Consider the following 51,666-nt stretch of genomic DNA (forward strand, 5'->3'; position numbering starts at 1 on the left):
AGGCGCCCGCACCTGGGTCGCCGGACCCGACGGCCGGCTCCATACGGTCGGCGACGTGGCCCCCGGCGGCGTCGGGCGCGCCCTGGGCGTGGCCGACCGGGCCGTGCGCCTCGGCGAGAGCGCGGTCACCCACCGGGAGCTCGGCCGGGCCGGCCTGGCGGTCTCGGGGGCGACGGTCTCGCCGGACGGAAGACTCGGCGCCGGGAAGGGCGTCAAGGCCGTCACCGCGCGGGGCGTGGCGTGGACGGAGCCGCCTCTCGCCGCCCTCTGGGAGACGCCGCCGTACGAGCAGGCCACCCGTGCCCTGCGGTCCACCTCCCGCTACGCGGACCCGGACGGCGGCGGCAGCGACCTGCTCTTCCTCGACGTCGAACTCCGCGGCGCCGTAAGGGAGCCGGGCGGCACCTGTCTGCTCGCGTGGTGCGAAGGCGACGGCGGCGGCGACGGCGTGTCCGTCCGGCTCACGGTCGCCGACGACGATCCCGCGCTGGCCCACCGGGACAACCTGATGCTGCTTGCCACGGCACCGGGAACGCGGCTGCGGATCATCGGCCGTCTGGTACCCGCGCTCCACCCCCGGCTCGCGCTCCTCGCCTGCTCGCACCCCACCGGCGAGGGCACGGTCGACCTCGGTTTCGACCGCCTGCGCCGCGCCGACCTCCCTGTCCCGGACGCCCGCGCCCACCCCGCCCCGCCCGGGCCCGGCGACTCCGGCGCACACTCACCCCTGCACCTTCTGGAGCGCCGCGTCGAACAGACGGTCCCGGCGGGCCGCGCCGCCCTCGGCATGCTCGGCGATGTCTCCGCCGAGACCCGTCGCCTCCGCGCGGGGGGCCTTCCCACGGCCGCCGGCCTTCTCGCCGCCCTGTGCGCCTCGGCCGCCCGACGCGGACGCGACCCCTTCGGCCGGCTGCTCCCCGCCGACACCGACGGCTTCGCCACCCACTGGCTCTCCGCCGCCCGCTACACATCCGCCGTGTCCGAGTCCCTGTGCGCGGCAGCCTGGGAACCGACGCAGGCAGACCTGGAGGCGGCACCACGGACCTCATGACATCCGTGCACGCCACGCGGATCACGCGAGGGAGGCGTACCGGCCGGAGCGTCGGTGAAGGCGGCTTCCCACCGACCCCTGGGCAAGCCACCCCGCGCGTCGTCGCAGAGCTCCCGACGCGCCATGACCGAGAGGGGAAGGCACGCGGAGAATCCGACCCTGCCCTTCCGGACGGCGCGAGACCGTGCCGGAGCCGCGACTCGTCCGCAGACCGGCCCGCCCAGCCGGGGCGAGCCGCTCCCGGCCGGGCGGGGAGGAATGCGATCGTGGGCCGTCAGGTTGGCACCAACGGCACAGACGTACGAACACGGCACAGAGAGCGGAAGCACCCATGGGCGAGTTGATCCTGATCCGGCACGGCGAGACCGAGTGGTCCCGGTCCGGGCAGCACACGAGCTGGACCGACCTGCCCCTGACCGCGCTCGGGGAGCGACAGGCCCGCGCCCTCGTGCCGCTGCTCGCGGAGCGGGAGATCGGGCTCACCCTGGCCAGCCCCTACCTCCGTGCCCGCCGCACCGCCGAGCTGGCGGGTCTGCCGACGCCCCGCGAGACCCCGGACCTGCGGGAGTGGGACTACGGGGCGTACGAGGGAGTCACCACGGTCGAGATCCGCCGCACCCGGCCCGACTGGAACCTCTGGACCGACGGCGTCGCCCCGGGGCCCGCGGAGCACCCGGGGGAGAGCCCGCAGGAGGTGGGCGACCGGGCGGACCGGATCCTGGCGGAGGTCCGGGCGGCGGCCTCCCGTCTCGGCGACGCCGACATCGCGCTGGTGGCCCACTCGCACTTCCTCCGCGTGCTGACCGCCCGCTACCTGCGACTGACACCGGCGAGCGGCGAACTCTTCCAGCTCCACACCGGCGCGGTCTCCCGCCTCGGCACGGAACACGGGAAGCCGGTCGTCACCGCGCTCAACATGGCCCTCCCGGAGAAGCTGTTCAACGCGATCGCCTGAGCACCCCGGGATCGCCCTCCGACGGGCTGCCCGGTCACGGGAGCCGAACCGGTGGCCCGTCGGCCGGCCACCGTGCAGATCGTGCGCCGTGGCCGGGGGCTCTGCCTGTGCCGGGGCCCGAAGCGGTTGGCCGAAGGCCACCTGCGAGCGCGACAATGCCTCGTGCGCACTCCTCGTTCCCGGGACTCCGAACTGCCCGACGTCATCGATCGTTACGTCAACCCCGCACATCAGGGGACCCGGCGCTACCTCCATCTGCTCCACGGCAACTTCACCCACGACGAGGGGAGCCTGCGCGCGCCCTTCCTCCGCTCCCTGCGCGCGGCCGCCGTGGACATCACCGACGAGGAACTGGAGATCCTGCTGCGGGGCGAGTGGCGTTCCCGCCTCACCGCTGCCTGGCTGATCGGCGTCGATCGGCGTACGCACTTCCGCGATGTGCTCGGCGACCTGCTTCTCGAGAGCAGGCTGTGCTTCTCCGGTCAGGGCTACTGCTTCGCCCTCGCGCGCTTCGGCACGGAGGAGGACGCCCTGCATCTGGTGGCCTACCTCGACCGCCAACTCCCATGGCCCGACCGCCAGTACGACCAGCGCTGGGCCATGAGTGCGCTCCTCCACATCGACGGCGGGGCCGGAACCGCACACGCGACCCGCTTCCTTGAACCCGGAGGACTGTGGCACCGGTGGAACGACGCCCAGTTCGCGCCCTCGCCGCCGAGCCGGTTCATCGACGAACTGTGCGCGTCGGCGGACTCCCCCGGAGAGACCGCTCAGCCGTAGCTGCGGCTCCGAAACGGTCATCGCGTCGCGAACTCCTTCGGCTGCCGAGGCGCCCTTCTGCGCAAGGCGTTTACAGGGTGGGGGCCCGGCGCTAGCCTCCGCTAGTGGGAGCGCTCCCAAGCTTGCACCGCATCCCGGCCCCACCCGGCGCCGCAGCGAAGGGACGTACATCGTGATCCATCTGTCCAGGCACCGATTACTGACCGGCACCCGTCGAAGAGCCGTTCTCCTCACTCTGCTCGCCCTCCTCACGACCGTTCCCGCCCTCGGGCTGGTCGTCACGACGGGCGAGAAGGCGGAAGCGCACGGCACGCCCATGAAGCCCGCCAGCCGCACCTTCCTGTGCTGGCAGGACGCCCTGACGGACACCGGCGAGATCAAGCCCGTGAACCCCGCATGCAAGGCCGCCGCGCAGGAGAGCGGGACCACCCCGTTCTACAACTGGTTCTCCGTGCTCCGCTCCGACGGCGCCGGCCGCACCCGCGGCTTCGTGCCCGACGGCGAGCTGTGCAGCGGTGGCAACACCAACTTCACCGGGTTCGACAAGCCCAGCACCGACTGGCCGGTGACCCACCTGACCGAGGGCTCGACCATCGACTTCTCGTACAACGCGTGGGCCGCGCACCCGGGTTGGTTCTACGTCTACATCACCAAGGACGGCTACGACCCGACGCAGCCGCTGAGCTGGGACGACATGGAGGAGAGCCCCTTCATCTCCGTCGACCACCCGCCGCTGAACGGCAGCCCGGGCACCGTCGAGGCCGACTACCGGTGGACCGGTGCGCTGCCCGACGACAAGGACGGGCGCCATGTCATCTATGTGGTCTGGCAGCGCTCCGACAGCCAGGAGACCTTCTACTCCTGCTCCGACGTGGTCTTCGACGGCGGCAACGGAGAGGTGACCGGAGTCAAGGACGGCACCTCCACCACCCCGACCGAGCCCCCGCCCGGTGCCTGCACCGCCACGCGCAGCACGACCGGCAGCTGGAGCGGTGGATACCAGTCCCAGGTGACCGTCACCAACTCCGGCACGGTACCGATGCTCGGATGGATGGTCGAGTGGACCCAGCCCGCCGGGCAGAGCGTCGCCAGTCTCTGGAGCGGAGCGATGACGACGCAGGGACAGGAGGTGATGGTCCACAACGCGGGCTGGAACGGCTCGCTGGACCCCGGTGAATCCACGACCTTCGGGTACGTCACCGACGGCGGTTCGCCGGACCCGGCACTCGCACTCGGCTGCAGGGTGGGCTGAGCCCGGGGCACCGAGCGGCCGGCATCCCGCCTTCGGGCGAGGTGCCGGCCGCGCCGCTGCCGGTGCCTTCAGGGTCGGTCCGCCAGGAGGGGAGGCGGAGGCATGACCCACCGCCGCTCGCGCTGCCCTGCACTGCGGGCGGCGAGCGCCGACACGAGTGCGGTGACGGTCAGAAGCGCCCCGATCAGCATGGTGAGCCCGAGTCCCGCGAGGGCGCCGCGGCCCGAAGAGGCCCGGCCCAGGACGGAGGTGTCCGAGACCGTTCCCGACCGGTCGTCCAGGAAGTAGCGGGAGTCCCTGGCGTTCCCGCGGAAGTCACCGAGTATGAAGAGCCGTCCTTCGGGGACCGCAACGTCGTACGCGAGCGCAGTGCCGGACGGGTCGCCGTCCTTGACGTACGGCTCGGTCAGCGGCGTGCCGTTCACCGTGACCGGTTCGTCGCGGAGCTGGGCGACACGGTCGCCCCCTGTGCCGATCACGCGTCCGAGCACGGCCCCGCCCTCGTACCGGTCCGGTGCCCGGTACAGCACCACCTCTCCACGCCGAATCTCACCCGGCCCGGTCCGCTCGATGACGACGCGCTCGCCGACGGGGTACGTCGGCTCCATCGAACTGCCGGTCACCTGCGCCGTCGTGTAGAAGAACCCGAACAGGACCACGGGTCCCACCAGCAGTAGTGCCCCGACCACCCCGGAGGCCCAGGCCGCGATGCGCAGCCCTCGTCCTGCCTGCCCCACAAGTCCTCCCCGAACGTACGTGCGGGGAGATTACAGGGCGCCCGCCCGCACCCGTGCACCCGCGGTGGCCGACGCGGACGGCCGGTACCTCGCCCCCGAGGTACCGGCCGGTTCCGTACGGGCGGCCGCGGATCAGGCAGCCTTCTTCTTGAGCGAGGTGAGGTGGGCGAAGACGACGACGTTGGCGGAGTAGCCACCCTTCTTGTCGAAGCGTCCACCGCACGTCAGAAGCCTGAGCTCCGGGCGGCCGGTGGCCCCGTACACCTTGTCGTCCGGGAACTTGTCCTTCGTGTAGGTCTTGACCTCGTCGACGGTGAAGACCGCGGTCCGCTTGTCCGCCCGGGTGACCTTCACGGTGTCACCCCGGCGCAGGACGTTGAGATTGAGGAAGATCGCCGGGCCCGTCGCGGTGTCCCGGTGGCCGACGAGCAGCGACGTTCCCGCTTCCCCGGGGGACGGGCCCTTCCGGTACCACCCCACCAGCTTGGGCCTGCTCAGCGGTGGGGCGCCGAGCCGTCCCTTCCTGTCGAGGTCGAGACCGGTGACCGGCGCCTCGATGAAGATGGCGGGGATGGCGACCTTCACCGGCCGGGAGTGCACCAGCGGGGCGTGCGAGGCGGGCACCTTCTCCTGAGGCTTGTGCGGTGCCCGGCGGAACGGCGCCGCCCCGCCGCCCGCGGCGTCGCTGCCGCGGGCGGCGGTGACCGACGAGGCGTCCTCGGGCGAGTCCGTGCTCGCCCACACGACGCCGGTCACCAGCGAGAAGGTCACACACAGGGTCATCGTGAGCCGGCATGCACGGCTCGGGCCCCGTCGTCGCCGTCGACCGCGCGTGCTACGCCTCGTTACGGGCACGGCGACGTGCGGATCGGCGGACCATGATCAGCCCTGCGATTCCGGCGGCACCGGCGACCACGGCGGCCGAGGTCCCGATGTTCGAGTCGCTCTCGGAGCTGACGCCCTCCATCTCCGGGACGCCGCCACCGCCGGCGGGCACGGCGCCGGACGGCTTGTCGTAGATCTCTGCGGTGCCCTTCTGCGAGCTCTTCTCGGCGCCGCTGTCACTCCGGGCGCCCGCTTCGGACGAACCCCGGCCGCCTTCCTCACGGTTGCCGCCCTGCCCGCCGTTCTGGCCCGGGCGGGAGCAGTCGACCTCGAAGCTCTTCTGCTTCGGGACCGGCCCGGCGGTCCAGGTCAGCTGGTAAGTGCCCTCCGGAAGCAGGTACTCCTGGCTGCGGGCCTTGCCGTCCACGAGCGGGAGGGTGTTCGTCAGCGTGTTGCCCGGAGGCCGCTCGGTGATGGTCCACACGAGCTGCGGGAGCTCCCCGAAGTTGCTCGCCACGAGGACGAACTGGCAGACCTCGACACCGTTGCGGTCACCGCGCGAGTGCCAGCTGACGGAACGGATGTCGATGTCGCCGCTCTCGCCGAGGGCGAGGGCGGCGGGGGCCGCGGCCACGAGCGTGGCGCCGGCCACGGCGACCGCGGCAGCCACCTTGGTGCCCGTACGGACGCTGCGTGAGCGGAGGGAAGCGGAAATGCGCATGCTGGGCTCCTTCAAGCCGAGATGATTGTCGTACTGATCACCTGATCGCCTAAGAGATGACATGGATCATCGGAAGAGTCCCTCGGGACACCGTAAAAACGCGTAAAAGTACCCTGACTAGCCGATAGCGGTCAGGGAGCCGCCGCCCGGGAGCCGTCCGGGACCCGGAAACGGAGGAGGACGGGCCGCCGCGGTCTGCGGGCGGCCCGCCTCTGCCGGACGTGGCTGAGCATGGGGCGGGACCAGCGGAAACGCTGCCGCGGCGCCGGTGCGCAGCCGTCAGGACCACGGCCGCGACCCCGCCTGCGGGGACTCCCGCCCGGGCCGTCGGGCGGGAGAGGGCCGCGGGCCAGGGAGGGCGGCTGCGAGGGCGGGCCGGCTCTCGCCCGTCCCCGGAGGGCGCGGGGCGCAACGTACCGGGGGCGGCCACCCGTCCGTGCGGGTGGCCGCCCCCGGCCGTCTCAACTCAGGTCAGACGCTCAGGAGATCAGCTCGATCTCCGCCAGCGTCGCCTCTGCCGTGCTCACCAGCCGGTACTTCGCGTACGCCTTCGGCGCCTGTACCGAGAACACCCGGGTCTGCTTGTCCCAGGCGAACGTCTGGCCGGACCGCTTGTCGAGGTCCTTCCAGGACCTGCCGTCCCTCGATCCCTGCAGCACCCAGCCCGTGGGGGCCTTGGCCGCCGAGCCCGAGGTCAGCGTGTACTGGACCGCCTTCGTGCCCGCGGCCGCCGGCAGCTCCACCGACTCGACCGGGGCCGAGGTCGCGGAGGTGTTGTCGTACAGCGCGCCGTCGCCCTTGAGCACGTCGCCCCTGGGCGCGGGCACCTTGTCGTCCTGGGTGACGGAGACCGGGGCGGCGTCCTTGCCCGTGCCCCACGCCGAGGGCTTGGAGCCCATGTCGAACTCCAGCACCCCGCCCTTGGCGAGCAGGTCGTGCGGCAGCGACGTGGACGTCCACCTCTTGCCGTTGACCTTCAGGCCCTGGACGTAGATGTTCGTGGAGCTGTTCTTCGGGGCCCTGACCACCAGGTCGCGGCCGCTCTCCAGGTGCACCGTCGTCTTCGTGAAGAGCGGCGAGCCGATCGCGTACTCCCCGCTGCCCATGACCAGCGGGTAGAAGCCGAGCGAGGAGAAGAGGAACCAGGCCGACTGCTCGCCGTTGTCCTCGTCGCCGTGGTAGCCCTGGCCGATCTCGCTGCCGGTGTAGAGGCGGCCGAGTACCTCGCGGACCTTCTCCTGGGTCTTCCAGGGCTGCGAGGCCGCGTCGTACATGTACGTGGCGTGGTGCGCGACCTGGTTGCTGTGGCCGTACTGGCCCATCCGCACGTCCCGCGCCTCGGTCATCTCGTGGATGACGCCGCCGTACGAACCGACGAACTCGGGTCCGGCGGTCTCGGGGGTCGAGAAGTAGGTGTCCAGCTTCTTCGCCAGACCGTCACGCCCGCCGTAGAGGTTGGCGAGGCCCCGGCTGTCCTGCGGGGCGGTGAAGGCGTAGCCCCAGCCGTTGGTCTCCGTGTAGTCGTAGCCCCAGACACGGGGGTCGTACTCGCCGGAGGGCAGGCGCCAGTCGCCGTCGGGCTTCTTGCCCTGGAAGAAGCCGGCCTTGTCGTCGAAGAGCTTGACGTAGTTCTGCGCGCGGTTGAGGAAGTACTCGGACTCCTCCTTGTAGCGCTGCTCCTTCGTCTTCTTGTAGAGCGCCTGACCCATCTGCGCGATGCCGTAGTCGTTGAGGTAGCCCTCCAGCGACCAGGAAAGGCCCTCGTGCGTCTCGGTGTTCGCGTATCCGGTGAAGACCGAGGTGTCCATGCCCTTGCGGCCGACGCCCGAGGACGGCGGAGCCACCGTGGCGTTCTTGACCGCCGCGTCGTACGCCGCCTCGGCGTCGAAGTCGACGCCCTTGACGTACGCGTCGGCGAAGGCCACGTCGGAGCTGGTGCCGGTCATCAGGTCGGAGTAGCCGGGGGAGGACCAGCGGGAGATCCAGCCGCCGTCCTTGTACTGCTGGACGAAGCCGTCGACCATCTTGCCGGCCTGCTTCGGGGTGAGGAAGGAGTACGCGGGCCAGGTCGTCCGGTAGGTGTCCCAGAAGCCGTTGTTGACGTAGACCTCGCCCTTGACGATCTTCGCGCCCGTGTGGGTCGGGGTGTTCTCACCGGTCTGCGCCGAGAAGGGGCTCGCGTAGGTGCTCTTCCCGTCGACCTGCTCGAAGCCGGAGTTCGGGTAGAGGTAGAGCCGGTACAGGCTGGAGTAGAGCGTGGTCAGCTGGTCGGCGTTCGCGCCCTCTACCTCGACCTTGCCGAGGATCTCGTCCCAGTCCTTCTGCGCGTTCCTCTCCACCTTGTCGAAGGAGGTCTTCGCCGGAAGCTCCATGGCGAGGTTCTTCTTCGCCTGGTCGACGCTGATCAGCGAGGTGGCCAGACGGAGATTGACGGTCCGGTCCTTGCCCGCGTCGAAGCGGAAGAAGCCGGTCACGTCACCGCCGCCGCCGCCCTTGAGCTTGCCGCTGTCGGTGACCGGGGCGTCGAAGGAGCCGTATACGAAGAGCCGGGTGGCGCCGGTGGAGCCGCCGCTCTTCACGTCGGAGTAGCCGGTGAAGGTGCCGGTCTTCGCGTCGAGGGTGAGACCGCCGTCGTTGGAGACGTTGTCGAATACCAGGCTCGCGTCCCTACCGGGGTAGGTGAAGCGCATCCGCGCCGCGTGGTCGGTCGGAGTCATCTCGGCCTTGAGGCCGTTCTCGAACGTCACGCCGTAGTAGTGCGGCGTCGCCGTCTCGTTCTCGTGGCGGAACGGCAGCGCACGCGCCGTGCGGGAGGCGTCCGGCGTGCCGGAGGCCGCCGACGGCATCATCTGGAAGGTCTGGCGGTCCCCCATCCAGGGGCTCGGCTCATGGCTGGCGCCGAACGCCTGCAGCGTGGGGAGGTTGTCCTCGTTGTTGCCGCGCGCGTAGTCGTACAGCCAGCTCGTGGAGCCCGCGTTGGTGACCGGCGTCCAGAAGTTGAAGCCGTGCGGGACGGCGGTCGCGGGGAAGGTGTTGCCGCGCGAGAAACCGCCGCTCGAGTTGGTGCCGCGGACGGTCGAGGCGTAGTCCGAGAGGTGCGCCTTACGCTTCTCCGGGGCCTTGGGGGCGATCGAGATGTCGTCGATCCAGCCCTGGAACTTCGACGGTCCCTTGGGGGAGTCGTACGCCACCAGGATCCGGTCGACCGTCTTGCCGGCGGCGACCGTGCCGATCCGCGAGGCGACCTTGTTCCACTGGTTCACGTACAGCCGCTTGGCGTCGGCCTGCCCCTGCGGGGTGAGGAGCCCGCCGTGGCTGTCGGTGGCCTTCAGCTCGCTCAGGTAGGTGCCGTCGGTGAAGGCCAGGTCCACCGCCACGTGCGTCGCGGGGTAGTCGAGGTCCGTCCGGCCCATCTGCGGGTAGACCAGGTAGGAGAGCTGGGTGTCCTTCGTGACCGCCGTGTCGACGTCGAAGACCTTGTTGTACGAGTAGGCGTGCCCGTCGGCCCTGTGCGTACCCGCGTACCGCAGTGCCTTCGTCCCGGTGAACCCGGCGCCCTGCTTGGCGGTCGGGGACCCCGAGGGGCCGCGGTCGGGCTGGGTGCGCATGTCGTCGGGGGCGGGGGTGGAGGTGTCGCCGTTCGAGAACTGGACGTCGGCGAGCTGGATCGCGTCGGAGGCGCCGTTGTTCTTCGTGATCTCCAGCCGGAAGTGCTGGTAGGCGGTGTCCGTCGTGAAGTCGTACGACTTGGTCTGGAGGCGCTCGGAGAAGGTCTGGCCCGTGCGGGTGTCCAGGTCCGTCCAGGTCTTGCCGTCGGCGGAGCCCTTCAGCGTCCAGTCCCTGGGGTCCCGCTCGTCGTGGTCGTTGGCCGAGGTCAGCGCGTAGGTGACGACCTTGGTGGGTTCGAGGAGGTCGAACTCGACCCAGCCCGTTGGTTCAAAGGCCAGCCACTTGGAGCCGGGCTCCACGTCGATCAGGTTCTCCTTGACCTCGCCGCCGCCCGTGTTCTCGCCGCTGGCGCGGAGGTCCGTGACCTGATCGGTGACATTGCCCGGTATGCCGGAGGCGAACCCGCCGTCGATGCCCGAGGCCCGCTTCTTTCCGTCGGGACCCTCCTCGACCGTGCTGCGCCAGTCCGGCTGCTTCTGGTCGGCTTCGAAGGATGAGTTGAACGAGGTGTCACCGGACGGCTTCCGGGCCGCGTCGGACGGCTGGGCGAGGGCCGCGGTGGGGGCCGCCAGGGCCATGACGAGAGAGGCCGCGAGAACCGCGGCGGAGTGGCTGGTTCTGTGGCGCGAGCCGTGCTGAGGACCACGTAGGGGCTGCATACGGAGCCGTTCCTCCCGGGGACATGCTCTGGACAACGTTGTCATTGTGGGGCGCGGGTACCAGTAGGGAGCCAAGTGACGGGATGTGTCAAGGGTGTTGCGCGGGGCGACGTCGGTGATTCGACCGTATTGCGGAATGTGCCGTTCACGTGCGTAGGCACGCGGTGCCGAGGTGACCGTGAGGTCTCAACTCGGGAAAGACTGCCGCTCAACCCTGCATTCGATCTTGCTCACTTGGCGGCAAGTGGACTATACCTGTCGGCGTCTGCACAGCCGCTTCACAACGGCCCGCGCGGGCGCGGGGGAGGGTGGACGGCTGTGGGCGCGAAAGCGGCCGCTGCGCGGTCCCCCGAAAATCCCCCGCTGCACCTGGAAATCCGGCACATCTGCACGACCCAAGCGCAACTGACCGCGGTGGCGGGGCCCTTCGCCTAGGCGAATTCCTTACGGGTGACCGGCACACCGCCTGAGTCCTGGAGAAGGCGAGGACTTGAGCATGGGATCCACCTCAGGCCGCACGAACGAAGGCCTTGGCCGTCGCGATCTGATCAAGCGTTCTGCCGCACTCGGCCTGATCGCTGTTCCGACGATGAGCTTCCTGTCGGCGTGCGCGAGCAGCGACAGCGGAAGTGACGAGAAGGTCGAAAAGGGCACGAAGAGCGAGAAGAACCCGCTCGGTGTCAATGAGACAGCCGCCCTCGAGGTGGTCATCTTCAACGGCGGCTTCGGCGAGCAGTACGCCATCGACGCCGAGAAGAAGTACAACGCGGCCTTCCCGAAGGCCCCGAAGGTCAAGCACGCCGCGACCGAGAAGATCCAGTCGACGCTGCAGCCGCGCTTCAACGGCGGGACCCCGCCGGACCTGATCGACAACTCGGGCGCCGAGCAGATGGACATGGGTGTCCTGGTCGGCAAGAAGCAGCTCGCCGACCTGACGCCGCTGATGGACGCCCCGTCCTACGACGACCCGTCCAAGAAGGTCCGCGACACGCTGCGTCCCGGTGTCCTGGAGATGGGCCAGTTCGACGGCGACCCGGTCTGGATCATGTACTACGCGTACACGGTCTACGGCGTCTGGTACTCGCAGACCAACCTCGAGAAGCTCGACGCCGCGTACCCGGAGACCTGGGACGACATGCTCGCGCTGTGTGCCAAGGCGAAGAAGAAGGGCATCGCCGGCTGGACGTACCCCGGCAAGTACCCGTACTACCTGCCGTTCTCGCTGTACCCCTTCATCGGCAAGATCGGCGGCCGCGAGGTCCTCGACAAGATCGACAACCTGGAGCCGAACGCCTGGAAGGACCCGGCCGTCAAGGCCGCCTTCGAGGCGTACTACGAGCTCTTCCAGAAGGGCTACATCCTCAAGGGCACGCCCGGTCTGACCCACATCCAGTCGCAGACCGAGTGGACCAAGGGCAAGGCGCTCTTCATCCCGAACGGCTCGTGGGTGGAGAACGAGGCCGCTCCCACCACGCCCGAGGACTTCAAGATGATGGTCGGGGCGCCGTCCAGCCTCGACTCGTCCGACAAGCTTCCCTACGGCACCATCTGGGCGTCCGGCGGCGAGCCGTTCGTCGTGCCCGCGAAGGCGAAGAACCCCGAGGGCGGCATGGAGCAGCTGCGCATCATGCTCAGCGAGGAGTCCTCCAAGAACTTCACCAAGTCGGTGAAGTCCCTCAGCGCCTTCAACGGCGGCACCGACGGCCTGACGCTGTCCACCGCCATGCAGTCGGGTGTCGACGTGCTGAAGCAGGCCGGCGACAACGTGGTGAACCCGCGGATGCAGGACTGGTACGTCAAGCTCCAGAAGGAGCAGATCGGTATCGCCGGCATCGGCGAGATGATGGCCGGCCGCGCGACCCCGGCGGAGACCATCAAGAAGATCCAGGCCTTCGCGGACGCGGCGGCCAAGGACCAGTCCATCAAGCACTACAAGCACCAGTGAGCCACCGTCACCAGCGGCGGCACCCGCTCAGAAATCGGGGTCGTTAAACGATGCAGCACGGCAAGTACCGGTTCATCGCGGGATTCCTGGTAGTTCCGCTGGCGTTGTACGCCATCTTCGTCATCTGGCCCTTCGTCCAGTCGATCTACTACTCCTTCACGGACTGGACCGGGCTGAGCCCGGACTTCCAGATGGTCGGCTTCGACAACTACAGCCGGATGCTCGGCGACAACATCTTCTGGAAGTCCCTGCAGCACAGTGTGCTGCTCGCGCTGCTGCTGCCGTTGGTGACGCTGGGTCTCGCACTCTTCTTCGCCTTCATGCTCAATGTCGGCGGCCGTCGGCGGAAGAACGCCGCGATTTCCGGAGTGCGAGGCTCCTCCTTCTACAAGATCGCCTACTTCTTCCCTCAGGTCCTGTCGATCGTGATCGTGGCGCTGCTGTTCCAGTTCGCGTTCAATCCGTCGTCCGGAATGTTCAACGAGACGCTCAAGGCGGTAGGCCTCAGGAGCCTCCAGCCGGACTGGCTCGGCGACCCGGACCTGGCGCTCTACTGCGTCATGGTCGTGCTGATCTGGTCGACGGTCGGATTCTTCGTCGTCCTCTTCTCGGCCGGAATGGCGTCCATCCCGAAGGACTTCTACGAGGCGGCCCTCCTCGACGGAGCCGACCGCATCACGACGTTCTTCAAGATCACGCTGCCGCTGCTCTGGGACACCGTGCAGTCCGGCTGGGTCTACATGGGCATCCTGGCGCTCGGCGTGGAGGCCTTCACCGCCGTACAGGTCATGACGGTGGGGCCGGGAGGTCCCGACTACTCCACGACCGTCCTGCCGCTGTACGTCTACCAGACGGCCTTCCGGGACGCCCAGGCCGGCTACGCGACCACGATCGGTGTCGGGCTCCTCATCGTCACCATGCTCTTCGCGGGCATCGTGATGAAGCTGGGCCGGCGCGAGCGGCTGGAGTTCTGATGCCGCACTCCCCGAGGCTCCGCGACCGGACGACCGGCTGCACGCAGAACAGTTCGGTCCCGGTGGCCGGCTCGACAGTTGTACGAGGTGAGCACACGTGAAGGTCACTGAGACTCCGCCCGCCGTCCCGGCCCCGCGCTCCCCGGTGACGAAGACGGACGCACCGGCCGCCGAACCCGCGAAGAGCAGTGAGGGCAAGGTCCTCAACGTCTTCTCGCACGGCGTGCTGATCATCTGGGCGGTGCTCGTCGTCATGCCGCTGCTCTGGGCGGTGATGGCGTCGTTCAAGACGGACGACTCCATCCTGTCGACCCCCTGGGCGCTGCCGGACAAGCTGCACTTCGAGAACTGGTCGCGTGCCTGGAACCAGGCGCACATGAGTGACTACTTCCTGAACACCATCCTGGTGGTGGGCGGTTCCCTCATCGGCACGCTGCTGCTCGGCTCGATGGCCGCGTACGTCCTGGCGCGGTTCGACTTCCCCGGGAACCGCTTCATCTACTTCCTCTTCGTCGGAGGGATGAGCTTCCCGATCATCCTGGCGCTGGTCCCGCTGTTCTTCGTCATGAACAACATGGGCCTGCTGAACTCGGTGCACGGGCTGATCCTGGTCTACATCGCCTACTCGCTCCCGTTCACCGTCTTCTTCCTCACCTCGTTCTTCCGGACGCTGCCGACCTCGATCGCGGAAGCGGCCATGCTCGACGGGGCCTCGCACACCCGGACGTTCTTCCAGGTGATGCTGCCGATGGCGAAGCCCGGTCTGATCAGCGTCGGGATCTTCAACTTCCTCGGGCAGTGGAACCAGTACATGCTGCCGACGGTGCTGAACACCGACCCGGACGGCAAGGTGCTCTCCCAGGGCCTGGTCGAACTGGCCACCAGCCAGGGATACAAGGGAGACTGGTCGGGTCTCTTCGCCGGCCTGGTCATGGCGATGCTGCCGGTCCTCCTCGCCTACATCGTCTTCCAGCGCCAGGTCGTGGCGGGGCTGACTGCGGGGGCGCTCAAGTAGGGATGTCAGCGTTCGGGGACCGCGGCGATGTCCGCCCGTCGTCGCCGACGCCATGCGCGGCAAAGAAGGGGCCCTGGTCCTCGGCCGATACGGGCCGAGGACCAGGGCCCCTTCCCTTCGTCGAGGGCTCACGCCGTTCGCCGGGCCTCGGCAAGACGCTCGGCGCGGCCGGGCTGGTCCGTCGCCACGCCAACCAGGCACAGCGAGAAGCCCCGCCCTCCAGGGCGGGGAGGAGGCACTGATGAACTGCCTGCTGTGCTGCGCCTTGCGCACCATCTCGTCGGCCACGGGGGCTCCTTCGGTCATACGGGCAGGGACCTTGCAGGCGGCCGAGGCAGGGGTGCGGAAGGGGGGCGCGTGACGCGCTGACGGCCGTTTCCGGCCCGTATGACACCCCCCGTGGACGCTCGCCCCCCGTTCGTACGTCGCCGCACGCCGAGGCTCTTCCAGGGCTCCGGTGTGCCCGGTCAACCCAGTCGTCAAGAGGTCTTCATGGGAAGGTAAGAACTCGGTAACGTCTCGGTCGTGTCTCGAAAAAATCGATTGACGTGACGGGGTTCAGGTGGCAAGGCACCTGTGGTGCCGCCGCCGAGATCCGCACGCGGGGGACCCCACTCCTCGGAGCGCGGGAAATGGCTGATTCCCGCCCCCTTGGGGGCTTGGTGGCCCGCTGCGGTCGGCCTTGGCCGCCGGGTGCGACGGTCTTCGTTCGAGAGTTCCAGGCGGAGGTCAGGGCTTCGGCCGAGTTCCGGCCGAGAAGCGGAGTGTCGTGCTCAACAGAGGCTCCGACCGCTCAAGGTCTTGACGGGGGGCACCCCAAAACGCTCAGCTTAGGGTTCACATGTTAGAGAAAACGGCAGGAGTGAGTGAGTCGATGGAGACTCCGGGGTCGCAGACATCTCTGCATAGGGCCAACCTTGAGCGGGTCGTGCGTGCCGTAAGGATGGCGGGGTCCCTGACCCAGGCGGAGATCGCCAGGAGCACCGGGCTCTCCGCTGCCACCGTCTCCAACATCGTCCGTGAGCTCAAGGACGGCGGCACGGTCGAGGTGACCCCCACCTCGGCGGGCGGCCGCCGCGCCAGGAGCGTCTCGCTGAGCGGGGACGCCGGCATCGTCGTAGGGGTGGATTTCGGGCACACCCACCTCCGGGTGGCCATCGGCAACCTGGCCCACCAGGTGCTGGCCGAGGAATCGGAGCCGCTCGATGTGGACGCCTCGTCCGCGCAGGGCTTCGGCCGGGCGGAACAGCTGGTCAACCGCCTGATCAAGACCACCGGGATCAGTCCGGAGAAGGTCATCGGCGTGGGACTCGGCGTCCCGGGCCCGATCGACGTCGAATCCGGCACGCTGGGCTCCACCTCGATCCTTCCGGGGTGGACGGGCATCAATCCGAGCCAGGAGCTCGCCGGGCGCCTCGGCGTGCCCGTGTACGTGGACAACGACGCCAACCTCGGGGCCCTCGGAGAGCTCGTCTGGGGCAGCGGGAGGGGCGTCAGGGACCTCGCGTACATCAAGGTCGCCAGCGGGGTCGGCGCCGGTCTGGTGATCGACGGGCACATCTACCGGGGACCCGGAGGGACGGCCGGCGAGATCGGCCACATCACCCTCGACGAGTCCGGCCCTGTCTGCCGCTGCGGGAACCGCGGCTGCCTGGAGACCTTCACCGCCGCCCGGTACGTCCTGCCCCTCCTGAAGCCCAGCCACGGGCCCGATCTCACCATGGAGCGGATGGTCCAGCTGGCCCGTGAGGGTGATCCGGGCTGCCGCAGGGTCATCGGGGACGTCGGCCGGCACATCGGCAGCGGTGTGGCCAACCTGTGCAACCTGCTCAACCCCAGCCGCGTGGTGCTCGGCGGGTCCCTCGCGGAGGCGGGGGAGCTGGTGCTGGGACCCATCCGCGACTCGGTCTCGCGCTACGCCATTCCCAGCGCCGCGCGGCAGCTCTCCGTGCTCCCCGGAGCACTCGGCGCACGGGCCGAAGTGCTGGGCGCGCTGGCCCTCGTGCTCAGCGAGATGGGGGATTCAACCCTTTTGGAGAGCACCCTCCCCGCGGCGACGCCTGCCTTCACTTAGATAACGAATGGCACCGTTGTCATCTCGTTAAGTATTTACTCCTTGACGCCGCCTCTGCGGCCGAGTTGACTTCCAGCCACCTCGGCCGCAACGTCGCGGCCTCGTCAGGGAGGTTCGAAATGAACACGCGTATGCGTCGTGCCGCCGTTGCCGTTGCCGCCACCACCATGGCCGTCTCGCTCGCAGCCTGCGGAAGTGCCAAGGAGTCCGGCGACAAGGCCAGCACCGACTCGGGCAAGAAGGGCGACGACCTCAAGATCGGTCTGCTCCTTCCCGAGAACGTCACGGCTCGCTACGAGAAGTTCGACAAGCCGATCATCGAGAAGAAGGTCAGCGAGCTGACCGGTGGCAAGGCGGAGGTCGTCTACGCCAACGCCAAGCAGGACGCCACGCTGCAGTCGCAGCAGGTCGACACGATGATCACGAACAAGGTCGACGCGCTCATCATCGACGCGGTCGACGCCAAGGCCATCGAGAACAGCGTGAAGAAGGCCAAGGACGAGGGCATCCCCGTCGTCGCCTTCGACCGCCTCGCCGAGGGCCCGATCGACGCCTACACCTCGTTCGACAACGAAGAGGTCGGCCGCGTGCAGGGCACTGCCCTGCTGGAGGCCCTGGGCGACGCCGCCAAGCCCACCATCGTGATGATGAACGGCTCGATCACCGACCCGAACGCCAAGCTCTTCAAGCAGGGCGCCAAGTCGGTGCTCGACGGCAAGGTGACCTACGGCAAGGAGTACGACACCAAGGAGTGGAAGCCGGAGAACGCCAACTCCAACATGGAGGGCGCGATCACCGCCCTCGGCAAGGACAAGATCGACGGCGTCTACTCCGCCAACGACGGCATGGCGGGCGGCATCATCCAGGCCCTCAAGTCGGCCGGACTCTCCAAGCTCCCGCCGGTCACCGGCCAGGACGCCGAACTCGCCGGTGTCCAGCGCATCGTCACCGGTGAGCAGTTCATGAGCGTCTACAAGCCCTACCCCCAGGAGGGCATCGTCGCCGCGGAGATGGCCGTCGCGCTCGCCAAGGGCGAGAAGCTCGACACCATCGAGACGTCCAAGGTCGACAACGTCGGCACGAAGGGCATCTCCACCGTCCTCGTCCCGGTCGTCTCGCTGACCAAGGACAACATCAAGGACACCGTCATCAAGGACGGGATCTGGACGCTCGACGAGATCTGCACGGCCAAGTACAAGGCCGCCTGCGACTCCGCGGGCCTGAAGTAGGTCCTTCCGCCCGGCCCGTCCCCAGGGGCGGCCGGGCGGCCCGAAGCCTGTCCGGCGCCCGGCCCACCAACTGTCCCGCTACCGGGCCGGGCGCCGGACGGAACGCTTCCGCTGTTTCTCACTTCTGCTCAACCACCGCATCTTCCCCCAGGTGCGGTATCCCCGCCGGGTCAGGCGGCGAAGGAGATGGTTCACGTGTCCGCTACGCCCGTGTTGGCGTTGCGAGGGGTCTCGAAGCGATTCGGTGCGGTCCAAGCGCTCACCGATGTCGAGCTCGAGGTCCACGCCGGTGAGGTGGTCGCCCTGGTGGGTGACAACGGCGCCGGTAAATCAACGCTGGTCAAGACGATCGCCGGGGTGCACCCCATCGATGACGGAGTCATCGAGTGGGACGGCCGGCCGGTCCAGATCAACAAGCCGCACGATGCCCAGAACCTGGGGATCGCGACCGTCTACCAGGACCTCGCGCTCTGCGACAACATCGACGTCGTCGGTAACCTCTACCTCGGCAGGGAGCTCCGCAGGTTCGGGATCCTCGACGAGGTCGAGATGGAGCGGCGCTCCCGCGAGCTCCTCTCCACGCTGTCGATCCGCATCCCCAGCGTCCGCATCCCGATCGCGTCGCTCTCCGGCGGTCAGCGCCAGACCGTCGCCATCGCGCGTTCGATGCTGGGCGAGCCGAAGCTCGTCATCCTCGACGAGCCCACCGCCGCGCTCGGCGTCGAGCAGACCGCCCAGGTTCTCGACCTCGTCGAGCGTCTGCGCGAGCGAGGCCACGCGGTCGTCCTCATCAGCCACAACATGGCCGATGTGAAGGCCGTCGCCGACAAGGTCGCGGTGCTCCGGCTGGGCCGGAACAACGGGATCTTCGACGTGAAGACCACGTCGCAGGAAGAGATCATCTCCGCCATCACCGGTGCCACGGAGAACGCCGTGACCCGTCGTGCGGCGCGCAACGCGGAGGTCAAGAAGTGACCACGACCGACAAGACGTCCACCCCGGTGGTCAACCCGGATGCCGCCGGGGGCGCCGACATCGCGGTCGACCCCCGCCTCCTCGTGCGCGAGCAGGGCTTCGCCGGCTACCTCAGCGAGTTCAAGCGCAAGATGCGCGGCGGTGACCTCGGCTCGATCCCCGTGATCATCGGCCTGCTCATCATCTGCGTCGTCTTCCAGAGCCTGAACTCCGAGTTCCTCTCCGCGAAGAACCTCAGCGACATCGCCGTGACGATGGTGGCCACCGGCATGATGGCCGTCGGCATCATCTTCGTGCTGCTGCTCGGCGAGATCGACCTCTCGGTCGGTTCGGTCAGCGGTGTCTCCGGTGCCGTCGTCGCCGTGCTCAGCGTCACCCACGGGATGAACGAGTGGCTCGCCGTCCTCGTGGCGATCCTCAGCGGCGCCCTCATGGGAGCCATCCACGGCTTCTTCTTCGCACGGATAGGCGCCCCCGCCTTCGCCGTGACCCTCGCCGGCCTGCTGTTCTGGCTGGGCTTCATGCTCCAGCTGCTCGGTGACACGGGCACGATCAACCTGGACAGCGACGGCGTCGTCGGCCAGCTGACCACGTACTACTTCTCGGACGTCGCGGCCGCCTACGGCCTCGCGGCCGTCGGAGTGATCGTCTACTTCCTCTCCGCGTTCCTCGACACCCGCCGCCGTGAGGCCGCGGGCGTCCCGTCGCGGCCGATCGTCGACATCGTGGTGCGCACCGTCGTCCTCGCGGTGTTCGCCTTCGGCGCGGCGTTCATGTTCAACCAGTACCGCGGCCTCCCGCTGGCCCTAGTCCTCTTCCTCGTCGTCCTGGTCGGCACGGACTTCCTCCTGCGCCGCACCTCCTACGGCCGGAAGATCTTCGCGCTCGGCGGCAGCGTCGAGGCCTCCCGCCGTGCGGGCATCAACGTCACCGCGATCCGCATCTCGGTCTTCTCCATCGCCGGCACCTTCGCGGCGGTCGGCGGCCTCTTCTGGGCCTCCAAGATCGCGGCGGCCAACCAGGGCTCCGGCGCCGGCGACCTCCTGATGAACGTCATCGCCGCGGCCGTCATCGGCGGCACCAGCCTCTTCGGCGGCCGGGGACGCACCTGGAACGCGCTGCTCGGTGTCATGGTGATCGTCTCGATCCAGTACGGCCTGGCCCTGGAGGGCATCGCCACCCCGATCAACTACATGATCACCGGCGCTGTTCTTCTCATCACGGTCGTGATCGACTCCATCACCCGCAAGACGCAGAAGACCGCAGGCCGCGCCTGACCGTCGTACCTGCACACATGTGCCCGGCATCGTCCGCGATGCCGGGCATCTGCACGTCCGGCGCGACCGGCGCGGCGCGACGCGATGCGCCGCCCGATGACCGGGGCCGCCGGCGGAACATTAGACTCATCGGATCGACACGCTCGACCAGCTCACAAGCAAGGAGGCACGGGTGGACCTGCTGACCCGCATCAAGGGACCGCGTGACCTGGACCGGCTCGGCCTCGAGCAGCTCGACCAGCTCGCCGGGGAGATCCGTACCTTCCTCGTCGAGGAGGTGTCCAAGACCGGCGGCCACCTCGGCCCGAACCTGGGCGTGGTCGAGCTGACCATCGCCCTGCACCGGGTCTTCGAGTCCCCGCAGGACAAGGTCCTCTTCGACACGGGCCACCAGAGCTACGTGCACAAGCTGCTCACCGGCCGGCAGGACTTCTCGAAGCTCAAGAGCAAGGGCGGTCTCTCCGGCTATCCGTCCCGCGCCGAGTCCGAGCACGACGTCATCGAGAACTCGCACGCCTCGACGGTGCTCGGCTGGGCCGACGGCCTCGCCAAGGCCAACGAGGTCCTGAAGAAGGACGACCACGTCGTCGCCGTCATCGGTGACGGCGCGCTCACGGGCGGTATGGCCTGGGAAGCGCTGAACAACATCGCCGCCGCCAAGGACCGCCCCCTCGTCATCGTCGTCAACGACAACGAGCGCTCCTACGCCCCGACCATCGGCGGCCTCGCGAACCACCTCGCCACCCTGCGCACCACCGACGGCTACGAGCGCTTCCTGGCCCGCGGCAAGGACCTCCTGGAGCGCACGCCCGTCGTCGGCAGGCCGCTCTACGAGACCCTGCACGGCGCCAAGAAGGGCCTCAAGGACTTCATCGCCCCGCAGGGCATGTTCGAGGACCTCGGCCTCAAGTACGTCGGGCCGATCGACGGCCACGACATCGAGGCCCTGGAGTCCGCGCTCCAGCGGGCCAAGCGCTTCGGCGGCCCGGTCATCGTGCACTGCCTCACGGAGAAGGGCCGTGGCTACACGCCCGCCCTCCAGGACGAGGCGGACCGTTTCCACGCGGTCGGCAAGATCCACCCCGACACCGGGCTGCCCATCTCCACCTCCGGCCTCGACTGGACCTCGGTGTTCGGCGAGGAGATGGTCAAGCTCGGCCGCGAGCGCGAGGACATCGTCGCCATCACCGCGGCCATGCTCCAGCCCGTGGGCCTCGGCAAGTTCGAGGAGGCGTTCCCGGACCGGATCTACGACGTCGGGATCGCCGAGCAGCACGGCGCGGTCTCCGCGGCGGGCCTGGCCACCGGCGGGCTGCACCCCGTCTTCGCGGTCTACGCGACCTTCCTGAACCGGGCCTTCGACCAGGTCCTGATGGACGTCGCCCTGCACAGGTGCGGAGTGACCTTCGTCCTGGACCGGGCCGGCGTCACGGGCACGGACGGCGCCTCGCACAACGGCATGTGGGACATGTCGATCCTCCAGTGCGTTCCGACCCTGCGCATCGCCGCCCCGCGCGACGCCGACCAGGTCCGTGCGCAGCTGCGCGAGGCCGTCGACGTGAAGGACGCGCCCACCGTCGTCCGCTTCTCCAAGGGCGCGGTCGGCCCCGCCGTCAAGGCCGTGGGCACGGTAGGCGGCATGGACGTCCTGCGCAGGGCGGGCACGGACAAGGTGGACGTCCTCCTGGTCTCCGTCGGCGCCCTGGCCCCGATGTGCCTGGAGATCGCCTCCCTGCTGGACGCCCAGGGCATCTCCACCACCGTGGTCGACCCCCGCTGGGTCAAGCCGGTCGACGAGGCGCTCGCCCCGCTCGCCGCTGAGCACCGGGTCGTCGTCACCGTCGAGGACAACAGCAGGGCCGGCGGTGTCGGCTCCGCCGTCGCCCAGGCCCTGCGCGACGCGGGCGTCGACGTGCCGCTGCGTGACTTCGGCATCCCGCCGGTCTTCCTGGACCACGCCTCGCGCGGCGAGGTCATGGCGGAGATCGGGCTGACCGCGCCGGACATCGCCCGGCAGGTCACCGGCCTCGTCGCCAAGCTCGACGGCCGGTACGAGACCCCGGCCGCGGAGCCCGTCCGCGACTGATCCGCCCGCACCGCTCCGGGCCGGCCGGCCACCCCGCTCGGGTGGTCCGACCGGCCCATTCGCGTGAAATCGGGCCGTATCGCGCCTCCACCGGCATTCCGGGACCACCCGTTCCGAATCATGGCGTGCACGACGAGCGCGCGGAGGTACGCCGGTGAGTACGCAGCAGGACACGCCCCCCGGCGGAGGGGGACTGTTCAGGACCAAGACGGTCGAACAGTCGATCCGTGATACCGAGGAACCGGAGCACGCGCTCAAGAAATCCCTCTCCGCGCTGGACCTCACCGTGTTCGGCGTGGGTGTCATCATCGGCACCGGGATCTTCGTCCTCACGGGCAAGGTCGCCAAGGAGACGGCCGGCCCGGCCACGGCCCTCGCCTTCGTCGCGGCGGGCGTCGTCTGCGCGCTGGCCGCCCTCTGCTACGCCGAGTTCGCCTCCACCGTCCCGGTGGCCGGATCGGCGTACACCTTCTCGTACGCCTCGCTGGGTGAGCTGGTCGCCTGGATCATCGGCTGGGATCTGGTGCTGGAGTTCGCCCTGGGCACGGCGGTGGTGGCGGTCGGCTGGTCCGGCTACGTGCGCTCGCTCATGGACAACATCGGCTGGACGATGCCCGAGGTGCTCTCCGGACCCGATGTGGCGAGCGGATTCGGCTTCGACATCCTGGCGTTCGCCCTGGTCCTGATCCTGACCGTCATCCTGGTCCTCGGGATGAAGCTCTCCGCCCGCGTGACCACCGTCGTGGTGGCCATCAAGATCGCCGTCGTGCTGATCGTGATCATCGCCGGAGCGTTCTTCATCGACGCGTCCAACTACTCGCCCTTCATCCCGGAGGCCGAGAAGCAGACCGGCGGATCGGGCCTGGACGCCCCCCTGGTCCAGCTGATCTTCGGCTACGAGCCGACGAACTTCGGCGTCATGGGCATCTTCACCGCGGCGTCCATCGTCTTCTTCGCCTTCATCGGCTTCGACGTGGTGGCCACCGCCGCCGAGGAGACCAAGCTCCCGCAGCGCGACATGCCGCGAGGCATCCTCGCCTCGCTCGTCATCTGCACGCTGCTCTACGTCGCCGTGTCGATCGTCGTCACCGGCATGCAGAACTACTCCGAACTCTCCGTCAGCGCCCCGCTGGCCGACGCCTTCAAGGCCGTCGGGCACCCCTTCTACGCCGGCGTCATCAGCTTCGGCGCGGCGGTCGGCCTCACCACGGTCTGCATGATCCTGCTGCTCGGCCAGACCCGGGTGTTCTTCGCCATGAGCCGGGACGGGCTGCTCCCGAGGTTCTTCTCGGTGACGCACCCGCGCTTCGGCACGCCGTACCGTCCCACGATCCTGCTCGGCGGGATCATCGCGATCCTGGCCGGCTTCACCAGCATCAACGAGCTGGCGACCCTGGTGAACATCGGCACGCTCTTCGCGTTCGTGGTCGTCGCCCTCGGCGTCATCGTCCTGCGGCGCACCCGCCCCGAACTCCACCGGGCGTTCCGGACCCCCTGGGTGCCGGCGCTCCCGATCGTGTCGGTGGCGGCCTCGGTCTGGCTGATGCTGAACCTGCCGGCGGAGACCTGGCTCCGGTTCGGTATCTGGATGGTGCTGGGCGTGATCATCTACTTCATGTACGGGCGCAGGAACAGCCGTATGACGAAGGCGCGTTGACCGGATCAGCCACGTGCTGACGGCGGCAGCGGCCGCACCGTGCGCGGACCCGTGCAACGGGCCCCGTGCGCCTCGGCCCGCTGCCGCAGTCCGCGGTCGGCCGTGACCACGACGCAGGGCCGTACACCGTGGGCGGCGGCCGCCAGTGCGGCGATCAGGTCGTCCCCGCTCCCGGGCGCCGCCTCCACGCGCACCCCGGGCGCGGACGCGACCCCGCGCGCCGCGCCCTCCACGACCAGCACGATCTCGACGGGACCGGGCTGCCCGGGCAGCCCGTCCGCGGCGTACGGGACCAGCGAGTCCCGCAGCCGCTCGGCCGCCCCGTGCCTGTCCCGCCACCAGCCGTCGGGTACGGAGCCCACGACATTGGCGGCGTCGACGATCACGAGGGCCTTCTCACCGGTCATCCCCGAAGGATGACAGGTCAGCCGCCGGTGGCCGGAGACTTCTTGGCCGATTCGGGGATCGTGCCGCCCGTCCGGATGGCCTTCCAGAGGTTTCCGGCCTGCGGCTCCGCGGCCACCACGCGGTTGGGGTCCTGCTTGTCGTAGGCGACGGGCAGCATGATCGTCTCCATGGTGGAGGGATCGACGCCGTTCATCGAGCGGGCGAACTCCGCGAGCGAGGTCAGCGAGGCGAGCCCCTCGTCGGTCGTGAGCGACTTGGTCGCGGAGTTGGCGATCTTGTACGTGCTGGTCGGACTGCCCAGCAGGTCCTGCGACTTGATCTCAGTGAGCAGGGCGAGCAGGAACTGCTGCTGGAGCCCGATGCGGCCGAGGTCACTGCCGTCGCCGATGCCGTGGCGGGTGCGGACGTAGGCGAGCGACTCGGTGCCGTTGAGCTTGTGCTCACCTGCGGTCAGGTCGAGCCCCGAGGCCGAGTCCTTGATCGGCTCCTCGACCTTGACGGTGACGCCGCCTATCGCGTCGACGAGGTCCTTGAACCCGGCGAAGTTGATCTCCAGATAGTGGTCGATCCGGACCCCGGACATCTTCTCCACGGTCTTGACCACACAGGCCGGACCGACCTGCGAGTAGACGGAGTTGAACATCACCCGCTCCGCGGAGGCCATCGACGAACCGTCGGCCTTGACGCACTCGGGCCGGGTCACCAGGGTGTCGCGCGGGATGGACACGGCCGTGGCCTCGGTGCGGCCCTCCGGTATGTGCACCACCAGAGCGGTGTCGGACCGCGCCCCGCTGACCGCGCCGCCCCCGCCCAGCTCCTTGTTCTCCGCCCCGGCACGGGAGTCGGAGCCGAGGACGAGCAGGTTCTGGCCGGCGGTGGGGAGCTTCTCGGGACGGTCCTCGCCGAGCGCCTTGTCGATGTCGACGCCCTTGATGTTGTTGTCGAGGTCCTGGTACATCCAGTAGGCCGTGCCACCACCCGCGAGCAGGAGCACGAGGAGCACCCCGAGCGTGATCCTGAGGCCGCGGCGGCGCTCGCGTTCCTTCTTCCGGCCGCGCTTCGGCGCTCCGGCACGGCGGGAGGCGCTTCGTCCTGGAGGCATGACCTCGTTGCTCATCCTGTTCGAGTCCCTTGGTCTCGCGGCCCGGTAGGGCTGTGGGCGGGTTGGACTCGGGTGGGGGGAGGAGCCGGTCCGACTTCGGTGGTGCACAGCACTATAGACAGTCCATCGAGCGCGTGTACGAGCCGTCTGAGGCTCCACGCGAGCTGCCGCCGTCCCCCGTCAGGCCGCTCGTCCGCACTCGGTCGTCACGGTTCGGTCACCCAAAATTCTCTCATGTGAGGGACTAGTATGTGCCAGATTCGAAATCATGCGCGATGCGCCGGACGCCTCGAAAGGTGACTGCGGAAATGCTCGGACAGGATGCCCGCGTGACGTCGAGGGTTGCTTCCGGGGCGGGCGCGATGCGGGGCATCTGGCTCACCAGGGGCAAAGAAGGCCGCCTCACCGCGTACGTCGCGGTCGAGGGCGGGCTCCGGCGCTGGACCGAAGACCGCCCGGGGGGAATGGACTTCGGTGACCCCGCGCCTGTGCAACTGGCAGGGCTCACCGATTTGTCCGTCACCCAGGACGCCAACGCGTACACCCACTTCGTCGGCCGGCGCGAGCGCCGGGCCACCGGCCGGGAGCCCGTCGTGGACGTCGTGCACGCGATCCAGTACCAGTCGGCGCGCCCGGTCACCGCATGGCGTTCGCTGGGAAACCCGGACAAGGACCCGGAGCAGGCGCGCGGGCTGGGCCGGCCCGTGGTGGTGGTGGCCCGTTCCGGCATGGTGCACGTCTTCGTGCGCAAGGCGGACGGTGGCCTGACCCTGCGACGCGAGCAGGGTGACGGCAAGTGGCTCGGCTGGCGGGATCGCAGGGGAGCGCACGGCGTCGAGGGGGCGCCGGTCGCGATCACGCTCTCGTCGGGGCGGATCGAGCTCTTCGCGGCCACTTCCGAGGGCACGCTGCACTGGTTCCAGAAGGAGGCGGCAGGTGCCCTGGGGGACGGGCACCCGTCACGTCTGGCGGTTGCGCCGGGCACGGTGTCCGTCCTGGAGACCGGTCCGGACCGGCCCACGTTCTACTGGACCGACCCGGGTGGCCGCGGAGTGGTGGCCTACCGGGCGGGCGCGTGGCCGGTGGCGCTGGGCGGCGCCCCGGGTGAAGGCGCGCATGCGGCATCCCGTGCGTTCCTCGACGGCTACGACTGCACCGTGCTGGCCCATCGCGGGGCCGAGGGCACCGCCGTGCTCGGGGTGGGGGTCACCGAGGACGAGGGCAACGGGATGTGGTGGTCCGACACCGGCGTGCGCAGCCTGGCGGCGCCGGCGTTGGCGCAGGACGCCTTCGGGAGGCTCGTGGTCGCGGTCATCGGTGAGGACGGGGTTCCCCGGCTGGCCCGGCAGACGGAAGGGCCGGGGCTGACGCTCTCGGAGTGGCGCGCTCCCTGACGTGCCTCCGCCTCGACGGCGGACCCGGTCCGCATGTCCGCCGCGCGGCGGAAGAGGGCCTTTCGAGTCAGATCGATCAGTGACCCCGAAGGTTGTGCGGCGGAAAGTATGGCGTGTATCACGCCGTGATGTCGAGGGGCGTGCGCGATCTTTCGCTGAATCTGCGCATTGACATCTTTTAATGTTCACTTAAGATTCCCATTTGAAGCGACAGTTCGAGAGCTGAGCCGCGAGCGATCGACGGGGGTGCCCGACTGCGAGTCGACGACGACTCGACGGGCAGTGCGCGGAACGTGAGAAGTCGGTAGTGGTGCAGGGCGATCTCTCCTGCCTCGAACTGGAGTGTGCATGATGGCCGCTGGGCCCCGTCTGAGCGTCATCGTCCCGTTCCAGGACGTCGAGACGTACCTCACGGAGTGCCTGGAGTCCATCGCGCGGCAGACCTTCCGTGACTTCGAAGTGATCATGGTCGACGACGGATCGACGGACTCCTCGACCGCGATAGCCGAGAGGTTCTGTGCCGAGGATCCTCGTTTCCGCTTGATACACCAGGAGGCGAACGGCCCCGGGCACGCCCGCAACACCGGGCTCCGCGAGATGCATTCCGAGGGCGAGTTCCTGGTGTTCGCCGACGGCGACGACGTCATTCCGGAGTACGCCTACGAACTGCTCATCCGTACGGTGTCCGAGTCCGGTTCGGATTTCGTCTCCGGCAACGTGCAGATGATGAACTCCACGACGAAGTGGCAGTCCCCGCTCCACAAAGGCCCGATGCAGCGAGACCGCAAGGGCACCCACATCACGCGCTTCGAGGCGCTGATCTACGACCGTACGGTCTGGAACAAGGTGTTCCGCCGCAGCTTCTGGGACTACCACTTCATCCAGTTCCCGGAAGGGGTTCTCTACGAGGACTCCTGGGTCAACATGTTCGCCCACTTCAAGGCCGCGAAGGTCGATGTCATCAGTGACATCGTCTACTTCTGGCGAAGGCGGGACGGTGGAGCCGCACCCTCCATCACGCAGAGGCACACCGAGCTCGGCAACCTCCAGGACCGGGTCGCAGCCGTTCAGTCCGTGAGACGGTTCCTCGGGCAGCACCGTGCGCGCTCCTTCAGGGAACACAAGCGCAAGTACGACCTCGCGTGCCTGAAGTCGGACCTCATGCTCCACCTCAAGGTCCTCCCCGACGCCGACGACGACTACAGGGACGCGTTCATGTACGCGGCCCAGGACTTCCTGAGCGAGGCCGACGACGACATCATCGAGGAGCTTCCCGCGGATGCCCGCGTGAAGTGGCTCCTCGTCCACCAGGGCCGCCTCGACGAGCTCCTCGACGTCCTGGAGTTCGAGAGGAAGGGCGGGCCGCTGCCGGTCCGCAGGCGATTCCGCCGCTACCTGAACTACCCGCACCTGGGGAACCGCAAGACGGGCCTCTACAAGCGCGACTACCGGCTCGACAAGGAACTTTCGCCCTTCAGCTCCCTCACCGCCGCCCGGTGGGACTCCCAGTGGCTGACGCTGTCGGGCTCCGCCTACGTCCGGTTCATCAACGTGCACAAGCGGCACATGTCCACGAAGATGCTGGCCCTGCGGAACAAGAAGTCCGGCAGCACGCTCGTCAACCTGGCCAGGACGACGTTCTACCCGCAGGCCACCGAGTACTCGAACCAGAACCGGTACTGCTACGACTGGGCAGGCTTCGAGACCCGGTTCGACACCACCCGCCTCAAGAAGAAGGGCGAGTGGGTCGAAGGGACCTGGGACGTCGCGGCCGGTGTGTTCAGCCGCGGCCTGTTCCGGTACAAGAGCATCGGCAGGGGCGGGGCCGGCTCGGCCGCCAACCCGCCGTGCCGCTATGTCGACAAGAACACACGGATCGTGCCCCTGTTCGTCCAGGGCGGTCTGAAGATCCGGGTCGAGCGGGTGCGGTGCCGGGTCACGAGGCACCGCATCACGGGATCCCACCTGGAGATCGGCGGGGTCTACCTCGGCCCCAAGGTGCCCGAGTGGGGCAAGCTCCGTGTGGTCAGCATGAACGGTGCGGGACGGCACGAGGCGTGGCTGTCCTTCCAGCCCGGCGGAGAGGGCTGGTGCACCTTCGTGGCCAGGGTCCCGCTGGACAAGCTCGTACCCGGGTCCAGGGCGACGGGCGAATCGGTCCCGCAGGCGTGGACGATGGGCAGCAACGGCTGGAAGACCACCGTGCATGTGGAAGGCCGCAAGACGCCCCTGTACCCGGTGATGGCCGAGGACACCGCCGACGGCCACTACCGCATGCCGGCGGGTCTCCAGACGGACGACGGTGACCGCGAGATCGTCGTCCACGGCAACGGCTCCGGCTACGTGGTGCTCTTCGAGCGCGCCGCGCTGCCCCTGCTGACCGACCACTGCTGGCGCGAGGACGGCTCGCTGGAGCTCATCGGCCGGTACTCCTGCGCCGATCTGCTGAGCACCCGCGAGCATGCCAGCGCGCACGTGGTGGTCAGGTCGCGCGCGCACGGTGCCGAACGGGCCGTGCCGATGGAGTGGGCCGGTGACAGCTTCCGGGTGGTGGTGACCCCCGTGGCGATGGCGACGCTCGCGGGCGACATTCCGCTGGCCGCCGGGCGCTGGGACTTCTTCCTGCGCCGCGAGGACCCCTCGGAGGTCGCGCCCGACGTGCGCAAGGCCGACCTCATGATGAAGGTCGAGCAGAGCCTCATCAGCACCCTTCCGCAGGAGATCGAGGAGAGCGGCAGGGGGTACGAACTCCAGGCCGAGGCGTACGACCGGCTCTCGCTGCTCGTCCGGTCCGCCATGGCCGAGGACGCCAGAGGGCCGTACCGGCAGAAGCTGCTGCGTACCAGGAACTACCCCCTGGCCCGTCGCGAACCGATCAGGCCTGCCGTGCTCTTCGACGCCTTCAAGGGGACGCAGTACTCCGACAGTCCGCGCGCCGTCCACGAGGAGATGGTCCGCCGGGGTGTCGCTCTCGACCACCTCTGGGTCGTGCGCGACGACCAGGTCCAGGTGCCGCCCACCGCGACTCCGGTGCGCATGTGGTCACGTGAGTGGTACGAGGCCCTGGCCACGTCCCGCTACGTCGTCGCCAACAACCACCTGCCCGACTGGTTCGACAAGCGCGCCGATCAGGTGGTCGTGCAGGCCTGGCACGGCACCCCGCTCAAGAAGATCGGCCACGACATCGAGGCGGTGCACTTCGCCGACCAGCGCTACCTGGAGCGCGTCGCGAAGGAGGTGCAGAACTGGGACATGCTGGTCTCCCCGAACAGCTTCTCCACGCCGATCCTGAAGAGGGCCTTCCAGTTCCCCGGCGAGATGGTCGAGTGCGGGTACCCCCGCAACGACATCCTCCGCCGTCCCGGAACGGAGCACCGCGCCGAGGAGATCCGCCGGCGCATCGGCCTGCCGCCCGGCAAGCGCGTCATCATGTACGCGCCGACGTGGCGTGACGACCAGTTCTACGCTCCGGGCAAGTACAAGTTCGACTTCAGGATCGACCTCGAGGACGCGCGAGCCCGGCTCTCCGCCGACCACGTCCTCATGGTGCGCCGCCACCCCAACGTGGTGGACCCGGTCCCCGGGGCCGGCGACGGCTTCGTCTTCGACGTGTCCGACTACCCGGACATGGCGGACCTCTCGCTGATCACCGACGTGATGATCACGGACTACTCGTCCCTGATGTTCGACTTCGTGAACACGGGGCGGCCGATCCTCTTCTTCACCTACGACCTGGACCACTACCGCGACACCCTCCGCGGCTTCTACTTCGACTTCGAGCAGAGCGCCCCCGGGCCGCTGCTGTTCGAATCCGCGGAGCTCATCTCCGCCATCGAGGACGTCGACCGCATCCAGGAGGGCTACGCCGACCGGTACGCCTGGTTCCAGGAGGAGTTCTGCGACCTGGACGACGGTTATGCGGCGGCCCGCCTCGCCGAACACATTCTCGCCGCGGGAGGGGACACGGTCCCCGCCGGGCCTGCTGCCGCGTCCGACCTGCGGCTCTCGCTCCATGAGATCCGGGAGCCCCAGGACTTCGCGGGTCATCCGGCGTACGGCTCGGTGAGGACGGACACGGGACCGGACGCACCGCACCCCACCGATTTCCCGCGTGCCGTGAGGACGGACCCCCTCCATGTCTAAGACAGCCACCTCCAGCCGCCCCGTCCTCACCGGCATAGACACGTCCGGCGCCTATCCGGTCCACTACCGGTTCAGCCATGCCAAGAGCGGCAACCGGCACCTCGTCGTCGTCTTCGCCAACTTCTCCGCGCCCGACGACTACGGATGGTCCAACGGAGTCTTCGACAACGTCCGTGCGAACATCCTCTGGGTCCGGGACATGTTCGACGGGAAGAACAGCTACTACCTGTGCAAGGACATGGACTTCGAGCTGGAGAGATCCGTCATCACGCTGATCTCCAACGTGATGCACTCCCTGGGGCTGACCCCCGACCAGTGCACCATGTGGGGCGGATCCAAGGGCGGCAGCGCCGCCCTGCACTTCGGTCTGAAGTACGGCTTCCGGAACATCGTGGCCATCGTCCCCATGTTCCGCATCGGGATCTCCGTGCAGAAGCGTCCGGCGATCGCCGACTTCATGATGGGCGGGCAGGTCACGGACGACAGGATCGAGATCCTCGATCGTGTCATCCCCGATCTCGTGCGGGCCGAGGCCAATCCCCGCGCCAACCTCTACCTGCTGTCCTCGCCGCAGGACGAGAACTACGGCGTGCAGGTGGAACCGTTCCTGCCGTTGTTCCGGGGGTACGAGAACTTCAACTTCGTCTACAGCGACTCACCCTTCATCACCGACCACACGACGGTGACCCGGCGCAACGTCCCGGCGCTGATGGGTCTCCTCAATCTCCTCGTCGACGGGATCGCCCCGCGCATCGGCTTCGTGACCAACGGCCACGAGCAACCCGACGTGGACAGGTCCGGCATCGACTCCTACCTGAAGTCGACCTCCCAGGTGCGGGAGTCGTTCTCCGCACCGGTGGTCGTCTCGCCGTCGGCCGGCGAGCGCGTGGCCGACGCGAAGGTCCGGTTCGCGGGGACGGCTCGCGGAGCGGTCCGGCTCAGCTTCTGGGAGAAGGGCAAGTACGTGGGCTCCCCTCCGGTCTCCCCGGACGGCAGCTGGTCCTGGACCCGGGACCGCGCCTGGTCCAAGGGGGAACACACCGTCCGTATGTTCGCGGTGGACGCCGACGGATTCCACTCCCCGAGGGCCGAGGCCACCTTCACGGTCACGGCACACGACTCCCTGCCCTTCGGGACGGAGGAGCGGATTCCGCCCCAGGAGCGAAGGGCTCCCGCTCCGCCCACGATCTCCTACCCGGCCCCCGGGCAGCACGTCACCGCTTCCGAGGCCGGAGTCGCCGGCTACGCCGAGCACGCGCTGCACGTGACGTTCGCCGAGGGAGGGGTCTCCCTGGGGTCCGTGCCGGTGTCGGCGGACGGCAGCTGGTCATGGAGCCCGGGATGGTCCTGGCTCCCGGGGCCGCACACGGTGGACTGCTACGCCGTCGACGCCGAAGGCGTCGCTTCCCGGGGGAGCGGTGCCTCCTTCCAGGTGGCCGGAGCCGCCGAACCCCTGCAGGCACAGGCGCCGACCGGCTACTTCCGATGACCGTCACCTGCCGACCGTCATCACCAGCGCGGAGTGGTCCGACATGCGGGTGCGGCGGACCGAGCACCCGCGCCGGTCGAGCCGGGTGAACAGGTAGTCGACCTTGACGCCGGAGCGGTGCGTGGCCCTGCCCGTCCGTGAGCCGGGCGCTCGCTGATCGCACTCCCGGTAGCGGTCGTAGGCGTCGTGCGGCCAGATCCAGCGGTACGTCCTGTTGGACGCGGACGGGGGCGAGCTGTTGAAGTCGCCACCGATCACGGTGCGCGCGTCCGCGGCGGCGAACAGGGTCTTCAACTGGTCGTCGCGGTACTCCCACGAGGGATGCGCGTGGTCGGCCCCCACGACGCTGAGGTGCGCGTTGCAGATCCGGACGTCACGAGCGGCCAGCGAAGCGCACAGGATTCCTCGTTGCAGGCCCACTGCGGGCTGTCGTGAGGGGATCGGCGCGACGTCCGACAGGGGGGACGAGGACAGGAGGGCGAAGCCGGCCCGGCCCCGGCCCCCACCCGTGCAGCGGACCGGGGTGAGGCGCCCCCTGTCGTCACGGTAGGCGTAGGCGCGGAAGGCACTGTGCCACCCCTTGCCCAACACGGCCGTCGCCCGGTCGAGATCCGCGGTGCAGACCTCCTGCAGCAGGAACGTCCCGACGCCGTCCGACTCGGCCAGGTCCTCGATCACAGCGATCTTCTCCTGGCGCGTTCCCGTGTTCCGGCAGCCCCACTGCTCGACGCCGCACAGGTTCCAGGTCGCGATCCTCAGCCGAGGAGAGGTGACCGTCCCGGAACTCCCGCCGTCGCGCAGCACGGACGTCGCGAGCAGGGTCAGGCACACCACGGTGGCGCAGACGACGGCCCGACGTGCGAAGCGCCGTCGCCGTCGACTGTGAATCACCGGCTCAGCCTATAAGCACCGCTCGGGCCGGGACTCCACGGAACGGCAACGGGCCGCACAGGAGTCAGCACCTGTGCGGCCCGAGGTGGAGCGGAAGGCGTTACGCCGGAACGCTCGCCACGCCCTGCGCGAGGAACGGCTTGCCGTTCACCCGCTGCGAGACACCCTCGCGGTCCAGGTACGGCGTGATGCCGCCCAGGTGGAAGGGCCAGCCCGCGCCCGTGATCAGGCACAGGTCGATGTCCTGGGGCTCGGCGACGACGCCCTCGGCCAGCATCAGGCCGATCTCCTGCGCCACCGCGTCCAGGACGCGGTCACGGACCTGCTCCTCCGTCAGGACGGTGTCGCCCTGCTTGAGGAGGGCCGCGACCTCGGGGTCCAGGACCGGCGCGCCGGAGTCGTAGACGTAGAAGCCGCGCTTGCCGGCCTTGACGACCGCCGCGAGGTTCTCGGAGACCGTGAAGCGGTCCGGGAACGCCCGGTTCAGGGTCTCGGAGACGTGCAGGCCGATGGCCGGGCCGACCAGCTCCAGCAGCACCAGCGGGGACATCGGCAGGCCGAGGGGCTCGATGGCCTTCTCCGCCGTCTCGACGGAGGTGCCCTCGTCGATGATGTTCTGGATCTCGCCCATGAAGCGGGTGAGGATGCGGTTGACGACGAACGCCGGGGCGTCCTTCACCAGCACCGCGGTCTTCTTCAGCTTGCGGGCGACACCGAAGGCCGTGGCCAGCGAGGCGTCGTCCGTCTGCTCGCCACGGACGATCTCCAGGAGCGGGAGGATCGCGACCGGGTTGAAGAAGTGGAAGCCGACGACCCGCTCGGGGTTCTTCAGCTTCGACGCCATCTCGGTGACCGAGAGGGACGAGGTGTTCGTGGCGAGGATGGCGTGCGCCGGGGCGACCGCCTCGACCTCCGCGAAGACCTGCTGCTTGACGCCGATCTCCTCGAAGACGGCCTCGATGATGAAGTCGGCGTCGGAGAAGCCCTCCGCCTTGTCCAGCACACCGGAGACCAGGGCCTTCAGGCGGTTGGCCTTGTCCTGGTTGATGCGGCCCTTGCCGAGCAGCTTGTCGATCTCGGCCTGGACGTAGCCCACACCCTTGTCGACGCGCTCCTGGTCGATGTCCGTGAGGACGACCGGGACCTCGAGGCGGCGCAGGAAGAGCAGGGCGAGCTGGCTGGCCATCAGGCCCGCGCCCACCACACCGACCTTGGTGACCGGACGGGCCAGGGCCTTGTCCGGAGCGCCGGCCGGGCGCTTGGCGCGCTTCTGGACCAGGTTGAAGGAGTAGATCCCGGAGCGCAGCTCGCCGCCCATGATCAGGTCCGCGAGGGCCTGGTCCTCGGCGTCGAAGCCGGCGCCCAGGTCGCCGCTCTTCGCCGCGGCGATGATCTCCAGCGCGCGGTAGGCGGCCGGGGCCGCCCCATGCACCTTGGAGTCGGCGATCGCCTTGCCGCGGGCGACGGCCTGGTCCCAGGCGTCACCCCGGTCGACCTCGGGGCGCTCGACCGCGAGCTCGCCCTTGAGGACGGACGCGGTCCAGATCAGCGACTGCTCCAGGAAGTCCGCGCCCTCGAAGATCGCGTCGGCGATCCCGAGCTCGAAGACCTGCTTGCCCTTGAGCTGACGGTTCTGGTTGAGCGAGTTCTCGATGATGACCGAGACGGCGCGGTCGGCACCGATCAGGTTGGGGAGCAGCGCGCAGCCGCCCCAGCCGGGGACCAGGCCGAGGAAGACCTCGGGCAGCGAGAACGCCGGCAGCGCGCTGGAGACGGTGCGGTAGGAGCAGTGCAGCCCGACCTCCACACCGCCGCCCATGGCCGCGCCGTTGTAGTAGGCGAAGGTCGGGACCGCGAGGCCGGAGAGGCGGCGGAAGACGTCGTGGCCGCCCTTGCCGATCGCCAGGGCGTCCTTGTGGTCCTTGAGGAGCTCGACGCCCTTGAGGTCCGCGCCCACCGCGAAGATGAACGGCTTGCCGGTGACACCGATGCCGACGACGGAGCCCTCGGCGGCCTCCTTCTCGACCTGGTCGATGGCGGCGTTCAGATTCGCCAGCGACTGCGGGCCGATGGTGGTCGGCTTGGTGTGGTCGAAGCCGTTGTCCAGGGTGATGAGCGCGAAGCGCCCCGCACCGCCGGGCAGGTCGAGGTGGCGTACGTGCGCCTGCGTGACGACCTCGCCGGGGAACAGCTCGGCCGCACCCTTCAGAAGCTCAGTGGTGGTGGTGCTCACTTGTTGCCTCCGTCGAAATTCGGGTTCTCCCAGACGACCGTCGCGCCCATGCCGAAGCCGACGCACATCGTCGTCAGGCCGTAGCGGACCTCGGGGTGCTCCTCGAACTGGCGGGCCAGCTGCGTCATCAGACGGACGCCGGAGGAGGCCAGCGGGTGACCGTAGGCGATCGCGCCGCCGTACTGGTTGACGCGCTGGTCGTCGTCGGCGATGCCGTAGTGCTCCAGGAAGGCGAGCACCTGCACGGCGAAGGCCTCGTTGATCTCGAAGAGGCCGATGTCCTCGATGGAGAGACCGGCCTTGGCCAGGGCCTTCTCCGTCGCCGGGATCGGGCCGTAGCCCATGACCTCGGGCTCGACGCCCGCGAAGGCGTACGAGACGAGGCGCATCCTGACCGGGAGGCCCAGTTCGCGGGCGGTCTCCTCGGAGGCGAGCAGCGAGGCGGTGGCGCCGTCGTTGAGCCCCGCGGCGTTGCCGGCCGTCACGCGGCCGTGGGCGCGGAACGGGGTCTTCAGACCGGCCAGCGACTCCAGCGTGGTGCCCGGGCGCATCGGCTCGTCGGCGGTGACCAGGCCCCAGCCCGTCTCCCCGGCTTCGGCGTTCGTACGGCGTACGGATACCGGCACCAGGTCCTGCTGGATCTTGCCGTCGGCGTACGCCTTGGCGGCCTTCTCCTGCGAGCGGACCGCGTATTCGTCGGCGCGCTGCTTGGTGATCGAGGGGTACCTGTCGTGCAGGTTCTCCGCGGTCATGCCCATGAAGAGGGCGGACTCGTCGACCAGCTTCTCCGACACGAGGCGCGGGTTCGGGTCCACGCTCTCGCCCATCGGGTGGCGGCCCATGTGCTCGACACCGCCGGCGACGACGACGTCGTACGCGCCGAAGGCGATGGAGCCGGCCGTCGAGGTGACGGCGGTCAGGGCGCCCGCACACATGCGGTCGATGGAGTAACCGGGCACCGACTGCGGCAGACCGGCCAGGATTCCGGCGGTACGCCCGAGGGTGAGGCCCTGGTCGCCGATCTGGGTGGTCGCGGCGATGGCGACCTCGTCGATCTTCGCGGGGTCGAGGTCCGGGTTGCGGCGCAGCAGCTCCCGGATGGCCTTCACGACGAGATCGTCGGCGCGGGTCTCGTGGTAGATGCCCTTCGGGCCCGCTTTGCCGAACGGGGTGCGGACGCCGTCGACGAAGACGACGTCCCGGATGGTACGAGGCACGGTGGCTCTCCTCCAGGGTGCGGGATGGCACTGCTGCGGGCGCACGCATCGGTACGCCACGACCCTCATGCTACTTGCGGGTAACCAGACTGCCCACCCCCCGTCGCCGGAGCGGCGAACGTCACACGGGGAGGGGGGCTCCTCCGGCCGCCCGGGAGGGCCGGGTAAGTGGCGTGAATTCGATCCTCCTCGACGATGCGGTCCCGGGTGTGCTCCCGACACGCGTACGCCCCCCGCCGGATCCGGCGGGGGGCGTACGCGTGTCGGGACGTGTGTCAGGCGCTGGTGTCCAGGGCCCGCAGCAGCAGGGGCCCGACCTGGCCGATCTGCCAGTGGCGCGCGCCGTGAGCGGAGAGCGCGGCCTCGACCGTGTCCGGGGTCAGGACCTTGGGCGGCTCCCAGCAGACCCTGCGCACGGTGTCGGGGGTGATCAGATTCTCCTGCGGCATGTGCAGCCGCTCGGCCAGCTCCGACACCGCGGTGCGGGCCGCGGACAGCCTGGCCGCGGCGGCCGGGTCCTTGTCCGCCCAGGAGCGGGGCGGCGGCGGGCCGGCCGGCTGCTGGCCCGGCTGCGGAAGCTCCGACTCCGGGAGCTCCTTGGCCCGGTCGACGGCCGCCTGCCACTGTTCCAGCTGGCGGCGGCCCATGCGGTGCCCGAAGCCGGGCAGCGCGGTCAGCGCCTGCACGTTCACCGGGAGAGCCAGGGACGCCTCGATGATCGCGGCGTCGCCGAGCACCTTGCCGGGCGAGATGTCACGGCGCTGCGCCACCTGGTCACGGGCGGTCCACAGCTCCCGTACGACCGCGATCTGACGGCGGCGGCGCACCTTGTGCATGCCGGAGGTCCGGCGCCACGGGTCCTTGCGCGGGGGTGCCGGCGGCGCCGAGGCGATCGCGGCGAACTCCTCCAGCGCCCACTCCAGCTTGCCCTGCCGGTCCAGCTCCTCCTCCAGGGCGTTGCGCAGGTCCACCAGCAGCTCGACGTCGAGCGCGGCGTAGCGCAGCCAGGGATCGGGCAGCGGGCGGGTGGACCAGTCGACCGCGGAGTGGCCCTTCTCCAGGGCGTAGCCGAGGACGTTCTCCACTATGGCGCCCAGGCCGACGCGCGGGAATCCCGCCAGCCGTCCGGCGAGCTCCGTGTCGAAGAGCGAGGTCGGGGTCATGCCTATGTCGCGCAGGCAGGGCAGGTCCTGGGTGGCGGCGTGAAGGATCCACTCCGTGCCGGTGAGGGCCTGGCCGAGACCGGACAGGTCCGGGCAGCCGACCGGGTCGATCAACGCGCTCCCCGCGCCCTCGCGGCGCAGCTGCACGAGGTAGGCGCGCTGGCCGTAGCGGTAGCCCGAGGCGCGCTCGGCGTCGACGGCGACGGGGCCGGTGCCCGCGGCGAAGTCCGCGATCACCTGCGCCAGCGCGTCGTCGTCCGCCACCACCGGGGGGATGCCCTCGCGCGGTTCGAGCAAGGGGATCGGCGCCGGGGCGACGTCGTCCGGGGGGGCGCCCCCGGTGGTTCGCAGTGAAGTGTCTGCTGCGGTCTCTTGGGCGTCGGTCACATGCCAAGGGTATCTGTGTATGCGCGCCGCCCGTCGACGGAACGTTCCGTCGACGGGCGGCCATGCACATAAACCGGCCGGATGTGCATCCGCGCAGGTGCCGGTGGTCAGCCCTTCGTCCGGATCGGGCTGGATCTGGCACCGGGACCGGCGAACCCGGCATGATCCGCACGAAGGGCCTCCTGGGTCAGTGGATGATGCCCGTCCGCAGGGCCACGGCGACCATTCCGGCGCGGTCTCCGGTGCCGAGCTTGCGGGCGATGCGGGCGAGGTGGCTCTTCACGGTGAGTGCGGAGAGGCCCATCGAGACGCCGATGGCCTTGTTGGACTGGCCTTCGGCGACCAGGCGGAGCACCTCCACCTCACGGCCGGAGAGTTCGCGGTAGCCGCCCGGGTGGCTCGGGGAACCGGGAGGCCTGCGGTGCATGCGGGCGGCATTGGCGCCGATCGGGGCGACGCCGGGACGGGTGGGGTGGCCGATGTTGGTACGGGTGCCGGTGACGACGTAGCCCTTCACGCCGCCCGCGAGGGCGTTGCGCACCGCGCCGATGTCATCGGCGGCGGAGAGGGCGAGGCCGTTCGGCCAGCCGGCGGCTCGGGTCTCGGACAGCAGGGTCAGCCCGGAACCGTCGGGCAGGTGGACGTCGGCAACGCAGATGTCGCGCGGGCTGCCGACGCGGGGGCGGGCCTCCGCGATGGACGACGCCTCGATGACGTCACGAACTCCGAGTGCCCACAGATGGCGGGTGACGGTGGAACGGACGCGCGGGTCGGCCACGACGACCATGGCCGTCGGCTTGTTCGGGCGGTAGGCGACCAGGCTTGCGGGCTGCTCGAGGAGAACGGACACCAGGCCTCCTGGGGAGTGGCGGGACGGGCCGGCTCGGGGATGAAGCCGGGGCGAACCGTGCTTGAAGGGTCATTGACCTCTTCGGCAGCAGGCGCGTCCTCCTTTAGAGGAAGATCACGATTTAGTGAGTAACAATTCGGGCAAATAGGACGCGCGATCGATTGTACGAAAAGAGAGCCGGTCCCTGTGCGACCGGCTCTCCTCGAAGGTGACGCAGCGTCAGGAGACCTGGGGTCCCCGCCTCTGGGGCAGACTCACCACCGCCGCGTCCGCCGTCCCCGACGGCGGCAGCCCGGCGAGCTGGCAGAGCAGGTCGCCCCAGGCCACCAGGTGCGCGCCCATGTCCGGCACCCCGCCGCGCCCCTCGCGCGGAGTCCAGGAGGCCCGGATCTCGATCTGCGTCGCCGGACGGCGCTCGGACAACGCGCCGAAGTAGTGGGAGCCCGCGCGCGTCACCGTCCCGCCGGCCTCCCCGTACGAGAGCCCCCGGGCCTCCAGCGCACCCGTGAGCCAGGACCAGCAGACCTCGGGCAGCAGCGGGTCGGCCGCCATCTCCGGCTCCAGTTCGGCCCGTACGAGCGTCACCAGGCGGAACGTGCCCTGCCAGGCATCGTGTCCGGCCGGGTCGTGCAGGAGGACCAGGCGGCCGTCGGCGAGATCCTCCTCGCCCTCCACGACAGCGGCCTCCACGGCGTACGCGTGCGGGGCGAGCCGCTTCGGCGGTCGCGTGGGCTCGACCTCCAGTTCGGGGCGCAGACGCGCGGAACGCAGCGCGTCGACCGCCGACCGGAACGCCTGCGGGACTGTTTCGCCCTCCGCACTCTCCTCGCTGTCACTGCCATCGGAATGATCGGAAAATTGTCCCTGAGCCGGAGCCATGCGGGGAAGAGTAGGCGGAACCGGAGCCCCGCGCAGGGAGGGACACCCACGCGACGTCCGCCTCGTCGCCGCTCCGTGCGAAGATTCTGTGCGTGAGTGCCAACGACCTTCCCCGAGAGTTCAGCGCCGTCCGATCAGGGGAGGGCCCGTCCTCGGGCCTGCGAACGACCCCCGACACCCATGAATCGGCCTTCCTCAAGGCCTGCCGCCGCGAACCGGTGCCGCACACCCCGGTCTGGTTCATGCGTCAGGCGGGCCGCTCGCTGCCCGAGTACCTGAAGGTCCGCGAGGGCATCGCGATGCTCGACTCCTGCATGATGCCGGAGCTGGTCACCGAGATCACCCTGCAGCCCGTGCGCCGCCACAAGGTCGACGCCGCGATCTACTTCAGCGACATCGTCGTCCCCCTCAAGGCCATCGGGATCGACCTCGACATCAAGCCCGGGGTCGGTCCGGTGATCGCCGAGCCGGTCCGCACCCGCGCCGACCTTGCCCGGCTGCGCGACCTCACGCCCGAGGACGTCCCGTACGTCACCGAGGCCATCGGGATGCTCACCGCCGAGCTCGGCGCCACGCCGCTGATCGGCTTCGCCGGTGCGCCGTTCACCCTCGCGAGCTACCTCGTGGAGGGCGGTCCGTCCCGCAACCACGAGCGCACCAAGGCCATGATGTACGGCGAGCCCGAGCTCTGGGCCGACCTGCTCGACCGGCTCGCGGAGATCACCGGCGCCTTCCTGAAGGTCCAGATCGAGGCCGGCGCCTCGGCGGTCCAGCTCTTCGACTCCTGGGTCGGCGCCCTGGCCCCGGACGACTACCGCCGCTCCGTGATGCCGGCCTCCGCGAAGGTCTTCGACGCCGTCTCCACCTACGGCGTCCCGCGCATCCACTTCGGCGTCGGCACCGGCGAGCTCCTCGGCCTGATGGGCGAGGCCGGCGCGGACGTCGTCGGCGTGGACTGGCGTGTCCCGATGGACGAGGGCGCCCGCCGGGTCGGACCCGGCAAGGCGCTCCAGGGCAACCTCGACCCGGCGGTGCTCTTCGCACCGACCGAGGCGGTGGAGGCGAAGACCCGTGACGTGCTCGACGCCGCCGCCGGTCTCGAGGGCCACATCTTCAACCTCGGCCACGGCGTCATGCCCACCACCGACCCGGACGCTCTCACGCGCCTCGTCGAGTACGTCCACCAGCAGACGGCCCACTAGTCCCGCAGGCCCGCCCGCACCGCCGACACGGCCTTGCGGGCGGCCACCAGGACCGGGTCCCAGACCGGGGAGAAGGGCGGGGCGTAGCCGAGGTCGAGAGCCGTCATCGCCTCCACCGTCATTCCGGCGGTGAGCGCCACCGCCGCGACGTCCACGCGTTTCGCCGCCCCGTCGCGGCCGACGATCTGGACGCCCAGGAGCCGACCGGTGCGGTACTCCGCGAGCATCTTCACCGTCATCGGCCTCGCTCCCGGGTAGTAGCCCGCGCGGCCCGTCGACTCGATCGTCGCCGTGACGTAGCGCAGACCGACCGCGCGGGCGTCCTTCTCGCGGAGCCCGGTCCTGGCGATCTCCAGGTCGCAGACCTTGCTCACCGCCGTACCGACCACGCCGGGGAAGGTGCCGTAGCCGCCGCCGACGTTGGCCCCGATGATCTGGCCGTGCTTGTTGGCATGGGTGCCGAGCGCGATGTGCCGGGTACGACCGGCGACGAGGTCCAGGACCTCGACGCAGTCGCCGCCCGCCCAGATGTCCTCCTGCCCCACGACCCGCATCGACAGGTCCGTCAGGAGGCCGCCGTGCGGGCCCAGGGGGAGGCCCGCCTCCCGGGCCAGGGCCGTCTCCGGTTCGACGCCGATGCCGAGGACGACGACGTCCGCCGGGTAGGTCTCCTCCTCCGTGGCGACCGCGCTGACCCGGCCGTCGCCGCCGGTCTCGATCCGGGTGACGGCGGCGCCGTTGACCGTGGTGATGCCGAGCCCGTCCATCGCGTCGTGGACCAGCCGCCCCATGTCCGGATCGAGCGTGGCCATCGGCTGCGCGCCCCGGTTGAGCACCGTCACCTCGAAGCCGCGCTTCAGCATCGCCTCGGCCATCTCGACGCCGATGTAGCCCGCCCCGACGACGACCGCCCGGCGCCCGGTGGCCCGGTCCAGCGAGTCCAGCAGCGCCTGGCCGTCGCCCAGGGTCTGCACGCCGTGCACGCCCGGGGTGTCGATCCCGGGCAGGGCGGGACGCACGGGCCGGGCGCCCGTCGCGATGACCAGCTTGTCGAAGCCCGTCCAGTACGTCTCGCCGCTGTTTCGGTCCAGCGCCCGTACGCGGTGCCCGGCGACGTCGATCTCCGTCACCTCCGTGCGGGTGCGCAGATCGACGGACCGGGCCCGGTGCTCCTCGGGTGTACGGGCGATGAGGTCGTCGGGCCCCTCGACGTCGCCGCTCACCCAGTACGGGATGCCGCAGGCGGAGTACGACGTGAAGTCGCCGCGCTCGAAGGCGACGATGCTCATCTCGTCCGGGCCCTTGAGCCTGCGGGCCTGCGACGCGGCGGACATACCCGCCGCGTCGCCTCCCACGACCACCAGTCGCTCCGCCGCCATGCCGGGTCCCTTCGCCGCTCCGTGCCAGGTCGGGGCCCACGCTACGGCGCTCACGGGGCCGGTGGCGCCTGTGCGGGCTCCGTGGCCTCCTCGGGCGTCGTGCGGCGCCATGACGGGCGGCGGCCGCGCACCAGCCGCCACAGGAGTGCGAGGAGGGCCGCCGCGGCCAGGAACGGCGCCGTGGCGCCGATCGCCACCGTGATCCACCGCAGCACGGTCACGAACGCGTCCCAGCCGCCGCCGAGGGCGTCGAGGAAGCCGGTGCCGTCCTCCTCGGGGTCCTTCGCCTGCGCCTCCGGCTCGTTGAGATCGAGAGTGATGGTCGCCAGCGTGGTGCGGTCCTTCAGGGACTTCTGCTGGGCGAGAAGTGATTCCAGGTCTGCCTGACGTCTGCTGAGTTCGCCCTCCAGGGTCACCACGTCGGTGAGCTTCTCGGCCTTGTCCATCAGGTCGCGGACCCGCGCGACGCTCGCCCGCTGGGTGGCGATCCGGCTCTCGACGTCGACGACCTGCCCGGTGACGTCCTTGGCGTCCGACGTCCGGGAGAGCAGCTTCCCCGTCCCGGCGAGATCGCTCAGCACCTCGGCGTACTCGTCCTGGGGCACCCGAAGGACGAGGTGGGAGACCTCGTGGGTGTCGTCGATCCGCTCCGTGTTCTCCTCGGCGACGAGCCCGCCCGCGCCCTCGGTCGTGGCGCGGGCGGCGGCCACCGCCTTCGGCACGCTCTTCACCTCGATGCCGAGCCTGGCCGTGCGGATGACGTGGACCGCGACCGCGGAGCCCGGCTTCGGCGCCGAGGAGGCGCCGGCGGCGGACTTCTCCGCGTCCTTCGCGCCGGCCCCTCCGGCCGCGGGGGCGGCCGCCTTGTCGTCCGCGGCCGAGCTCAGCCCCTGCCCCCCGCCGTCCGAGGAGGCGGCGCAGGCGCCGGTGGCCAGAAGCGCGACGAGCAGTCCGGCGGCTGCGAGCGCGCGCGTGCGCCCACGGTTTCCGCGAGTGGGTGGATGACTGTCCGTGTGGTGTTCGTATGGCATAACGCGTCCCCCCGGGGCCGTTGTCGATGGTGCTGGTTCGACGTGCGGACCCCTGCGCGGGTTGCCGGTCAGGGGTTTCGAACCGGTCACGTTCGGGACTCGGGCCGGCTTTGTCCGGGACCCGGACGGGGTTTGAGAGAGTGGACCCATGCAGCGTCCTCTTCAGCGCGACACCACACGTACGGGCCATGCCGTCGTCATCGGCGGTGGCATCGCCGGACTCGCCGCCGCCCACCGGCTGCTGGACTCGGGCCTCCGGGTCACCGTCCTGGAGGCGACCGGGCGGCTCGGCGGCAAGCTGATGACCGGTGAGATCGCGGGCACCCGGGTCGACCTCGGCGCGGAGTCGATGCTCGCGCGGCGGCCCGAAGCGGTCGGGCTCGCCACCGCGGTAGGGCTGGAGGACCGGCTCCGGCCGCCGGCCACCGCCACCGCGTCCGTCTGGACCCGCGACGCCCTGCGTCCCATGCCCAAGGGGCACGTCATGGGGGTGCCGGGTGACCCGTCGGCGCTCAGCGGCGTCCTCTCGCCCGAGGGCCTCGCCAGGATCGCCGAGGAGCGCGACCTCACCCCGACCGCCGTCGGCGACGACGTCGCGGTCGGCTCCTACGTCGCCGACCGCCTCGGGCGCGAGGTCGTCGACCGGCTCGTGGAGCCGCTGCTCGGCGGGGTCTACGCGGGCGACGCCTACCGGATCTCGATGCGCGCGGCCGTACCCCAGCTCTTCGAGGCGGTGAAGGAGGGCGGCCCGCTCCTCGACGGAGTGCTCCGCATCCAGGAGAGGGCCGCCGCCCGGCAGCAGACCGGACCCGTCTTCCAGGGCATCGAGGGCGGCATCGGCACCCTGCCGGGCGCCGTCGCCGACGCCGTACGGGCCGGGGGCGCCGAGATCCTCGTGGAGACGCCGGTGCTCGGCCTGACCCGTACCGCGGACGGCTGGGACGTGCGCACCGACAGCAGGGTGATCGCCGCCGACGCCGTCGTCCTGGCCACGCCCGCCTGGTCCGCGTCCACCCTGCTCGCCGCCGAGTGCCCGGCCGCTTCGGTCGAGCTCGCCGCCGTCGAGTACGCCTCGATGGCCCTGGTCACCATGGCCTTCCGGCGCTCCGACGTCGAAGGGACCGAGGCGTTGCGGGGGCGGTCCGGATTCCTCGTGCCTCCCGTCGACGGGCGCACGATCAAGGCCGCCACCTTCTCCAGCAACAAGTGGCAGTGGGTCGCCGACGCCGCCCCCGATCTCTTCGTGCTGCGCACCTCCGTGGGCCGGTACGGCGAGGAGGAGCACCTGCACCGCGAGGACTCCGAGCTGGTCGCCGCCTCCCTGGCGGACCTCGCGTCCGCGACCGGACTGGCGGCCCGGCCCGTGGACACCGAGGTCACCCGGTGGATCGGGGGGCTGCCCCAGTACCCCGTGGGCCACCTCACCCGGGTCGCCCGGATCCGCGACGAGGTCGCCAAGCTGCCCGGCCTGCGGGTGTGCGGAGCGGTGTACGACGGCGTCGGGATCCCGGCCTGCGTCGCCAGTGCGCACCGTGCCGCGGACGAGATCGCCCGGGACCTGACGGGCACCCGCACGGGGGAGATCGACAACACGCCGACCCGGGTTCGGGGCACGGGTGGCGAGGCGGGACAATAGCCCTATGAGTGCGCCAGAAAAGCTTCCGAACGCAGGCAAGAAGGCCAAGGACCTCAACGAGGTCATCCGCTACACGCTGTGGTCCGTCTTCAGGCTGAAGGACGTCCTTCCCGTCGACCGCGCCGGCTACGCCGACGAGGTCCAGGAGCTGTTCGACCAGCTCGGGGCCAAGGACATCACGGTCCGCGGCACCTACGACGTGTCCGGCCTGCGCGCCGACGCCGATCTGATGATCTGGTGGCACGCGGAGACCGCCGACGAGCTCCAGGACGCCTACAACCTCTTCCGGCGCACGAAGCTGGGCCGCGCACTCGAACCGGTCTGGTCGAACATGGCGCTGCACCGCCCGGCCGAGTTCAACAAGTCGCACGTCCCGGCCTTCCTCGCCGACGAGTCGCCGCGCGACTACATCAGCGTGTATCCCTTCGTACGCAGCTACGACTGGTACCTGCTGCCCGACGAGGACCGCCGCCGGATGCTCGCGGACCACGGCAAGATGGCCCGCGGCTACCCTGACGTGCGGGCCAACACGGTCGCCTCCTTCTCGCTGGGCGACTACGAGTGGCTCCTCGCCTTCGAGGCCGACGAGCTCTACCGCATCGTCGACCTCATGCGTCACCTGAGGGCCTCCGAGGCACGGATGCACGTCCGGGAAGAGGTCCCGTTCTACACCGGCCGCAGGAGGTCCGTCGCAGACTTGGTGTCCGGACTCGCATAGCCAGCGTTTCCGGTCATCCCGACCCGGAAGATCAGTTGGCGGGCAACGGCGCGTGTGACGCCGCCCGTCGTTCCAGCGACACCGGGTCCGGTGCCGGGTACACATCGGCCGTAGGCCGGCGCACTGTCGTGGCCCGCGGGGGAGTCAGCCATTCCTCTCCGCGGACCGCCGCTTCTCGCCGGGTCCGGCCGATGTGTCCCGGGCCGAACAACTGGATAGAGCACCACGAGGGCCGCCCCCGGCGACGGGGGCGGCCCTCGTGCTGTCCGGCGGGTCAGACCCCCGTCCGGGCGGCCCGGCCCAGCAGCGCCGCCCTCAGGGCAGGGTCCTCCAGGGCGCCCACACCCCGTACGGCGACGGCCGCCAGGAGATCGCGGTCCGCGCCGCGCACCGGGGCCGGCAGCGAGTCCAGCCAGTGCTGCCCGGTCGGTGAGGCCCACGGGCTGTACGGGTGGTTCTCCACCCGGGCGATGGCCAGGCAGCCCAGCGTCAGCACGAGCGGCAGCCCGAACCAGGCGGCCACCGGCCCCGCGTAGCCCGTCTCCTGACCGGGCATCAGCATCGCGGTGGCTGCCAGGGCCACCACGAGCACCGCCGCGCCCCGCACCGCGCGCACCGCCGACTCCAGCCCCGTCCGGGTCCCGTGGGGGACTGCGAGCCCCGCCGCGACCAGGCGGTCGGCGAGGGAGCGTACGGCGTCGGCCGCCGCGGCGGCGGCCCGTATCGGAGCTATGCGGGACTGCCCCTCAGGGCCGATCGCACGGATCACGGTGCGCTCGACCTCGTCGCGCCCTTCCGGGTCGACGACCGTCGCCCAGCCCGTGTGGGCGAGCAGCAGCCTGCGCCGCAGATGCATGGAGACCAGAGCCAGGTCGGCGACCCGCTGAGGGCCGCCGGCCAGGAACGCCGTCTCGTACAGGTTGAGTTCGGGGGAGTCGACGGCTCGTGCGGCGGTGGGCGGCCGCTGGGCCGCCCCCGCGGTGACGAGGCACAGACGGATGCAGGAGACGGCGGCCGCGCCCCATGCGGCGAGAAGAAGCAGGACCCAGGACCCAGAGAGCATGGCCGAGTTCTATGCGAAACGGGCAAGGGAGCACCATGCCATGTTCACGATACGGACGAACCCCGGTCACACACGGTCGTGGGTGGCTGAATCATGCCCCTCCCTGGCGCCGTCCGTTCATGAGCTGCTGCCGCAGCTGGAGCCGCCCCCGCCTCCGCAGCTCGATCCACCGCTGCTGCCGCAACTGGACCCGCTGCTGCAGCTCGACCCTCCGCCGCTGCCGCAGCCCGACCCCGAGCTGCAACTCGACCCCGAGCTGCAGGTGGAGCCCGGACCGGAGTGGCCGCCCCCGCCGCTGGAGCCTCCGCAGCTCCCTCTGTCGGGACCCACGCTCGCGCACCAGATCACCGGCACGAAGGCGTTCGCCGCCGCGGGCGACGCCGTGGAGCCCGACAAGGAGTGACGTGAGGACCGCTGCCGGGCGGCACCGGCCAGCTGCCCCTGCAGGTCCGGGTCGGGAAGTGCGCGCAGGCCCTGGGTGGCCACCAGGTGGGCGGGGTCGGCCACATGGGCGTTGGCGATCCGGAAGCTGTCGCAGACCCGGCGTCCCGCCGTGGTGATGCGCGCCTTTGCGGCCGACGCGGTGGACAGTCCGACCACGCTCCCGGCGATGATCGCGGGCAGCACCTTCACGACGAAGGGGACCGGGGCGTCCGCGTACTCGTCCATCAGGACGTACTGCGCGACGGTCAGAGGGATGCTCAGCGGGAGGCACACGAGGGATCCGATTCCCAGGGCGAGCCCCCACCGGCGCCGGTCCCGGCTCTCTCCGGGGGCGATCAACAGCCCCCGGCCCGCCAGTCCGTCGCCGATCTCCTGCACCGCGGGATGCCGCATCACGGCCTCCCGCAGGGTGTTCAGGGCGCCGTCGGGGGCCGTGGCCAGCTCCTGCAGCACGGCACGCTCCACCGCGTCACGGGCCTCGGCCCGCTGCAGCGCGACGATTCCGGGTCCGCCGATGGTCAGCCGACCGTCCGTGTGCATACGGGTGAGCGCGGTGTCCACGACCCGGGCCGGACCGCCGCTGAGGAAGGCGACTTCGGAGAGGTCGAGCACGTACCCGGCGGACTCGATTCCCCGTCGGCCGGCGCGGCGCGTCGCGACGGACAGAAGCGTGCAGGAGACGGCCACGGCAAGGGTCAGCAGAAGGGCGAGGAGGTTCATGGCGGTCACTTTCCGAGGAGGGCGGAACGGGCGGAGCGGACCAGACGGGTCGCGCGGCGCGGCGGACGGGGGGCGGCCCGCTCCTGCCACCAGAGAGTCAGCTTCCGCCGGGCCGCCTCGTCGGCGGGGCGCCCCCCGACGAGCAGCAGTTCCGCGAAGGCGAGGGCGTCGCGCCGGTATCCGGCGGACATCGGCCGGTTCCTGGCGTACGCGAGGAACTCCTTCCGGTAGCCGCCGCCGAGGATCTCGGGCAGTTCCGGTGCGACCTTGGCGACGACATCGGCGCGCTTGGCGGCCAGGGCCCGGCTCTGTACCCCCAGGCGCCGGCGGTCGAAGCCGTCCGGCGCGGGCGTGCCGGCCACCAGGCACGAGAGCAGCGCGGTCTCTGCCACCGCGGTCCGGTCGCGGGCCCCGGGGGTGCGGCCGGCGGGGCGCGGAGATCCGGACGCGGATCCTCGGCGGGCCGTCGGGCGGCGGGCCGCCCCCGCGGCCAGCGTGGTCCGGATCGCGGTCAGTTCACCGGCCAGCTCCCCGGCCGGCGGGAAGTCGTCGTCCCGCTCCAGCAGGACCCCCGGAGGATCCACACGGGAGCGGAGCTCGCTGAGGACCTCCAGGACTGGGCGCGTCACGGGATGGGCGTGCGTGTCGTGCCAGACGCCGTCCTTCTCGACGCCGCCCGCCACATGGACGTACGCGATGGCCTCGACGGGCAGTTCGTCGAGGGCGGTGGCGGGAACCTCGCCGCGGTTGACGTGGTTGGTGTGGAGGTTGGCGACGTCGATCAGCAGCCGTACGCCGGTGCGCTCGACCAGCTCCGCGAGGAACTGCCCCTCGGTCAGCTCCTCGCCGGGCCAGGAGACCAGCGCGGCGATGTTCTCCAGCGCCAGAGGGACGGGCAGCGAGTCCTGCGCGATCCGCACGTTCTCGCACAGGACGTCCAGCGCGTCCCAGGTCCGGGGCACCGGAAGCAGATGCCCCGCCTCCAGCACCGGCGAGGCGGTGAGCGGGCCGCCGGCGCGCACGAAGGCGATGTGCTCCGTCACCAGGGGCGTGCCCAGCAGTTCGGCCCGCGCGGCCAGCCCGGCCAGACGGCCGGGGTCCGGGCGGTCGGCCCCGCCCAGCCCCAGCGAGACCCCGTGCGGGACGACCGTGACCCCGCGCTCCCTGAGACGTACGAGGGACTCGGGGAGATGGTCGTCGCAGAGGTTCTCCGCGACCGCCTCGACCCAGTCGATTCCCGGTAGGGCCTCGACGGAGGCCGCGATCTCCGGCCGCCAGCCGATCCCGATTCCCAGCTTCATGGTGTTCCCTCCCCGTTCTCCGTGCAGGGGTCATGGCCCCGTCGGCTGCCCGTGAACCCGGAGGGGGGGACGTTCAGAGCAGAATTTGAGGTTCCCCGAGGCGCCCAAAAAGGCCCCGTCACCCGATCGTGATGCTCCCGGCGTGCCGACCGCACCGCTGCTCACCTGCGGAAACGCGGGGTGCGCAGATATGCCGCCGAGCCGGACAGTCCGGATTAATTCGAGGGTCCGTTGACGGAGAGGTCCGTTGACGGAGATCAACAGGCGTTCGCATGCCGACCGGCATGGACTCCGACCACTGGTCCCGCAGCCGCGGAGCCCTTGCCGACCGGCTGTCCGAACCCGGCCCCGGGCCGGTTCGGCGGGTGCGTCCGGCCCGCCCGAGCCGGCTCTCCCGGCGGGGTGCCGGGACCTGGACCTGGACCTGGACCCCTGAAGGAGAACCGACTGATGACCAGCTCCGAGAAAAACTTCTTCGAGGACGCCGACGGGTTCTTCGAGGACGCCGAGGGGGCGGCCCCCCCGACGCCTTGTCGGTGGATGCCGCCCCGGGGGACGAGGTGCGGGAGTGGCCCGCGTGCTCATGCCGCCTACTTCGGGTCGTCGCTGAACTTCGAGGTCGACCAGTGGTAGCCGAGGACGGTCAGGCCGATGGACCAGGCGAGGGCGAGCCATCCGCTGTGGCCGATCTCGGTGCCCAGGAGCAGTCCTCGGAGGGTCTCGATGGCGGGGGTGAAGGGCTGGTACTCGGCGATGGGCTGGAACCAGCCGGGCATCGCGTCGATCGGTGTGAAGGCGCTGGAGACGAGGGGGAGGAGGATCAGCGGCATCGCGCTGTTGCTGGCCGCCTCCGCGTTCGGGCCGGCCATCCCCATCCCGACCGCGATCCAGGTGAGGGCCAGGGCGAAGAGGGCGAGCAGCCCGAAGGCGGCCAGCCACTCCAGGAGGGTGGCGTCCACGGAGCGGAAGCCGATGGCCGCGCCGACCGCGCCGACGAGGACGACGCTGGCGACGGACTGCAGGACGCTGCCGACGACGTGCCCGATCAGCACCGACCCGCGGTGGATGGCCATGGTCCGGAAGCGGGCGATGATGCCCTCGGACATATCCATGGCGACGGACACCGCGGCCCCGACGACGGTGGAGCCGATGGTCATGAGCAGGATGCCCGGGAGGATGTAGGCGATGTAGTCGGAGCGGTCGGCGTCGCCGCCGCCGATCCCCGCGCTCATGACGTCGCCGAAGACGTAGACGAAGAGCAGCAGGAGCATGACCGGGGTGAGCAGCAGGTTCAGCGTGAGTGACGGGTAGCGGCGGGCGTGCAGGAGGTTGCGGCGCAGCATCGTGGACGAGTCGCGCACGGCGAGGGACACAGCACTCATCGGACGGTCTCCTTCGGCTGGTTCGGCTGGTCGGTGGTGCTGGTCAGGGCGAAGAAGACGTCGTCGAGGTCGGGGGTGTGCACGGTCAGTTCGTCGGCCTCGATGCCGGCGGTGTCCAGTCGGTCGAGGACGGAGCGCAGGTCGCGCTGGCTGCCGTCGCTGGGGATCTGCAGGGTCAGGGACTCGTCGGTGGGGGTCTCCCCGCTCGAGCGGGGCCGGGTGAGGGGGAGGGTGACCTCGCCCAGGGCTTCGGCGGCGGAGCGGTAGGCGGCCGGGTCGGTGAAGCGGAGCCGGACGTGCCCGCCGGGGATCAGCCGCTTGAGCTCGTCGGCGGTTCCCTCCGCGGCGATCCGGCCGTCGTGGAGCACGGCGATACGGTCGGCGAGTTCGTCCGCCTCCTCGAGGTACTGGGTGGTCAGGAAGACGGTCACACCGTCCGTGACGAGCTCGCGGATGATGCCCCACATGGTGTGGCGCGAGCGCGGGTCGAGGCCGGTGGTCGGCTCGTCGAGGAAGATGATCCGGGGGCCGCCGACCAGCGTCATCGCGATGTCCAGGCGCCGCTTCATGCCACCGGAGTAGCTCGCGGCCGGCTTCTTCGCCGCCTCCGCCAGATCGAAGCGCTCCAGGAGTTCGGCGGTCACGCGCCGCCCCTGGCTCCTGGACAGGTGATGCAGGTCCGCCATGAGGAGCATGTTCTCCTCACCCGTGATCAGCCCGTCCACGGCCGAGAACTGCCCGGTCACACCGATC

Annotated in this window: 37 protein-coding genes and 1 pseudogene; 19 read left to right on the forward strand and 19 right to left on the reverse strand. The window is 70.0% G+C overall.

Features of this window, described 5'->3' with window-relative positions:
* From B9S57_RS21925 to B9S57_RS21940, 4 genes and pseudogenes are all read left to right on the forward strand, one after another.
* A pseudogene (locus tag B9S57_RS21925) lies at positions 1–1,051 on the forward strand (hypothetical protein); the annotation flags it as partial.
* A 331-nt stretch (positions 1,052–1,382) separates the two neighbouring features.
* Positions 1,383–2,006 carry a histidine phosphatase family protein gene (locus tag B9S57_RS21930; protein ID WP_103517271.1) on the forward strand — a complete coding sequence of 208 codons (624 nt, stop codon included), beginning with the start codon at positions 1,383–1,385 and terminating at the stop codon, positions 2,004–2,006.
* A 162-nt stretch (positions 2,007–2,168) separates the two neighbouring features.
* Complete coding sequence (locus B9S57_RS21935) at positions 2,169–2,786, forward strand: DUF6000 family protein (protein WP_103517272.1); 618 nt, start codon at positions 2,169–2,171, stop codon at positions 2,784–2,786.
* 172 nt (positions 2,787–2,958) lie between these two features.
* Positions 2,959–4,038, forward strand: coding sequence for a lytic polysaccharide monooxygenase (locus tag B9S57_RS21940; protein ID WP_103517273.1), 1,080 nt, complete (start codon positions 2,959–2,961; stop codon positions 4,036–4,038).
* A gap of 68 nt (positions 4,039–4,106) precedes the next feature.
* Here the strand turns inward: B9S57_RS21940 and lepB are convergent, their stop codons facing one another.
* The 4 genes from lepB to B9S57_RS21960 form a co-directional block, all read right to left on the reverse strand.
* Positions 4,107–4,775, reverse strand: a complete 669-nt coding sequence (gene lepB / locus B9S57_RS21945; protein ID WP_258036506.1) for a signal peptidase I — start codon at positions 4,773–4,775, stop codon at positions 4,107–4,109.
* 132 nt (positions 4,776–4,907) lie between these two features.
* Positions 4,908–5,558, reverse strand: coding sequence for a class F sortase (locus B9S57_RS21950; RefSeq protein ID WP_103517274.1), 651 nt, complete (start codon positions 5,556–5,558; stop codon positions 4,908–4,910).
* A gap of 52 nt (positions 5,559–5,610) precedes the next feature.
* A complete protein-coding gene (locus B9S57_RS21955) occupies positions 5,611–6,321 on the reverse strand; it encodes a hypothetical protein (protein ID WP_103517275.1) in 711 nt (236 codons plus the stop codon).
* Positions 6,322–6,800: 479 nt separating this feature from the next.
* Positions 6,801–10,649 carry a GH92 family glycosyl hydrolase gene (locus B9S57_RS21960; RefSeq protein WP_103517276.1) on the reverse strand — a complete coding sequence of 1,283 codons (3,849 nt, stop codon included), beginning with the start codon at positions 10,647–10,649 and terminating at the stop codon, positions 6,801–6,803.
* A 496-nt stretch (positions 10,650–11,145) separates the two neighbouring features.
* Between B9S57_RS21960 and ngcE the strand changes: the two genes are divergently transcribed.
* The 9 genes from ngcE to B9S57_RS22005 all read left to right on the forward strand — a co-directional run bounded on the left by ngcE (position 11,146) and on the right by B9S57_RS22005 (position 23,881).
* Positions 11,146–12,594 (forward strand): N-acetylglucosamine/diacetylchitobiose ABC transporter substrate-binding protein, encoded by a 1,449-nt coding sequence (gene ngcE / locus B9S57_RS21965; RefSeq protein ID WP_103517277.1) that lies wholly within the window; start codon positions 11,146–11,148, stop codon positions 12,592–12,594.
* 50 nt (positions 12,595–12,644) lie between these two features.
* Entirely contained in the window at positions 12,645–13,568 is a 924-nt protein-coding gene (locus B9S57_RS21970; protein ID WP_103517278.1) for a carbohydrate ABC transporter permease, read from the forward strand.
* A 97-nt stretch (positions 13,569–13,665) separates the two neighbouring features.
* Positions 13,666–14,583 carry a carbohydrate ABC transporter permease gene (locus B9S57_RS21975; RefSeq protein ID WP_103517279.1) on the forward strand — a complete coding sequence of 306 codons (918 nt, stop codon included), beginning with the start codon at positions 13,666–13,668 and terminating at the stop codon, positions 14,581–14,583.
* Positions 14,584–15,457: 874 nt separating this feature from the next.
* The gene (locus B9S57_RS21980) at positions 15,458–16,657 is read left to right on the forward strand and encodes an ROK family transcriptional regulator (RefSeq protein WP_103517280.1); all 1,200 of its coding nucleotides are present in this window, start codon (positions 15,458–15,460) and stop codon (positions 16,655–16,657) included.
* Positions 16,658–16,776: 119 nt separating this feature from the next.
* Entirely contained in the window at positions 16,777–17,886 is a 1,110-nt protein-coding gene (locus B9S57_RS21985) for a sugar ABC transporter substrate-binding protein (protein ID WP_103517281.1), read from the forward strand.
* 186 nt (positions 17,887–18,072) lie between these two features.
* Positions 18,073–18,861 carry an ATP-binding cassette domain-containing protein gene (locus B9S57_RS21990; RefSeq protein ID WP_103517282.1) on the forward strand — a complete coding sequence of 263 codons (789 nt, stop codon included), beginning with the start codon at positions 18,073–18,075 and terminating at the stop codon, positions 18,859–18,861.
* On the forward strand, positions 18,858–20,138 hold the full coding sequence (locus tag B9S57_RS21995; protein ID WP_103517283.1) for a sugar ABC transporter permease: 1,281 nt from the start codon (positions 18,858–18,860) through the stop codon (positions 20,136–20,138). The genes B9S57_RS21990 and B9S57_RS21995 overlap by 4 nt, the downstream gene beginning before the upstream one ends.
* Positions 20,139–20,310: 172 nt before the next feature.
* Positions 20,311–22,224: a 1-deoxy-D-xylulose-5-phosphate synthase gene (dxs, locus tag B9S57_RS22000; RefSeq protein ID WP_103517284.1), complete on the forward strand. Its 1,914-nt coding sequence runs from the start codon at positions 20,311–20,313 to the stop codon at positions 22,222–22,224.
* A gap of 154 nt (positions 22,225–22,378) precedes the next feature.
* Positions 22,379–23,881, forward strand: coding sequence for an amino acid permease (locus B9S57_RS22005; RefSeq protein ID WP_103517285.1), 1,503 nt, complete (start codon positions 22,379–22,381; stop codon positions 23,879–23,881).
* A gap of 5 nt (positions 23,882–23,886) precedes the next feature.
* Here B9S57_RS22005 and B9S57_RS22010 read toward each other — a convergent pair whose 3' ends face one another.
* Together B9S57_RS22010 and B9S57_RS22015 are read right to left on the reverse strand one after the other, a co-directional pair.
* Complete coding sequence (locus tag B9S57_RS22010) at positions 23,887–24,288, reverse strand: NTP pyrophosphohydrolase (protein ID WP_103517286.1); 402 nt, start codon at positions 24,286–24,288, stop codon at positions 23,887–23,889.
* A 17-nt stretch (positions 24,289–24,305) separates the two neighbouring features.
* Positions 24,306–25,406, reverse strand: coding sequence for an LCP family protein (locus B9S57_RS22015; RefSeq protein ID WP_103517287.1), 1,101 nt, complete (start codon positions 25,404–25,406; stop codon positions 24,306–24,308).
* 314 nt (positions 25,407–25,720) lie between these two features.
* Between B9S57_RS22015 and B9S57_RS22020 the strand changes: the two genes are divergently transcribed.
* From B9S57_RS22020 to B9S57_RS22030, 3 genes are all read left to right on the forward strand, one after another.
* Positions 25,721–26,785, forward strand: a complete 1,065-nt coding sequence (locus tag B9S57_RS22020; protein ID WP_258036508.1) for a hypothetical protein — start codon at positions 25,721–25,723, stop codon at positions 26,783–26,785.
* Between the two features lie 348 nt (positions 26,786–27,133).
* Positions 27,134–30,928 carry a bifunctional glycosyltransferase family 2 protein/CDP-glycerol:glycerophosphate glycerophosphotransferase gene (locus B9S57_RS22025; protein ID WP_258036509.1) on the forward strand — a complete coding sequence of 1,265 codons (3,795 nt, stop codon included), beginning with the start codon at positions 27,134–27,136 and terminating at the stop codon, positions 30,926–30,928.
* Positions 30,921–32,417 (forward strand): hypothetical protein, encoded by a 1,497-nt coding sequence (locus B9S57_RS22030; RefSeq protein ID WP_181011434.1) that lies wholly within the window; start codon positions 30,921–30,923, stop codon positions 32,415–32,417. The genes B9S57_RS22025 and B9S57_RS22030 overlap by 8 nt, the downstream gene beginning before the upstream one ends.
* A 3-nt stretch (positions 32,418–32,420) precedes the next feature.
* Here B9S57_RS22030 and B9S57_RS22035 read toward each other — a convergent pair whose 3' ends face one another.
* From B9S57_RS22035 to B9S57_RS22060, 6 genes are all read right to left on the reverse strand, one after another.
* Positions 32,421–33,308 (reverse strand): endonuclease/exonuclease/phosphatase family protein, encoded by an 888-nt coding sequence (locus tag B9S57_RS22035; protein WP_103517288.1) that lies wholly within the window; start codon positions 33,306–33,308, stop codon positions 32,421–32,423.
* Positions 33,309–33,408: 100 nt separating this feature from the next.
* Positions 33,409–35,541 (reverse strand): 3-hydroxyacyl-CoA dehydrogenase NAD-binding domain-containing protein, encoded by a 2,133-nt coding sequence (locus B9S57_RS22040; protein ID WP_103517289.1) that lies wholly within the window; start codon positions 35,539–35,541, stop codon positions 33,409–33,411.
* The gene (locus B9S57_RS22045; RefSeq protein ID WP_103517290.1) at positions 35,538–36,758 is read right to left on the reverse strand and encodes an acetyl-CoA C-acyltransferase; all 1,221 of its coding nucleotides are present in this window, start codon (positions 36,756–36,758) and stop codon (positions 35,538–35,540) included. Before B9S57_RS22045 ends, B9S57_RS22040 begins: the two co-directional genes overlap by 4 nt.
* Before the next feature lie 275 nt (positions 36,759–37,033).
* On the reverse strand, positions 37,034–38,308 hold the full coding sequence (locus tag B9S57_RS22050; RefSeq protein WP_103517291.1) for a ribonuclease D: 1,275 nt from the start codon (positions 38,306–38,308) through the stop codon (positions 37,034–37,036).
* 187 nt (positions 38,309–38,495) lie between these two features.
* Complete coding sequence (locus B9S57_RS22055; protein ID WP_103517292.1) at positions 38,496–39,158, reverse strand: response regulator transcription factor; 663 nt, start codon at positions 39,156–39,158, stop codon at positions 38,496–38,498.
* A 219-nt stretch (positions 39,159–39,377) separates the two neighbouring features.
* Positions 39,378–40,037, reverse strand: coding sequence for a DUF3000 domain-containing protein (locus tag B9S57_RS22060; RefSeq protein WP_103517293.1), 660 nt, complete (start codon positions 40,035–40,037; stop codon positions 39,378–39,380).
* Between the two features lie 92 nt (positions 40,038–40,129).
* Between B9S57_RS22060 and hemE the strand changes: the two genes are divergently transcribed.
* Complete coding sequence (gene hemE / locus B9S57_RS22065) at positions 40,130–41,239, forward strand: uroporphyrinogen decarboxylase (protein ID WP_103517294.1); 1,110 nt, start codon at positions 40,130–40,132, stop codon at positions 41,237–41,239.
* On the opposite strand, the gene B9S57_RS22070 is transcribed toward hemE, so the two are convergent.
* Together B9S57_RS22070 and B9S57_RS22075 are read right to left on the reverse strand one after the other, a co-directional pair.
* Positions 41,236–42,618 (reverse strand): FAD-dependent oxidoreductase, encoded by a 1,383-nt coding sequence (locus B9S57_RS22070; protein WP_103517305.1) that lies wholly within the window; start codon positions 42,616–42,618, stop codon positions 41,236–41,238. The two genes, hemE and B9S57_RS22070, sit on opposite strands and share 4 nt — an antisense overlap.
* A 50-nt stretch (positions 42,619–42,668) precedes the next feature.
* Entirely contained in the window at positions 42,669–43,649 is a 981-nt protein-coding gene (locus B9S57_RS22075) for a DUF4349 domain-containing protein (RefSeq protein WP_103517295.1), read from the reverse strand.
* A 148-nt stretch (positions 43,650–43,797) separates the two neighbouring features.
* On the opposite strand from B9S57_RS22075, the gene hemG reads away from it, so the two are divergent.
* A complete protein-coding gene (gene hemG / locus B9S57_RS22080; RefSeq protein WP_103517296.1) occupies positions 43,798–45,285 on the forward strand; it encodes a protoporphyrinogen oxidase in 1,488 nt (495 codons plus the stop codon).
* Positions 45,286–45,289: 4 nt separating this feature from the next.
* Positions 45,290–46,003, forward strand: coding sequence for a hydrogen peroxide-dependent heme synthase (hemQ, locus tag B9S57_RS22085; protein WP_103517297.1), 714 nt, complete (start codon positions 45,290–45,292; stop codon positions 46,001–46,003).
* Positions 46,004–46,277: 274 nt separating this feature from the next.
* Here the strand turns inward: hemQ and B9S57_RS22090 are convergent, their stop codons facing one another.
* From B9S57_RS22090 to B9S57_RS22115, 5 genes are all read right to left on the reverse strand, one after another.
* A complete protein-coding gene (locus tag B9S57_RS22090; RefSeq protein WP_103517298.1) occupies positions 46,278–47,066 on the reverse strand; it encodes a TIGR04222 domain-containing membrane protein in 789 nt (262 codons plus the stop codon).
* Positions 47,067–47,183: 117 nt separating this feature from the next.
* A complete protein-coding gene (locus B9S57_RS22095; protein ID WP_103517299.1) occupies positions 47,184–48,230 on the reverse strand; it encodes a TIGR04222 domain-containing membrane protein in 1,047 nt (348 codons plus the stop codon).
* A 5-nt stretch (positions 48,231–48,235) separates the two neighbouring features.
* Positions 48,236–49,531: a DUF692 domain-containing protein gene (locus tag B9S57_RS22100; protein WP_103517300.1), complete on the reverse strand. Its 1,296-nt coding sequence runs from the start codon at positions 49,529–49,531 to the stop codon at positions 48,236–48,238.
* A 590-nt stretch (positions 49,532–50,121) separates the two neighbouring features.
* Positions 50,122–50,913 (reverse strand): ABC transporter permease, encoded by a 792-nt coding sequence (locus B9S57_RS22110; protein WP_103514014.1) that lies wholly within the window; start codon positions 50,911–50,913, stop codon positions 50,122–50,124.
* A partial coding sequence (locus B9S57_RS22115; protein ID WP_103514013.1) for an ATP-binding cassette domain-containing protein occupies positions 50,910–51,666 on the reverse strand: 757 nt, incomplete at its 5' end. The genes B9S57_RS22110 and B9S57_RS22115, both read right to left, overlap by 4 nt.

Origin of the sequence: Streptomyces sp. SM10 (assembly GCF_002910915.1) — a bacterium.
In the GTDB taxonomy this organism is placed as follows: Bacteria; Actinomycetota; Actinomycetes; order Streptomycetales; family Streptomycetaceae; genus Streptomyces.

What these genes read in the sequence shown, in the direction of transcription:
- ngcE (WP_103517277.1), top strand. Translation starts at nt 11,146, where the DNA reads ATGGGATCCACCTCAGGCCGCACGAACGAAGGCCTTGGCCGTCGCGAT.
- B9S57_RS21970 (WP_103517278.1), top strand. Translation starts at nt 12,645, where the DNA reads ATGCAGCACGGCAAGTACCGGTTCATCGCGGGATTCCTGGTAGTTCCG.
- hemG (WP_103517296.1), top strand. Translation starts at nt 43,798, where the DNA reads ATGCAGCGTCCTCTTCAGCGCGACACCACACGTACGGGCCATGCCGTC.
- B9S57_RS21990 (WP_103517282.1), top strand. Translation starts at nt 18,073, where the DNA reads ATGGTTCACGTGTCCGCTACGCCCGTGTTGGCGTTGCGAGGGGTCTCG.
- B9S57_RS22095 (WP_103517299.1), bottom strand. Translation starts at nt 48,230, where the DNA reads ATGAACCTCCTCGCCCTTCTGCTGACCCTTGCCGTGGCCGTCTCCTGC.
- B9S57_RS22010 (WP_103517286.1), bottom strand. Translation starts at nt 24,288, where the DNA reads ATGACCGGTGAGAAGGCCCTCGTGATCGTCGACGCCGCCAATGTCGTG.
- B9S57_RS22070 (WP_103517305.1), bottom strand. Translation starts at nt 42,618, where the DNA reads ATGGCGGCGGAGCGACTGGTGGTCGTGGGAGGCGACGCGGCGGGTATG.
- B9S57_RS22100 (WP_103517300.1), bottom strand. Translation starts at nt 49,531, where the DNA reads ATGAAGCTGGGAATCGGGATCGGCTGGCGGCCGGAGATCGCGGCCTCC.
- B9S57_RS22110 (WP_103514014.1), bottom strand. Translation starts at nt 50,913, where the DNA reads ATGAGTGCTGTGTCCCTCGCCGTGCGCGACTCGTCCACGATGCTGCGC.
- B9S57_RS22075 (WP_103517295.1), bottom strand. Translation starts at nt 43,649, where the DNA reads ATGCCATACGAACACCACACGGACAGTCATCCACCCACTCGCGGAAAC.
- hemQ (WP_103517297.1), top strand. Translation starts at nt 45,290, where the DNA reads ATGAGTGCGCCAGAAAAGCTTCCGAACGCAGGCAAGAAGGCCAAGGAC.
- B9S57_RS21950 (WP_103517274.1), bottom strand. Translation starts at nt 5,558, where the DNA reads ATGACCCTGTGTGTGACCTTCTCGCTGGTGACCGGCGTCGTGTGGGCG.
- B9S57_RS21930 (WP_103517271.1), top strand. Translation starts at nt 1,383, where the DNA reads ATGGGCGAGTTGATCCTGATCCGGCACGGCGAGACCGAGTGGTCCCGG.
- B9S57_RS22025 (WP_258036509.1), top strand. Translation starts at nt 27,134, where the DNA reads ATGATGGCCGCTGGGCCCCGTCTGAGCGTCATCGTCCCGTTCCAGGAC.
- B9S57_RS22060 (WP_103517293.1), bottom strand. Translation starts at nt 40,037, where the DNA reads ATGGCTCCGGCTCAGGGACAATTTTCCGATCATTCCGATGGCAGTGAC.
- B9S57_RS21985 (WP_103517281.1), top strand. Translation starts at nt 16,777, where the DNA reads ATGAACACGCGTATGCGTCGTGCCGCCGTTGCCGTTGCCGCCACCACC.
- B9S57_RS22030 (WP_181011434.1), top strand. Translation starts at nt 30,921, where the DNA reads ATGTCTAAGACAGCCACCTCCAGCCGCCCCGTCCTCACCGGCATAGAC.
- B9S57_RS22015 (WP_103517287.1), bottom strand. Translation starts at nt 25,406, where the DNA reads ATGAGCAACGAGGTCATGCCTCCAGGACGAAGCGCCTCCCGCCGTGCC.
- B9S57_RS22090 (WP_103517298.1), bottom strand. Translation starts at nt 47,066, where the DNA reads ATGCTCTCTGGGTCCTGGGTCCTGCTTCTTCTCGCCGCATGGGGCGCG.
- B9S57_RS21955 (WP_103517275.1), bottom strand. Translation starts at nt 6,321, where the DNA reads ATGCGCATTTCCGCTTCCCTCCGCTCACGCAGCGTCCGTACGGGCACC.
- B9S57_RS21960 (WP_103517276.1), bottom strand. Translation starts at nt 10,649, where the DNA reads ATGCAGCCCCTACGTGGTCCTCAGCACGGCTCGCGCCACAGAACCAGC.
- B9S57_RS21980 (WP_103517280.1), top strand. Translation starts at nt 15,458, where the DNA reads ATGGAGACTCCGGGGTCGCAGACATCTCTGCATAGGGCCAACCTTGAG.